The 57,671-nt window shown below is 65.9% G+C and carries 50 protein-coding genes (3 of these 50 running past the window's edge); 18 read left to right on the forward strand and 32 right to left on the reverse strand.

Annotation, left to right across the window (positions count from 1 at the left end):
• Positions 1-320, reverse strand: partial view of a ribonuclease activity regulator RraA gene (locus FJU11_RS06430; RefSeq protein WP_141166211.1) — the 5' portion only. 382 nt of this gene lie to the left of the window's left edge; the window shows 320 of its 702 coding nt (coding positions 1-320); the start codon lies at positions 318-320; its stop codon lies off the left edge, out of view.
• A 184-nt stretch (positions 321-504) separates the two neighbouring features.
• Positions 505-2,025 carry a hypothetical protein gene (locus FJU11_RS06435; RefSeq protein WP_141166212.1) on the reverse strand — a complete coding sequence of 507 codons (1,521 nt, stop codon included), beginning with the start codon at positions 2,023-2,025 and terminating at the stop codon, positions 505-507.
• Between the two features lie 256 nt (positions 2,026-2,281).
• On the opposite strand from FJU11_RS06435, the gene FJU11_RS06440 reads away from it, so the two are divergent.
• Both FJU11_RS06440 and FJU11_RS06445 read left to right on the forward strand, forming a co-directional pair.
• The gene (locus tag FJU11_RS06440; RefSeq protein ID WP_141166213.1) at positions 2,282-2,620 is read left to right on the forward strand and encodes a TIGR01244 family sulfur transferase; all 339 of its coding nucleotides are present in this window, start codon (positions 2,282-2,284) and stop codon (positions 2,618-2,620) included.
• A gap of 193 nt (positions 2,621-2,813) precedes the next feature.
• The gene (locus FJU11_RS06445) at positions 2,814-3,872 is read left to right on the forward strand and encodes a DUF475 domain-containing protein (protein ID WP_141166214.1); all 1,059 of its coding nucleotides are present in this window, start codon (positions 2,814-2,816) and stop codon (positions 3,870-3,872) included.
• Positions 3,873-3,891: 19 nt separating this feature from the next.
• Here FJU11_RS06445 and FJU11_RS06450 read toward each other — a convergent pair whose 3' ends face one another.
• Positions 3,892-4,626 carry a dienelactone hydrolase family protein gene (locus FJU11_RS06450; protein ID WP_141166215.1) on the reverse strand — a complete coding sequence of 245 codons (735 nt, stop codon included), beginning with the start codon at positions 4,624-4,626 and terminating at the stop codon, positions 3,892-3,894.
• 106 nt (positions 4,627-4,732) lie between these two features.
• Positions 4,733-5,419 (reverse strand): SDR family NAD(P)-dependent oxidoreductase, encoded by a 687-nt coding sequence (locus tag FJU11_RS06455; RefSeq protein WP_141166216.1) that lies wholly within the window; start codon positions 5,417-5,419, stop codon positions 4,733-4,735.
• A 222-nt stretch (positions 5,420-5,641) separates the two neighbouring features.
• Here FJU11_RS06455 and ettA point away from each other — a divergent pair, with 222 nt between their 5' ends.
• Positions 5,642-7,291 (forward strand): energy-dependent translational throttle protein EttA, encoded by a 1,650-nt coding sequence (ettA, locus tag FJU11_RS06460; RefSeq protein WP_141166217.1) that lies wholly within the window; start codon positions 5,642-5,644, stop codon positions 7,289-7,291.
• A gap of 63 nt (positions 7,292-7,354) precedes the next feature.
• Complete coding sequence (gene tam, locus FJU11_RS06465; protein ID WP_141166286.1) at positions 7,355-8,125, forward strand: trans-aconitate 2-methyltransferase; 771 nt, start codon at positions 7,355-7,357, stop codon at positions 8,123-8,125.
• Here the strand turns inward: tam and FJU11_RS06470 are convergent.
• A complete protein-coding gene (locus FJU11_RS06470; RefSeq protein ID WP_141166218.1) occupies positions 8,122-9,186 on the reverse strand; it encodes a Gfo/Idh/MocA family protein in 1,065 nt (354 codons plus the stop codon). The genes tam and FJU11_RS06470 overlap by 4 nt on opposite strands.
• A 96-nt stretch (positions 9,187-9,282) precedes the next feature.
• Positions 9,283-10,587: a nicotinate phosphoribosyltransferase gene (gene pncB, locus FJU11_RS06475; RefSeq protein ID WP_141166219.1), complete on the reverse strand. Its 1,305-nt coding sequence runs from the start codon at positions 10,585-10,587 to the stop codon at positions 9,283-9,285.
• 150 nt (positions 10,588-10,737) lie between these two features.
• On the opposite strand from pncB, the gene FJU11_RS06480 reads away from it, so the two are divergent.
• Both FJU11_RS06480 and FJU11_RS06485 read left to right on the forward strand, forming a co-directional pair.
• Positions 10,738-11,709, forward strand: a complete 972-nt coding sequence (locus FJU11_RS06480; RefSeq protein ID WP_141166220.1) for a hypothetical protein — start codon at positions 10,738-10,740, stop codon at positions 11,707-11,709.
• A gap of 104 nt (positions 11,710-11,813) precedes the next feature.
• A complete protein-coding gene (locus tag FJU11_RS06485) occupies positions 11,814-12,953 on the forward strand; it encodes a TraB/GumN family protein (RefSeq protein ID WP_235890850.1) in 1,140 nt (379 codons plus the stop codon).
• A 20-nt stretch (positions 12,954-12,973) separates the two neighbouring features.
• Here the strand turns inward: FJU11_RS06485 and FJU11_RS06490 are convergent, their stop codons facing one another.
• The 4 genes from FJU11_RS06490 to FJU11_RS06505 form a co-directional block, all read right to left on the reverse strand.
• Positions 12,974-13,810 carry an ABC transporter permease gene (locus FJU11_RS06490; protein WP_407946668.1) on the reverse strand — a complete coding sequence of 279 codons (837 nt, stop codon included), beginning with the start codon at positions 13,808-13,810 and terminating at the stop codon, positions 12,974-12,976.
• Between the two features lie 4 nt (positions 13,811-13,814).
• The gene (locus FJU11_RS06495; RefSeq protein WP_141166221.1) at positions 13,815-14,525 is read right to left on the reverse strand and encodes an ABC transporter permease; all 711 of its coding nucleotides are present in this window, start codon (positions 14,523-14,525) and stop codon (positions 13,815-13,817) included.
• Positions 14,526-14,611: 86 nt separating this feature from the next.
• Positions 14,612-15,394: a transporter substrate-binding domain-containing protein gene (locus FJU11_RS06500; protein WP_141166222.1), complete on the reverse strand. Its 783-nt coding sequence runs from the start codon at positions 15,392-15,394 to the stop codon at positions 14,612-14,614.
• Between the two features lie 80 nt (positions 15,395-15,474).
• A complete protein-coding gene (locus FJU11_RS06505; RefSeq protein ID WP_141166289.1) occupies positions 15,475-16,242 on the reverse strand; it encodes an ATP-binding cassette domain-containing protein in 768 nt (255 codons plus the stop codon).
• Positions 16,243-16,543: 301 nt separating this feature from the next.
• Between FJU11_RS06505 and FJU11_RS06510 the strand changes: the two genes are divergently transcribed.
• Positions 16,544-17,176, forward strand: coding sequence for a TetR family transcriptional regulator C-terminal domain-containing protein (locus FJU11_RS06510; protein ID WP_141166223.1), 633 nt, complete (start codon positions 16,544-16,546; stop codon positions 17,174-17,176).
• Between the two features lie 6 nt (positions 17,177-17,182).
• Positions 17,183-18,379, forward strand: a complete 1,197-nt coding sequence (locus tag FJU11_RS06515) for a pyridoxal phosphate-dependent aminotransferase (RefSeq protein WP_141166224.1) — start codon at positions 17,183-17,185, stop codon at positions 18,377-18,379.
• A gap of 19 nt (positions 18,380-18,398) precedes the next feature.
• Here the strand turns inward: FJU11_RS06515 and FJU11_RS06520 are convergent, their stop codons facing one another.
• Entirely contained in the window at positions 18,399-19,214 is an 816-nt protein-coding gene (locus FJU11_RS06520; RefSeq protein WP_141166225.1) for a helix-turn-helix domain-containing protein, read from the reverse strand.
• Between the two features lie 155 nt (positions 19,215-19,369).
• On the opposite strand from FJU11_RS06520, the gene FJU11_RS06525 reads away from it, so the two are divergent.
• From FJU11_RS06525 to FJU11_RS06550, 6 genes are all read left to right on the forward strand, one after another.
• A complete protein-coding gene (locus tag FJU11_RS06525; protein WP_141166226.1) occupies positions 19,370-21,394 on the forward strand; it encodes a CocE/NonD family hydrolase in 2,025 nt (674 codons plus the stop codon).
• 129 nt (positions 21,395-21,523) lie between these two features.
• Complete coding sequence (locus FJU11_RS06530; RefSeq protein ID WP_141166227.1) at positions 21,524-23,113, forward strand: ABC transporter substrate-binding protein; 1,590 nt, start codon at positions 21,524-21,526, stop codon at positions 23,111-23,113.
• A 145-nt stretch (positions 23,114-23,258) separates the two neighbouring features.
• Positions 23,259-24,197: an ABC transporter permease gene (locus FJU11_RS06535; RefSeq protein WP_141166228.1), complete on the forward strand. Its 939-nt coding sequence runs from the start codon at positions 23,259-23,261 to the stop codon at positions 24,195-24,197.
• Between the two features lie 2 nt (positions 24,198-24,199).
• Positions 24,200-25,105: an ABC transporter permease gene (locus tag FJU11_RS06540; RefSeq protein WP_141166229.1), complete on the forward strand. Its 906-nt coding sequence runs from the start codon at positions 24,200-24,202 to the stop codon at positions 25,103-25,105.
• A 5-nt stretch (positions 25,106-25,110) separates the two neighbouring features.
• A complete protein-coding gene (locus FJU11_RS06545; protein WP_141166230.1) occupies positions 25,111-26,103 on the forward strand; it encodes an ABC transporter ATP-binding protein in 993 nt (330 codons plus the stop codon).
• Positions 26,100-27,080, forward strand: a complete 981-nt coding sequence (locus tag FJU11_RS06550; RefSeq protein WP_141166231.1) for an ABC transporter ATP-binding protein — start codon at positions 26,100-26,102, stop codon at positions 27,078-27,080. The genes FJU11_RS06545 and FJU11_RS06550 overlap by 4 nt, the downstream gene beginning before the upstream one ends.
• 46 nt (positions 27,081-27,126) lie before the next feature.
• Here the strand turns inward: FJU11_RS06550 and FJU11_RS06555 are convergent, their stop codons facing one another.
• The 15 genes from FJU11_RS06555 to FJU11_RS06625 form a co-directional block, all read right to left on the reverse strand.
• The gene (locus tag FJU11_RS06555) at positions 27,127-27,999 is read right to left on the reverse strand and encodes a tetratricopeptide repeat protein (protein WP_181408079.1); all 873 of its coding nucleotides are present in this window, start codon (positions 27,997-27,999) and stop codon (positions 27,127-27,129) included.
• 314 nt (positions 28,000-28,313) lie between these two features.
• On the reverse strand, positions 28,314-28,802 hold the full coding sequence (locus tag FJU11_RS06560) for a MaoC family dehydratase (protein WP_141166232.1): 489 nt from the start codon (positions 28,800-28,802) through the stop codon (positions 28,314-28,316).
• A gap of 90 nt (positions 28,803-28,892) precedes the next feature.
• Positions 28,893-30,950: a glycogen debranching protein GlgX gene (gene glgX, locus FJU11_RS06565; protein WP_141166233.1), complete on the reverse strand. Its 2,058-nt coding sequence runs from the start codon at positions 30,948-30,950 to the stop codon at positions 28,893-28,895.
• A gap of 154 nt (positions 30,951-31,104) precedes the next feature.
• Positions 31,105-32,733 carry an alpha-D-glucose phosphate-specific phosphoglucomutase gene (locus tag FJU11_RS06570; protein ID WP_141166234.1) on the reverse strand — a complete coding sequence of 543 codons (1,629 nt, stop codon included), beginning with the start codon at positions 32,731-32,733 and terminating at the stop codon, positions 31,105-31,107.
• A gap of 7 nt (positions 32,734-32,740) precedes the next feature.
• A complete protein-coding gene (glgA, locus tag FJU11_RS06575) occupies positions 32,741-34,177 on the reverse strand; it encodes a glycogen synthase GlgA (protein WP_141166291.1) in 1,437 nt (478 codons plus the stop codon).
• A 5-nt stretch (positions 34,178-34,182) separates the two neighbouring features.
• Positions 34,183-35,445 carry a glucose-1-phosphate adenylyltransferase gene (gene glgC / locus FJU11_RS06580; protein ID WP_141166235.1) on the reverse strand — a complete coding sequence of 421 codons (1,263 nt, stop codon included), beginning with the start codon at positions 35,443-35,445 and terminating at the stop codon, positions 34,183-34,185.
• A gap of 62 nt (positions 35,446-35,507) precedes the next feature.
• Positions 35,508-37,754, reverse strand: a complete 2,247-nt coding sequence (gene glgB, locus FJU11_RS06585) for a 1,4-alpha-glucan branching protein GlgB (RefSeq protein WP_141166236.1) — start codon at positions 37,752-37,754, stop codon at positions 35,508-35,510.
• Entirely contained in the window at positions 37,751-40,213 is a 2,463-nt protein-coding gene (locus FJU11_RS06590; RefSeq protein ID WP_141166237.1) for a glycogen/starch/alpha-glucan phosphorylase, read from the reverse strand. Before FJU11_RS06590 ends, glgB begins: the two co-directional genes overlap by 4 nt.
• A gap of 125 nt (positions 40,214-40,338) precedes the next feature.
• Entirely contained in the window at positions 40,339-41,283 is a 945-nt protein-coding gene (locus FJU11_RS06595; protein ID WP_181408069.1) for a lytic transglycosylase domain-containing protein, read from the reverse strand.
• Positions 41,284-41,354: 71 nt separating this feature from the next.
• Positions 41,355-42,443, reverse strand: a complete 1,089-nt coding sequence (locus tag FJU11_RS06600) for a YeiH family protein (protein ID WP_407946670.1) — start codon at positions 42,441-42,443, stop codon at positions 41,355-41,357.
• 85 nt (positions 42,444-42,528) lie between these two features.
• Positions 42,529-43,464, reverse strand: a complete 936-nt coding sequence (locus FJU11_RS06605) for an NAD-dependent epimerase/dehydratase family protein (protein ID WP_181408070.1) — start codon at positions 43,462-43,464, stop codon at positions 42,529-42,531.
• Positions 43,457-45,178, reverse strand: a complete 1,722-nt coding sequence (locus FJU11_RS06610) for a fatty acyl-AMP ligase (RefSeq protein WP_141166241.1) — start codon at positions 45,176-45,178, stop codon at positions 43,457-43,459. The genes FJU11_RS06605 and FJU11_RS06610 overlap by 8 nt, the downstream gene beginning before the upstream one ends.
• A 78-nt stretch (positions 45,179-45,256) precedes the next feature.
• The gene (locus FJU11_RS06615; protein ID WP_181408071.1) at positions 45,257-46,603 is read right to left on the reverse strand and encodes a lipopolysaccharide biosynthesis protein; all 1,347 of its coding nucleotides are present in this window, start codon (positions 46,601-46,603) and stop codon (positions 45,257-45,259) included.
• Positions 46,604-46,691: 88 nt separating this feature from the next.
• Positions 46,692-47,828: a sensor domain-containing protein gene (locus FJU11_RS06620; RefSeq protein WP_141166243.1), complete on the reverse strand. Its 1,137-nt coding sequence runs from the start codon at positions 47,826-47,828 to the stop codon at positions 46,692-46,694.
• A gap of 128 nt (positions 47,829-47,956) precedes the next feature.
• Positions 47,957-48,856 carry a metallophosphoesterase family protein gene (locus FJU11_RS06625; protein ID WP_181408072.1) on the reverse strand — a complete coding sequence of 300 codons (900 nt, stop codon included), beginning with the start codon at positions 48,854-48,856 and terminating at the stop codon, positions 47,957-47,959.
• A 135-nt stretch (positions 48,857-48,991) separates the two neighbouring features.
• Between FJU11_RS06625 and FJU11_RS06630 the strand changes: the two genes are divergently transcribed.
• Positions 48,992-49,732 carry a phosphocholine cytidylyltransferase family protein gene (locus FJU11_RS06630; protein ID WP_141166245.1) on the forward strand — a complete coding sequence of 247 codons (741 nt, stop codon included), beginning with the start codon at positions 48,992-48,994 and terminating at the stop codon, positions 49,730-49,732.
• Positions 49,733-49,772: 40 nt separating this feature from the next.
• Here FJU11_RS06630 and FJU11_RS06635 read toward each other — a convergent pair whose 3' ends face one another.
• Genes FJU11_RS06635 through FJU11_RS06655 form a run of 5 tightly spaced genes read right to left on the reverse strand, consistent with a single transcriptional unit; the run spans position 49,773 to position 54,405 of the window.
• Positions 49,773-50,516: a nucleotidyltransferase family protein gene (locus FJU11_RS06635; protein ID WP_141166246.1), complete on the reverse strand. Its 744-nt coding sequence runs from the start codon at positions 50,514-50,516 to the stop codon at positions 49,773-49,775.
• Entirely contained in the window at positions 50,513-51,631 is a 1,119-nt protein-coding gene (locus FJU11_RS18445) for a GNAT family N-acetyltransferase (RefSeq protein WP_235890852.1), read from the reverse strand. Before FJU11_RS18445 ends, FJU11_RS06635 begins: the two co-directional genes overlap by 4 nt.
• On the reverse strand, positions 51,628-52,755 hold the full coding sequence (locus FJU11_RS06645) for an LptF/LptG family permease (protein ID WP_141166247.1): 1,128 nt from the start codon (positions 52,753-52,755) through the stop codon (positions 51,628-51,630). The genes FJU11_RS18445 and FJU11_RS06645 overlap by 4 nt, the downstream gene beginning before the upstream one ends.
• Positions 52,752-53,948: an LptF/LptG family permease gene (locus FJU11_RS06650; protein WP_181408074.1), complete on the reverse strand. Its 1,197-nt coding sequence runs from the start codon at positions 53,946-53,948 to the stop codon at positions 52,752-52,754. The genes FJU11_RS06645 and FJU11_RS06650 overlap by 4 nt, the downstream gene beginning before the upstream one ends.
• 19 nt (positions 53,949-53,967) lie before the next feature.
• Complete coding sequence (locus FJU11_RS06655) at positions 53,968-54,405, reverse strand: HIT family protein (RefSeq protein WP_141166249.1); 438 nt, start codon at positions 54,403-54,405, stop codon at positions 53,968-53,970.
• A gap of 197 nt (positions 54,406-54,602) precedes the next feature.
• Between FJU11_RS06655 and FJU11_RS06660 the strand changes: the two genes are divergently transcribed.
• The 3 genes from FJU11_RS06660 to FJU11_RS06670 all read left to right on the forward strand — a co-directional run.
• Positions 54,603-55,760 (forward strand): CDP-alcohol phosphatidyltransferase family protein, encoded by a 1,158-nt coding sequence (locus FJU11_RS06660; RefSeq protein WP_235890854.1) that lies wholly within the window; start codon positions 54,603-54,605, stop codon positions 55,758-55,760.
• Positions 55,761-55,770: 10 nt separating this feature from the next.
• Positions 55,771-56,697, forward strand: a complete 927-nt coding sequence (locus FJU11_RS06665; RefSeq protein ID WP_181408075.1) for a diacylglycerol/lipid kinase family protein — start codon at positions 55,771-55,773, stop codon at positions 56,695-56,697.
• 73 nt (positions 56,698-56,770) lie between these two features.
• Positions 56,771-57,671, forward strand: partial view of a hypothetical protein gene (locus FJU11_RS06670; protein ID WP_141166251.1) — the 5' portion only. It continues 35 nt past the right edge of the window; the window shows 901 of its 936 coding nt (coding positions 1-901); the start codon lies at positions 56,771-56,773; its stop codon lies beyond the right edge, outside the window.
• On the reverse strand, positions 57,624-57,671 hold the end of the coding sequence (spt, locus tag FJU11_RS06675) for a serine palmitoyltransferase (protein WP_141166252.1). The gene runs 1,242 nt beyond the window's last position; only the last 48 of its 1,290 coding nucleotides appear in the window; its start codon lies off the right edge, out of view — the gene reads right to left on this strand; its stop codon occupies positions 57,624-57,626. The genes FJU11_RS06670 and spt overlap by 83 nt on opposite strands.

A 57,671-nucleotide genomic window follows, 5' to 3' on the forward strand; every position in this document is an offset into this window, starting at 1 on the left:
CGCTCGCACAGGATGTCGCCGAAGATGCCGGCATCGCCGACGCCGTCGGTGCCGGCGACGGCGATGCAGCCGCTCGGCATCGATTCGATCGCCGTTCGGGTGGAAATCGGCGAGGACCAGGACGCCGGTGTCGCGAGGTCTTCCCGGGCGGGCACGAAGCGCAGCGTGAACGCCGGACCGACGATGCGGCCCTGGCCTTCGCGCAACGGGAACGGCCCGCGCATCCATACGTTGCGCAGCCCCTTCTTGAGAAGGACGGTCGTCAGCGTCGCGGTGGCGACGGTCTGAAGCGTTTCGATGATGGAAGCGTCATAGGCCATGGCGGTCGATCCGGGAATATCTGTGCGGCCTGGCGATGCGCCGGCCGCGGTCCTGTCGGATCGCGAAGGTAACCGGCCTGGAACGGAAGGACAACGGCCCGGATTGCGGTTCGCCGATATGCGAAAGGCCGCCCCGCACGCGGCGGGACGGCCTTTCATGGACGAAGAACGTCCATAGACGGGATCAGTTCGACTGGCTGTCGCTGTCCGAGGAGGACGACGTTGGCGTGTTGCTATCGTCCGACGTATCGCCCGAGCTACCCGACGTGCTGCCGCTATCGTTCATGCTGCCGGTATTCGAACCCGACTGGTCGGAGCCGGACGCATTCGAGCTGTTGCCGGACGACGTGCTCGCGTCGTCGCCGGACTGCGAGGAAGACTGCGATCCGCCCTGCATCGAGCCCGACTGGTTCGAGGCGTCGCGCTCCTGGTTCATCACGTCGGAGACGCTGCTGTTCGGCGTGCTCTGGCAGTCGAGCATGATGCGGCGAATGGGGATCGCGTAATAGCCCTTGTCGTTCGAACTCGAGGATGAAGACGAGCTCCCGCTGCTGCCCTTGTTCTGCCCGGCCGAATAACCGTTGATGTAGTAGAGAACGCTCGCCACGTCGGCGTTGCGCAGCGACGAGACCTGCTGGCAGGTGACGTCGCTGCCGTTCGTTCCCTTCAGCCGATCTTCGGTGCTGGAACCCTGCGGCTCATGGTTCTGGCCGTAATTCTGGCCGCCATTGCCCGAACCGTTCTGCATGCCGTTCTGGCCGGACATATAGGGGTGGCCGCGATACGAATTGGCTTGCCCCTGCTGCATGCCGGACGATCCTTGCTGGCCGTAGGATTGGCTCTGCTGGCTACCGTAGTTCTGCTGTCCGTAGGAGCCCTGCTGACCGCCGTAGTTCTGTTGGCCGCCCTGTCCGTAGGAACCACCTTGCTGGCCGTAGGAACCGCCTTGCTGGTTTCCATAACCCTGCTGGCTCTGCTGCATCTGCCGGTAATTCGAGTTGTAGCCCGGATATCCGCCGTTCATCCTCGGATGCATCATCGGCTGGCTGCCGTTCTGCGATCCGCCCTGGTAGGACTGGCCGGCATTGCGCGGCGCCGGGTAGCGGTTCTGCTGCGGGTTATAGTTCGGATAGGGCATGCCGTTGTTCTGCTGGTAGCCGTTCTGGCCACCATTGCCCTGATAGGACTGCTGGTAGTTCTGGCCGTCGCCATAATACTGGCCGCCATTGCTGCCACTGGAACCGTACTGCCGACCGCCGCCTTGCTGCCCGTAGTTCGGCTGCCCGTAATCCTGCTGTCCGTAATTCTGCTGCTGTCCCTGCTGGTTGCCGCCCTGGTAGCCGTTCTGCCCGTAGCCCTGCTGCTGCTGACCTTCGGAGACGCGGTTCGAGTTCGGGTTGTAGAAATGGTTGCGGTCGGCCTGGTACTTCTGGTGATAATCGAACGGATAGCCGCTCTGCGTGTCGCTGTTGCTCGGGTTGTAGTTCTGCTGACCCCGGTTCTGCTGGCCGTAGTTCTGCTGGCTCTGGTTCTGGCCGTCAAAACTCCCGTTGTTGTAGCCGTAGGAGGGGTCGAAATTGTTCGGTGACCAGCGATAGTTCATGCCGTTCTGGTTGTTGCCGGCGTTCTGCGCCAGGGCGATACCCGGCATGGCCGTTGCCAGGGCGAGGGCTGCGGTCACGGTGGCGATGGTTCTGGTTTGCACGGCGGATCCTCCATGTTTTTGTATCGGCGGCAACGCGATCTGAACGTCGTCCGAGTACCCAACCGATCGAACTTCCGGGTCGTTCCGGCGCGAATATGAAACTTTTTTAATGTATCGGGATGTGAGCCCTATGGGCCGACGTCGATGCTCGCTGATCTTGCGAGGATATCGCTCGCGCCCGCCGCTTCACCGCGTTGACGCTTTGAAGGGTGAGTCGTACATCGACGGTGGGGCCAAGCAGAAAAGGCGACGTATGATGGATATTCGCAAGATCGACGAAGAATATGCCGTTTCCGGCCAGATTGCCGCTGAAGACGTGCCGCAAATCCGCGAGATGGGCTACCGGGCGATCGTCTGCCACCGTCCGGACGGCGAGGCGGAGGACCAGCCGGCCTTCGAGGAAATCCGCCGTGCCGCCGAGGGCGAGGGACTGGAAATCCGCCAGATCCCGGTCGGCTCGATGGGGGTCACGCCGGACAACGTCCACGCCATGGTCGACGCCCTCGACGAGATGCCGCGGCCGATGCTCGGCTTTTGCCGTTCCGGCGCGCGCTCGACCCGGATCTACGAACAGACGCGGCATATCCGGTCCTGAACGCCGCTCTTGCCTGCCGGAATAACGAAAAAGAGCCGGCCGGCACCGCTATAGATTGCGGCGGCATGCCGCACTGCCTACCTAGGGGGTCCGACGGGAGGAGTACGGCACCTTTGCGTGCCCTTTTTCCCGAGCCTTCCATCCGGCGCGCGACGCGTTCCGGCCGCACTGAATGCGAGTTCGACACCGCCGAATGTCCATTTTCCGTGTCTATCTCGTCGCCGTCATCGTCACCGTTGTTGGTCTCGCGCTCGGCGGATGGATCGGATACGTCTACAAGGACACGGTGAGCGGCGCGGCATCGACCCTGCTGATCTGTATTTTCCTCGCCGTTCTGGAAATATCGCTTTCCTTCGACAACGCCATCGTCAACGCCCGCATCCTGCGCGGCATGTCGGAGACGTGGCAGAAGCGCTTTTTGACCTGGGGCATTCTCATCGCCGTGTTCGGCATGCGGATCGTCTTTCCGCTGGCGATCGTCTCGATCGCGGCATGGATCGACCCGATCGCCGCCGTCCGCATGGCGATCATGCAGCCGCAGCAATATTCCCACGTCATGGAACAGGCGCATCTCGGCATCGCGGCCTTCGGCGGCGCGTTCCTGATGATGGTCGCGCTCACCTTCTTCCTCGACCGCAAGAAGGATGTGCACTGGCTGGGCTTTCTCGAACGCCCGCTCGTCGCGCTCGGCAAGGTTCGCGCCGTCGAAGCCGGCATCACGCTCGCGCTCCTGATGCTCTTCGCCATGCCGCTCACCGGCGACGACTGGAACGATTTCGTCGGCTCGGGCGTGTGGGGCGTCGTCACTTTTCTGGTGGTGGAAGGGGCCGGCAAGTGGATCGATGAATCCGCCGTCACCAGCACGGCCGGCAAGGCCGGGCTCGGCGCGTTCCTCTATCTCGAAATGTTGGATGCGAGCTTTTCCTTCGATGGGGTCGTCGGCGCGTTCGCGATTTCCAACAACCTCTTCGTCATCGCCATCGGGCTCGGCATCGGCGCCTTCTACATCCGCTCGATGACGATCATGCTCGTCGAGCGCGGCACGCTCGCGCAGTACCGCTACATCGAGCACGGCGCGTTCTACGCCATCCTCGTGCTCGCGATCATCATGTTCGCGCAGGCCGAGCTGGAGATTCCCGAGTACGTGACCGGGCTTGCCGGCGCGACGCTGATCGCGCTCGCCTTCTTCTCGTCCGTGCGCTACCGCCGCCGCCACGGCGACGAGGCCGAAGCGGCGGCGGAACCCGCCTGAGCCCCGCCGCCGGAAACGTCTATTTCAGGACTTCGTCGAAGAAGCTGACGAGCCGTCGCCAATGGCGTTCGGCCCCGGCCTCGTCGTAGACGCCATGGTCGGGCACGGCCCATCCATGCGCCATGCCGACATAATTTTCGAGCATGTAGTTCACGCCCGCCTCGCGAAGGCTCTTGGCCAGCGTCGCGGAATGCTCCGGCGGGCAGCTCTTGTCCTCGCCGGCGGTGCCGATATAGATCGCGCCCTTCATTTCTCCGGCGCGCTTATGGGGGCTCGTCCCGGCATCCGTCACGAGGCCTCCGCCGTGGAAGCTCGCGGCAGCACCCACACGCTCGGGGTAGGCCGCGGCCGCCGTCAGCGCGTGCTGGCCGCCCATGCAGTAGCCGACCGCGCCGACCTTGCCGTTCGCGCCGTTGTCGGCGAGCGCCTGCAGATAGGCCTTGGTGTCCTTCTCGACGACGTCGACCGGCGTATCCTTCATCATGCCCTTCATGCGGGCGGCCGTATCCGGGTCGTCGAAAGCCGTCCCGGGATCGAAGGAATAGGGGCCGAAACGGTAGAAAAGGTCCGGTACGAGGACCACGAAGCCGTTGTCGGCGAGCCGCTCGCCCATCCGGTCGAGGCCAGGGCGTGGGCCGAAGATGTCCATGTAGAGCACGACGCCGGGGTTCGTGCCCGTGCCGTGGTCGGGTGTGAAGAGGCCGGCCTTGGCCGTGCCGTCGTCGGTCGCAATGTCGATGTCCCGCTTGCTCATGATAGCCTCCTGGTTCCGGCGCGAACGGTCGCGCGCGTTCATCGCCGGTCTATCCTTCGGCATCGTGCAGGGCAAACCGGCGCGATGCCGCGGATCGCCACACGCTTCAGAAGGTTTCGACCCAGGGGCGTACCTCGATCTCCCAGCTCCAGACGGAGCGGTCCTGATCGACGAGCTGCATGTAGGTCTCCGCGATGCGATCGGGATCGAGCATGGAATCGGGCTTGTCGGCGGGCTCCTCGCGGCCGGGATTCCGGATGCCGCCATCGATGACGATATGGCCGACATGGATGCCCTGCGGATGCAGTTCGCGTGCCATGGACTGGGCGAGCCCGCGAAGCGCGAACTTGCCCATCGCGAAGGGCGCTGACTTCGCATAGCCCTTCACGCCCGCCGATGCGCCGGTGAAGAGGATCGTTCCCGCGCCGGCATCGAGCATGCGGACGGCGGCGCGCTGGGCCGTCAGGAACGCACCGAAGGCGGTAACTTCGAGCGCGCGCCGGACGTCTTCGGCGGCAAGCTCGACGAGCGGGCCGCGGACCCGGGCCGAGGGGTTGTAGATCGCGACCGCAAGCGGTCCGTCCACCGCGTCGACGCGCTCGAAGAGGCCGTCGACCGATGCGGGATCGCTCGCATCGCAGGCGACGGTAGAAGCCCCCGTCTCGGCAGCGAGATCGGCGAGTTTGTCCGTGTCGCGGGCGGCGAGCACGAGGTCGTAGCCACGGTTCGCGAGCCGGCGTGCGAGAGACGCGGAAAGGCCGTCTCCGACCCCCACGATGAGTGCTTTGGCCATGATCTTCTCCTGAAGGCGATCGGCATTGGGACTGGCGGAACCCGTTGCCCGCAACGGCCCTTTCGCTTAAGTAGACGGCAGATTTCCACCGTCCATGGAGCATTCGCCACCTTTGTGAGAGGGGAGGTGTTCCGGGCGATCCTGAATGCGAGCTGCCGGACTTCCGTGCCGATCGAAAGCGATCCGCCGTCCGGGCTCCCGTCGAAAGCGAGACGTCGAAGAATGGCGCGCCAGTACATCTATCACATGGCCGGCCTCAACAAGGCTTATGGCAACAAGAAGGTCCTGGAGAACATCCACCTGTCCTTCTACCCCGACGCCAAGATCGGCATCCTCGGCCCGAACGGCGCCGGCAAGTCGACCGTGCTTCGCATCATGGCGGGGCTCGACAAGGAGTTCACCGGCGAGGCGTGGGCTGCCGACGGATCGACGATCGGCTACCTGCCGCAGGAACCGCATCTCGACGAAAGCCTCGACGTGCGCGGCAACGTCATGCAGGGCGTGGCGGAAAAGCAGAAGATCCTCGACCGCTACAACGAACTGATGATGAACTATTCCGACGAGACGGCCGAAGAGGGCGCCGAGCTCCAGGACGTCATCGACGCGCAGAACCTCTGGGACCTCGACAGCCAGGTCGAGATGGCGATGGAAGCGCTGCGCTGCCCGCCGGCCGATGCCGACGTGACGAAGCTCTCCGGCGGTGAGCGGCGCCGCGTGGCGCTCTGCCAGCTTCTCCTGTCGCAGCCCGATCTCTTGCTCCTCGACGAGCCGACCAACCACCTCGACGCCGAGACGATCGCTTGGCTCGAAAAGCACCTGCGCGAATATCCGGGCGCCGTGATGATGATCACCCACGATCGCTACTTCCTCGACAACGTCACGGGCTGGATCCTCGAACTCGATCGCGGTCGCGGCATTCCCTACGAGGGCAACTACACGGCCTATCTTGAAAAGAAGGCCAAGCGCATGGAGCAGGAGGGCCGCGAGGAGGCCTCGCGCCAGCGCCAGCTTTCGCGCGAGCGCGAGTGGATGGGCCAGAGCCCGCAGGCACGCCAGACGAAGTCGAAGGCCCGTATCCGCGCCTATGACGAACTCGTCCGGCAGGCCGAGGACCGGCGTCCGGGCGACGCACAGATCGTCATTCCCGCCGGCGAACGGCTCGGCCAGCAGGTCATCGAGGCGGACGACCTCAAGAAGGGCTACGGCGACACCCTGCTGATCGACGGGCTTTCCTTCCAGCTTCCGCCCGGCGGCATCGTCGGCGTCATCGGCGCGAACGGCGCCGGCAAGACGACGCTCTTCCGCATGATCACCGGCCAGGAAGAGCCCGACGGCGGCGCCTTCACGGTCGGCGACACGGTGCATCTGGGCTACGTCGACCAGAGCCGCGACACGCTCGATGCCAAGGCGACCGTCTGGCAGGAGATCTCCGGCGGCAACGACATCATCAAGCTCGGCAAGCACGAGATGAACTCCCGCGCCTATGTCGGTGCGTTCAACTTCAAGGGCGGCGATCAGCAACAGCCTGTCGGCACGCTTTCCGGCGGCCAGCGCAACCGCGTGCACCTTGCCAAGATGCTGAAGTCGGGTGGCAACGTCATCCTGCTCGACGAGCCGACCAACGACCTCGACACCGAGACGCTCGGCGCGCTCGAGGATGCGCTCGAAAACTTCGCCGGCTGCGCGGTCATCATCAGCCACGACCGCATGTTCCTCGACCGTCTCGCCACCCACATCCTCGCCTTCGAGGGCGACAGCCACGTGGAATGGTTCGAGGGCAATTTCGCCGACTACGAAGCCGACAAGATCCGTCGCCTCGGTCCGGAAAGCGTCAACCCGAAGCGGGTGACCTACAAGCGGCTGACGCGCTAAAGCGAGATCCGTAAAGCGCGCAGGGTTTTCGGACAAATCGAGCGTAGGGCGAACGTCATGGCGGTGAAGGACTGGTCGGCAGCGCAGTACCTGAAGTTCGAGGCGGAGCGCACACGTCCGTCGCGTGATCTGCTGGCGCAGGTCGACGTCGCGGCGCCGCGGCGCGTCGTCGATATCGGTTGCGGGCCTGCGAACTCGACCGAACTGCTTGCCGCCCGGTGGCCGGATGCGGAAGTGACCGGCCTCGACACCTCACCGGACATGCTCGAAAAGGCACGGGCGCGGTTGCCGCGTGCAACCTTCGAACAGGCGGATGCGCGCGACTGGGCTCCGGCCGAGCCGGTCGATGTGATCTTCGCCAACGCCGTTTTCCAATGGCTGCCGGATCATCTCGCCGTGCTCGAACGGTTGATGGACCACCTGACGCCGGGCGGCGTGCTGGCCGTGCAGATGCCGGACAATCTTGCCGAACCGAGCCACGCGTTGATGCGCGAAACGGCGAACGAGCCGCCATTCGCGTCCCTTATCGGGAAGAACGTCGCGCGCGATCCATTGCCACCGGTCTCGGTCTATTACGATGCGCTGATCGGCAGGGCGACATCGGTCGATGTCTGGCACACGATCTATACCCATCCGCTCGAAGATGCGGGCGCGATCGTCGAATGGCTGAAGTCGACGGGCCTGCGCCCGTATCTGGCGCCGCTCGATGAGGATGCGCAGGCCGCGTTTCTTACCGCCTACGAGGCCCGCATCGCCGAGGCCTACCGGCCTCGCGCCGACGCAAAGGTACTCCTGCGCTTTCCGCGCCTCTTTATCGTCGCCAAGCGGGGCTAAGCCGCGCCGGCAGCGCGTTCCGAGGCGTATTCGAGGCCGATCTCGCTTCGCCAGGCGTCGAGGCTGCGCATGTTGCCGAGCGTATCGGCCAGGCTCGCGCCTGGGCTTTCGAATTCCCGGCGTCCGGCTGCGACCGCCTCGGCGGCGGCGTCGGCTTCGAACGCATAGAGATGGCGTTCCCTCGGAAAGTCGATCACTTCGCGTTCGCCGTCGGCGTCGATGATCGTGATGCTCGTCGGGCCGCCCGCGCGACCGCCGGCAAGCCATGGCGAGGCGATCTCGATGGTACCGGCCTCGCCATGGACGCGGGCGACGTTTTCCAGCGCCACCGAGACGCCGCAGGAAAGCTGCGCGACGAGGCCGTCGTCGAAGTGCGCGATCGCGGCCGTCCAGTGATCGACGCCCGTCTCGCCGAGTTCGCCGAACGCCTTGATTGCGACCGGATCGCGGAAGGGCTTACCGACGGCAGCGCCGGCGACGAGCCGGGCGAAGGACATCGGGTAGCCACCGACGTCGAGGATGCCGCCGCCGGCGAGTGCATTGGCGAAGAGGCGGTGGTCCGCCTCGAATTCCTTGCGGAATCCGAAGGAGGCCTGAACCATGCGCACGCGGCCGACGCGTCCTTCGCGGACCAGCGCGCAAACGCGCGCCATCTGCGGATGCAGCCGGTACATGAACGCCTCGCCGAGAAAGACGTCGGCGCGTTTGGCGGCTTCGACAAGCGTCTCCGCCTCCTCGGCGTTGATGCCGACCGGCTTTTCGCACAGCACGTGCTTGCCGGCAGCGATCGCCGCCGACGCGTTGGCGACGTGCATCGGATGCGGCGTCGCGACGTAGACCGCGTCGATGTTCGGATCGGCGAGAAGGGCTTCGTAGCCGATATGGATTTCGGCGCCGGGAAAGGCTTCCGCCAGATCGTCGGCTGGCCGCGAGCGGGTTGCGACGGCCGTGAGCGTGCCCCGCTCGGTTTCGGCGAGGCCGGCCGCGAACACCCGCGCGATCTCGCCGGTTCCCAGAATGCCCCAGCGAAGCTTACCGTTCGCGTCTGTCCCTGTCGGCATCGAATCCTCCCTGTGAACGCCCGCGGTGAACCTATCAGACCAACGGCGAGGTTTCGCTAGAGAATGGGCGTTTCGATGGTGTTGTCGGCGACGATTTCAGACAACGACCTTCTGCGAAGGATAGCCCGGTTTGCCGAACACTCTTTCGTAGCGTTCGATCTCGGCTCGTTCGCCGCTCGCCTTCGCCGGATTGTCGGAAAGCTTGACCGCCGGGCGTCCGTCGACTTCGGAAACCTTGCAGACGAGCGAGATCGCACCGAGCGCGTCGTGGGAGCCGGGCGGCATGCCGCGGAAATCGTTGGTAAGGTTCGTGCCCCAGCCGAAGCTCAGCCGAACGCGTCCGTGGAACCGGCGATAGATCGCCTCCAGCGTCTCGAGGTCGAGGGCGTCGGAAAAGATCAGCAGCTTTTCCTTCGGGTCGACCCCGCGCTCGCGCCACCAATCCATGATGGTTTCGCCGATTTCGAGCGGCGGCGCCGAATCCGGCCGAAATCCCGTCCAGTTCGCGACGTCGTCCGGTGCGTCGCGCAGGAAGCTCTGCGTTCCGAACGTATCCGGCAGAACGATCAGGAGATTGCCGTCGTAATAGGTCTGCCAGTCCTCGAGGACCCGGTAGGGCGCCCGGCGCAGTTCTTCGTCGTCGCGCGCGAGGGCTGCAAGCACCATCGGCAGTTCGTGGGCGTTGGTGCCGATCGCCTCGAGGTCGGTTTCCATGGCGAGCAGCACGTTGCTCGAACCGATGAAATTGTCGCCGAGGCCTTCCTTCATCGCCTCGACGCACCACCGCTGCCACAGGAAGGAGTGGCGACGGCGGGTGCCGAAATCGGAGATGCGCAGGTCCGGCAGATCCTTCAGCCTTTCGACCTTTTCCCAGAGCTTCGCCTTGGCGCGAGCGTAGAGGATATCGAGTTCGAAGCGGCCGTAGCTTCGAAGCAGCGCACGCGAGCGCAACTCGCTGATGATGGCGAGCGCCGGCGTTTCCCACATCGTCGTATAGGGCCACGTGCCATGGAAGTGCAGCTCGAACTGTCCGTCGCGGCGAGTGAGCTCGTATTCCGGCAGCCGGAAATCGGCGAGCCATTCCATGAAGGCCGGCCGGAAGATCTGGTGAACGCCGTAGAAGCTGTTGCCGGCGAGCCAGATCAGTTCCTGCTTGGAAAAGCGCAGCGAGCGGGCATGGTCGAGCTGGGCGCGCAGTTCGCCCTCGTCGATCTCGTCGGCAAGCCGCACATGCGCCGATCGATTGATGACGGAAAAGGTGACGGAGCGATCCGCGTGCAGTCCCCAGATCATCTGGAGCATCAGGAGCTTGTAGAAATCCGTGTCGAGCAGGCTGCGCACGATCGGATCGAGCTTGAAGGTGTGGTTCCACACGCGTGTGGCGATATCCGTCGCGATCATGGCAAGCTCCCCTTGCAGCGCCTTCGAACCGTTACCGCGCGTGTCGCGCCGAGGCCAGACCCGATGCGTGGCCGATTTGCAAGCGCGCGGGATCGGTGCCAAACCCGGTGGGCAAGATATGGCGATATCCCGGCTTGAGGAGGCCCTTCGATGCAGGCGTACGACCGGCAGCGGCTCGAACGATACGACACGTCGACGACGAGCTACACGTTCGCCCAGATCACCGACGAGGATCACGACACCCAGGTGCGCCTCGACGATGGGGAAACCTTCTTCCAGGCAAGGCTGCGCTTCGACCGCGCCCATCGCCACGTCGACGAAGAGGGCCGCGCACGCTACACCTTCGAGATGATAGCGAACGACGAAGGCGGCGAGCGTCGCGTCTATTCCAAGTTCGGCGAGGTCGACGAGGAAACCTTTCGCGGCGGCGAATTCTCCGAACTGGTGCGGTGGGGCCGCCATCTGCTCGCCTTCGACGACCGCACGGGCATCGTCGGCGAGATACGCGGCGAAGACTACAGGATCATTCCCCGGCAGATCCTCATGACCGGGCCGGGCGACGCCTGGCAGAAGGGCTTCAAGTGCGAATGGGCGACGCTCTACGGCAACGAGCTGATCGTCGGATCGCACGGCAAGAACGACCATCAGGCATGGGTCAAGCGCATCGATCCGGACGGCTACAAGGTGGTCAGCGAGGATTGGGGCCAGCACTATCGCCGCCTGCGCGAGGCCTGCGGCGTCGGTTCCGATGGCTACGTGACGCATGAGGCGGTGGACTGGGATCCCTACGGCGAACGCTGGTACTTCTTCCCGCGCAAGGTCTCCTTCGAGCCGTTCGACGAACCCGTCGACGAGCGCGAGAAGGGCAACAACCGTCTGATCGTCGCCGATGCGAACTTCGAGGACATCGAGGTACGAACGGTCGGCGAACCGACGCCCGAGCGCGGTCCGTCGTCGCTCAAGCTCGTTCCCGGACGACCGAACGAATTCCTCTACGTCAAATCGGTCGAGATCGGCGATCGTACCGAAAGCTGGATCGGCGCCGCCGACGTCGAGGGCAATCTGCTCGCCGAAGAGACGAAGCTCGGCGATTTCAAATGCGAAGGCATCGAATTCATGTAGCGCGGAGCGCCGAATGCCGGCGCCCGGAAGCGATACGCCGATCGAAAGAATTGCGCGCGGAGCGTTAACCGGATCGGACAGGTTTTTCCGGTAGCATCATGGCCATGAAGCACTTCTTGGCATCCGACGCGCCGATGCAGGCGAAAGAGACCGGTACATCGGTCGGCACGTTCACCCGTACGGGTATGGCGCTGCTTTCGCTGCTCCATGTCCTCCTCGCTCTCAGTTTCCTTGCCGTGGCAGCGCTGGCGACCACCGAAGCGCATGCACGGGACGGGACGAACGCCGCGAACCGAACCGAGGACGGGTGCGGCGGGCACGACCTTCTCGATGCGATGCGCCGGAACGATCCCGCCAAGCTTGCCGCCATCGATGCGGCGGCTGAAAAGGTCGCGAACGGCGACCATCGCCTGTGGAAGATCACGACGCCGAAGGCGAAGCAGCCTTCCTGGCTGTTCGGCACGATGCATGTTGCCGATCCGCGCGTGCTCGATCTGCCAGATGCGGCGAAGGACGCGCTCGAAAAGGCCGATACGATCGTCATCGAGACGACCGGCGTGCTCGATCCGGTAAAGGCGCAGGCCGATATCCTCGCCCATCCCGATCTCACCATGTTCACCGACGGTTCGACGCTCGCCGCCCATATGAGCGCGTCGGACCTCGCGCTCGTAAAGAAGCGGCTTCAGGAAGAGGGGCTTTCCTACGCCCTCGTCGCCAAGATGAAGCCGTGGATCCTGGCCGGCATGATCGCCCGTCCGGCCTGCGAGGAAAAGCGCACCGATGCGGGCGAAGACTTTCTCGACAAGCAGATCGCGGAGGACGCGAAGGCGAAGGGCAAGGCGGTGAAGGGGCTGGAAACGCTCGACGAGCAGCTGCGCGCCATGGCCGACCTGCCGATGAAGTTCCATATCCGCGGTCTCGTCGAGGCGCTGCAACTCGGCGCTCTGATGAACGACGTCACCGTGACGATGACGGATCTCTATCTCGACGGTCGCATCAGCGCGATCCTGCCGATGATGGAGGCGATCGGCCCCGATGCCGGAGCCGACGAGGATGCCGGTTACGCCGAATTCCGCAAGCGCATCGTCACCGACCGCAATGCCGTCATGGCCGAGCGTGCCCGACCGATGATCGATGCGGGCGGTGCCTTCATCGCCGTCGGCGCGCTGCACCTGCCGGGCAGGGAAGGCCTCGTCGCGAGGCTCAGGAAGGCCGGCTACACCGTTCGCCCGCTGGCGCGATAGCTCGTTCGGCTTCGGGGCCGTCAGACGCCTCGGATCGGCACGCGGCTTTCGACGACGCGGACCAGCAGGACGAGGATGCCCGTCAGTGCCATGTAGATGCCGGCGAGGAAGAGAAGCGGCGCGTAGACGAGGTAGGTGTCCTGGCGCACCTGTGCGATCACGCCGTAGACGTCGACGACGGTGATGGTGGCCGCGAGCGGCGTCGACTTGAGCTGCATGATGATCTCGCCGCCGAGCGTCGGCAGCGCGCGGAAGAAGGCGCGCGGAAGCCAGATGCGCCGCAAGAGCTTGAACGGGCTCATGCCGTAGGCCCGGCCGGCCTCGAGCTCGCCGTGCGGCACGCCGGCGAAGGCACCGCGCATGACCTCGCCCTCGTAGCCGGCGAACGAGATGGTCAGCGTGAAGAGCGCGTAGGGCCAGGCCTGACGCAGATAGTCCCAGAGGAACGACTGGCGGATCGCGGGGATCGTCGGGAACAGCGACCCGACGCCGAAATAAAGCAGCCAGAGCTGCAGAAGCAGCGGCGTGCCGCGGATCAGCGTGCAGAAGCCGCGTGCGGGCAGGGCGAGGATGCGCGGCCCCGCGACCTGGGCGAGGCCGAGCGGCACCGCCATGAGAAAGCCGAGCACGATCGACAGCACCAGCAGCCAGACGGAACGCCATACGCCGATCAGGATCTGCGGCCAGTATTCGACGAGCCAGTCCCAGCGCATCGTCGCCGCCGCCAGCATGACGAGTGCGACGCTGACGACGAGGAGGACGATGCGGTGCGGCTGCCACCAGCTTCGCCCCCGCGTTGCCGGTCGGGCGAGTTCGGCAAGGCCTGGCTCGGTTTCGAGCGGTTCGGTGCGCGTCACCGGTTCACACCTCCCGCATGCCGCGTCGCGCGCGGCGTTCGACCACGCGAATGATCTGGTTCGAGACGAGCGTGACCATGAGATAGAGGATGCCGGCTGCGCAGAAGAAGAGGAAGTAATCCTTCGTCGCGCCGCCCGCCTGGCGTGTCGCCATGGTCAGTTCGGTAAAGCCGACGACGGCGAGAAGGGCCGTATCCTTCGTGGCGATGAGCCAGAGATTAGCGAGGCCCGGAATGGCATGCGGCAGCATGGCGGGCAGCGTGATCCGGCGCAGGAGCAGGCCGGACGGCATGCCGTAGGCACGCGCCGCCTCGATTTCGCCGAAGGGCACGGCCTTGATCGCCCCGCGCAGCACCTCCGTCGAGTAGGCGCCCTGGACGATGCCGATGACGAAGATGCCGGCGACGAGGCCGTTGATGTTGACGGCGTCGTGGCCGAGGCTTTCCGCCAGCCGGTTCACGGCGTCCGTGCCGGCGTAATAGATCAGCACGATGAGGACGAGTTCCGGGATCGCGCGAATGGCGGTCGTGTAGCACTCGAGGAGATCGCGCGTGACGGGACCGCCGTAAAGCTTGCCGAAGGCGCCGCCGACGCCGATCGCCAGGCCGAGCGCATAGCCGCCTCCGGCGATTTCGAGCGAGGTGACGAGGCCCCTCAGCAAGACCCCGCCCCAGCCCGGCGGGGATAGGGCGAGAAGGCTCCAGTCGATGCCCATCGTGGCCGTCGTCTCCTACCGTTCGTCCCCTCGGCTGTCCGGCTTGGCAGCGGCCGGCATGGCGCCGGCCACCGTGTCCGCGAGCGTCAGCCGCCGTAGATGTCGAAGTCGAAGTACTTGTCGGAGATCTTCTTGTAAGTGCCGTTCTGGCGGATGGCGTCGATCGCGGCGTTGACCTTCTTCTTCAGGTCGTCGTCGCCCTTGCGGAAGCCGGCGCCGATGCCCGTACCGAGCACGTCGGCGTCCGGATCGACCTTGCCCTTCATCTCGCAGCATGCCTTGCCCTGATCGCTGTCGAGGAAGGGCTGCAGGGCGAGCGCATCGGCGAGCGTCGCGTCGATGCGTCCGCTCACGAGGTCCTGATTGGCCTCGTCCTGCTGCTGGTAGACCTTGAGGCTGGCGCCGGGGAAATGCTTACGCGCATAGGTCTCGTGAATGGTGGAAACCTGAACGCCCAGATACTTTCCGTCCATGCCGTCCTTCGTCGGCTTGAAGTCCTCGGACTTCTGGCCGACGACGATCGCCGGCGTCTGGTAGTACTTCTCGGAGAAGTCGATCTCCTTCTTGCGGTCGGCGGTGATCGACATCGAATTGAAGATCATGTCGATCTTGCCGGACTTGAGCGCCGGAATGATGCCGTCCCACGAAACGGGTGTGATCTTGCAGTCGAGATCGGCCTGCTTGCAGACCGCATGCATGATGTCGATCTCCCAGCCGCTCCAGTTGCCGGAGGCGTCGGGCTGGCTGAAGGGCGGGTAGGGCTCGGCGGAGATGCCGACCTTGACGGTTTCGGCAGCATGCGCCGAAGCGCCGAGCGGCAGGGCGATCGCGAAGGCTGCGAGCGCGATCTTCGTGAGCAAGGATTTCATGCGTCTGTTCCCTCTTATGGATCCGGTGGTCGGTCGAACGCGGCGTGCGGCCGTGCCGCCTGCCGTGGGCTGGCTCGATCTCATCGGATCGAGCCGATGAAGCGCTGCAGGCGCTCCGATTTCGGATGGTTGAAGATGGCGTTCGGCTCACCTTCCTCCTCGACGAGGCCCTGATGGAGGAAGATCACGCGGTTGGCGACTTCGCGCGCGAAGCTCATCTCGTGGGTGACGAGGATCATGGTGCGTCCCTCGCTCGCGAGATCTCGGATGACGGTCAGCACCTCGCCGACCAGTTCGGGATCGAGCGCGGAGGTCGGCTCGTCGAAGAGCATGACGTCGGGGTTGATGGCGAGCGCACGTGCGATCGCCGCACGCTGCTGCTGCCCTCCCGAGAGATAGGCGGGAAAGGTGTCGCGCTTTTCGAACAGGCCGACCCGCTCGAGCAGCGCGTCCGCGTCGCGGATCGCTTCGTCGCGCTTGCGGCCGAGCACGTGGATCGGCACTTCGATCACGTTGTCGCGCAGCGTCATGTGCTGCCACAGATTGAAGGACTGGAAGACCATGCCGAGCCGGGTGCGGATGCGCTGGATCTGCCGGCGGTCGGCGATCTCGCTCTCGCCATGGCCATTGCGGCGAAGGCCGATCTCCTCGCCATGGACGCGCACGGTGCCCGAACTCGGGATCTCCAGCATGTTGATGCAGCGAAGCAGCGTCGACTTGCCGGAGCCGCTCGCACCGATGATCGCCGTCACGTCGCCGACATGGGAGGTCATCGAGATGCCTTTCAGCACCTCGAGCTGGCCGAAGGATTTGTGCACGTCGACCAGTTCGACCACGGCCTCGCGCATGGCACCTGTGGCATGACCGGAGGCACGATCGGCGGTCGGGGAGGGCGCGGTCTCCTGGCTCAAGCCGGTTCCGCTCGCCCTGCTCTCGATTTCGGGCCGTAGAGCATCATCGCGTCGATCGTCGTTCCCATGAGTATGTTTTTCGTCTTGGTTGGGCTCATCATGCACTTGAAGACGAATTATGCAAATGTATAATTACGTTCGTCCGGCTGGTGGTGCGCGCGTCGCAGAGGCCTGAAAGGGCCAACACACCCCAACGGGAGGGCGCGGTGACGAGGATGCCTGTCCGCAAGGGTGCGACGTGACCCGGCGGCCGTTTCGCCGCCAATCCGGCGACGAGCGTCGCGCGGCGCTCGTCGCGGCGACCATCGAATGCATCGCCGAACACGGCATGCATGGCGCGAGCGTGCGCGAGATCGCCGCGCAGGCCGGCGTGAGCAACGGGCTCATCCGGCATTACTTCGCCGACAAGGACTCCATGGTGCGCGAAGCCTACCGGGCGACCATGGAGGAAATGACGGTGATGGCACGCGAGGCCGCGACCGCGTCGAGCGGTTCGCCGCGCGAACGGCTGCGGCTCTTCGTCGTCGCCAATCTCACGCCGCCCGTCCTCGACGCGAAGCGGTTGACGCTCTGGGCCGGCTTCATCGGCATCGTGCACCAGGACGACCGCATGGCCGCCATCCACGACGAGGCCTATGCCGGCTTCCGTGCGGAGGTGGAGCAAATGGTGCGCGAGGTGTTCGCGGAGGCCGGTCGTACCGGCGATGCGGCGCGCTCCGCCATCAAGATCAACGCGCTGATCGACGGGTTGTGGTTGGAAGGCTCGCTCGCACCCGATCTCTTTGCCGACAGCTCGCTCGGCGAAATGGGCGTCGAATCGGTCGAAGCCATTCTCGATCTGCCGCTTTCACAGCCGGCAAAAAGGACGTGAACAGACATGCACTACGCCTCCATCACCGAACGGCTCGCCGATCTCGGCTCGGGCAAATGGGCGGTTCATCTGGCCGCACGCGAGCGGATCGCGAGCGGGGAGCCGATCATCGAATTGACCATCGGAGAGCCGGACGTGCCGGTCGATCCGGCGCTCGTCGCCGCCTGCACCGATGCGATGACGGCCGGCCGGACGCGCTATTCGAGCGGACGCGGCGAGCCGGAACTCCTCGCCGTTCTGGCCGAGAAGTATTCCGAACGCGCCGGCCGTCGCGTCACGCCGGAAAACGTCCTGTGTTTCCCGGGCACGCAGACGGCGCTCTTCGCGGTCATGCTGACGCTGACCGAGGCCGGCGACGACGTCCTCGTCGGCGATCCGTTCTACGCGACCTATGAGGGCATCATCCGCGCGAGCGGAGCCGGCATGCGCACGGTTCCGTTGCGCGCGGAGGCGGGTTTCCGGATGCAGGCGAAGGATCTGGAGGCCGCGATCACGCCGGAATGTCGCGTGCTGCTTCTCAACTCGCCCCACAATCCGACCGGCGCCGTCCTGAGCGCGGAGGATGTCGCCGCGATCGGCGCGGTCTGCGAGAAGCACGATCTCTGGATCGTCTGCGACGAGGTCTACGAAGAACTCGTCTTCGAAGGGGAGGCCGCTTCGCCCTTCGACGACCCGCGCTTTGCGGAGCGTGCGATCGCGGTCTCTTCCATCTCGAAGTCGCATGCGGCCCCCGGCTTTCGTAGCGGCTGGGCGATCGGACCGGCGGAATTCTGCCGGCGGGCGCTGCCGGTTTCCGAAACGATGCTGTTCGGCAACCAGCCTTTCATCGCCGACATGACGACCGCTGCGCTCAGCAACGATCCCGGCACGTCGCGCGGCATGCGCAAGGCCTATCGCCGGCGTGCCCGGCTGATCGAAGAGGCGTTGCGCGAGGCACCCGGCCTGCGGCCTCTGCCGCCGGCAGCCGGCATGTTCATCCTCCTCGACGTCTCGCCGACCGGGCTGGCCGGTGCGGATTTCGCGCTTGCGCTGCTCGACGAGGCGGGCGTGGCGGTCATGCCCGGTTCGTCGTTCGGCGACAATGCCGAAGCCTATGTCCGCCTCAGCCTCACCGTACCCGACGAGACGCTGCGCGAGGCCTGCCGACGGATCGGCGATTTCGCGGCCTCGTTGATGGCGAACGGCATCGCCGCGCACGGCTGAAGGCTCCCGGCCGGGGCCTTCAGCTCTGCTCGGCCTCGAAGACGTGGGCGTTTTCCGGCATGCGGTTGACGATGTGCGTGCGGATGCGCGGATCGATCGTGTCCTCTTCGAAGAGGCCGCAGCTCTTCAGCGCCTGACGCCGGTTGATCGACCTGCCGAGGAATTCGAGGAGGACGAACGATGCCGCCGGCTTGCGTCCGCGCTTCGTCGGGCCGCCGGTCTGCACGCCGGTCAGGTGGTTGAGGCGCGCATGATAGGAGGGATAGAGCGTCATCGAGGTGATGGAGGTCGCAAGCAGCGCCTCGTATTCGATCACGTAGATGCGCTCGCCGAGATAAAAGACCGAACCCTGGTACTTGGTGAACGAATAAGCCGTGCCGAAGATGTCGCTCGGCATGATCTCGACGTTCTTCCAGAAGAAGCGGCGGTCGCGTTCGTAGATGGTGCCGAGCGACTTGATGATGCGGTTGGGGTAGCCGAAGGCGTAGAAGTAGCGGAAATAATAGCCGACATAGCGGTCGAGGTTCGCCGAGTTGGCGTGCAACGTCTCGATATGCCGGATTTCGAGGTTCGACGTGGCCGATGGTATCGGCTTGGTGCGAACGGAGAGGATCTCGGCGAAGCGCTGCTCCTCCATCAGCATTTCCCATTCGGTCACGCCGAAGAAGTCGCACATCCTGCGCATGTTGTGGCGGGAGGGACGGACCTGGCCGGAGAGATACTTGTTGAATTGCTGGCGGTTGACGCCGAGGCGCCGGCAGACTTCCGCCACCGAGGGGAACAGGCTGCAGGCATAGGCGAGGTTGGCTGGCAGTGGGTCGTGATCGGTCGTCATGGCCGACTATCGCTAACTGACGCTCGCCGGGTGTCAAGCAGCGAATGGCTGCGAAATTGAAGCGGCGGCAGCGATGCTAAATTAGTGTTCTTCGGGTGCGTCGTCCGGCCATCCACCTCACGCTGCAGAAGACAGAGACCGCGGAGCCCGTCGCCATGGCCATCGTTCGCGAATTTCCCCGCACGGTGCGGGAACTGGAACACATCGAGATCCCGATGCCGGACGGCTGCCTGCTCGCCGCGCGCGTCTGGCTGCCGAAGGACGCCGAGGATCATCCCGTTCCGGCCGTGCTCGAATACATTCCCTACCGCAAGAGCGATTTCACCTTCCCGCGCGACGCCGGCACGGCGCCCTACATCGCCGGCCATGGCTATGCCTATGTCCGGCTCGACCTGCGCGGCGCGGGCGATTCCGAAGGCGCCATGCTCGACGAATATACGCCGCAGGAGCTGCAGGACGGCGCCGACGCGATCGCCTGGCTCGCCGAACAGGCGTGGTGCACCGGTGCCATCGGCATGATCGGCATCTCGTGGGGCGGGTTCAACGGATTGCAGGTCGCGGCCCTCAACCCGCCGGCGCTCAAGGCGGTGATCACCTGCTGCTCCACCGACGACCGCTATGCCGACGACATCCACTACATGGGCGGTGCGCTTCTCGGCGAACAGCTTTCCTGGGCATCGATCATGTTCGGCCGCAACACGCTGCCGCCCGACCCTCGCAATGTCGGTGAACGATGGCGGCGCGACTGGATGCGAAGGCTCGAGGAAAGCGGCCTCTGGCTCAAGAACTGGCTGGAACATCAAACGCGCGACAGCTTCTGGAAGCACGGTTCGGTCTGCGAGAACTTCGACGACGTGCAGGTGCCGGTCTATGCGGTCTCCGGCTGGGCGGACGGCTACTGTCGCTCGGTCTTCCGGCTGATGGAAAACCTGAAAGGGCCACGCAAGGGGCTCGTCGGTCCGTGGGCACATACCTATCCGCACATCGGACGTCCGGGTCCGGCGATCAACTTCCTCGACGAGGAGATTCGCTGGTGGGATCGATGGCTGAAGGGCGAGGAGAACGGCGTCATGGACGAGCCGCGCCTTCGCATCTTCATGCAGGACCATGCCGAACCGAAAAGCGTCTATGAAGAGCGCGAAGGCCGGTGGGTCGCCGAGCCGTCGTGGCCCTCCCCGAATGTGCGTCCGCGACACTTTTATTTAAGCCGCGACGGGCGGCTTGCGGACATGCCCTCCGACGAGCGGATGGAACCGCTCTCGATCTGTTCGCCGCTCACGGTCGGGCTCGCGGCAGGAAAATGGTGCTCCTACGCGCGCGCCGGCGACCAGCCGGTCGACCAGCGCGCCGACGACGCCGGCAGCCTCGTCTTCGAGACCGCTCCCCTCGACGAACCCTTCGAGATGGCCGGCGACGCAGCCCTCGACCTCGTCTTCGAATGCGACCGGCCGGACGCGATCGTCGCCGTGCGCCTCAGCGACGTCGCGCCCGACGGAGCGGCGACGCGCGTATCCTACGGTCTCTTCAACCTGACCCACCGCGAGAGCCATGAATTTCCCGAAAAGCTCGAGCCGGGCAAGCGCACCACGGTCACCGTGCCGTTCAAGCACGTCGCCCAGCATTTCCGCCGGGGCCACCGCATCCGGCTTTCGATCTCGACGAACTATTTCCCGCTCGCCTGGCCGTCGCCCGAACCGGTGACGCTGACCGTCCATCCGGGTGAATGCGCCCTGCGTCTGCCCGAGCGCACGCCTTCGCCCGACGACGACGCGCTCGAACCGTTCGGCGAAAGCCGGCTTGCCGGCTTCACGACGCTCGAGACGATGGAGCCTGCGAACGCCTCCTGGCATGTCGTCCACGATCTCGGAAAGGGGACCACGCGCATCGACATCGTCGAGGATCGCGGAAAGACGCGCTTCACCGACAACGGCCTCGTCATGTCCGGCCGTGGCACCGAGACCTACGGCTTCACCGGCAACGATCACGGCTCGGCCTATGGCGAGGCGGCATGGTCGTTCGATTTCGCGCGCAAGGACTGGATGATCCGCACCGAAACGTGGACACGGCTGACGTCCGACGCCAAGGTGTTCCGCATCGAGGCGAAGCTGAGCGCCTTCGACGGGGAAACGCTCGTCAAGGAACTGACGTGGGACGAAAGGATCCCTCGTAATCACGTCTGAAGCATTCGCAGGTTGAAGCTTTTATGGCGTCGTTACGGGCGATATGCGAAGTTGAATGCACGGCATCCATCGCAATTTAATCATCCAACAAAAAGAACGGGTTTTCGAGTTCAGAGGAGAACGCGAATAATGAGTGCAAACCCCTTTCCCAAATCGAAGGGCATCGATCGGCGCGGCTTTCTGAAGGGATCGGCCGTCGCGGGGCTCGCTGCCGCCTCGATGCCGATCAGCACCGCCGTATGGGCGCAGTCCGGCAAGGTCCTGCATATCAGTTCGTATGCCGACATCGACGAGCTGGACCCCGGTTTCTACCAGAACGGCTACAATGTCGACGTCATGAACTGCATCTATTCCAAGCTCGTGCACTACGTGCCGGGCAGGGAGTGGGACACCTCGCTGCAGGCTGCCGAGGAGGTCAAGCAGGTCGACCCGACGCACATCACCTTCCGGCTCAAGAAGGGAATCATGTTCACCGGTGGCCATGGCGAAATGACCGCCGAGGACGTCAAGTTCTCCTTCGAACGCGTCATCAAGCACGATTCCCCGGTCAAGGGCGACTGGGGCCCTCTGGACCATGTCGAGGTGACCGGCAAGTACGAAGGCACGATCGTGCTCAAGGAGCCGTTCGAGCCCTTGTGGACGATCACGCTGCCCTACGGCACGGGCTGCATCGTCTCCAAGAAGGCGGTGATGGAAGCGACCAAGGACGGCGGTGATTTCGGCATGAAGCCGCCGGCGTTTTCCGGACCGTATATTCTCGATACCTGGAAGCCGGGACAATACGTCAAGCTCACCCGTAATCCCGAGTGGAAGGGCACCAAGCCCGGCTACGACGAGATCCGCATCCTGCCGATGGACGACGAGAAGACCATGGAGATCGCCTACGAGTCGGGCGACCTCGACTTTACGGCCGTCAGTCTTTCCTCGCTCTCGAAGTACAAGGAATCGCCCCCGGCGAAGACCACGATCCAGGAATACCCGTCGCTCTATTACGTCTGGGTCGGGATGAACATGGAGAACCCGGCGCTCACGGACATCAACCTGCGCAAGGCGATCCAGTACGCGATCAACGTTCCGCAGATCATGCAGGCGGCGTATTTCAACCAGGCGAAACCGGCAACGGGGCTGATCGCGCCCGGCCTCACCGGCCACCGCGAAAGCGAGATCGTGCCGCCCGAAGGCGATCTGGAGAAGGCCAAGGCGTTCCTGGAAAAGGCCGGCGGCCCGCCGATCGAGCCGCTGACCATCGACACGCTGAACGCGACCACCTGGACGGCGATCGCCCAGGTCATCCAGGCGCAGCTCGCCCAGATCGGCATCCAGCTCAAGGTGAACGTGCAGGACTCCGGTTCGTTCTGGACGATCGGCATGGAGAGCGAGGGCGATCGCTGGAAGAAGATGCAGCTGATCGTCAACCGCTTCTCGATGCTGCCCGACCCCTATTACGCCACGCAGTGGTTCACCACCGATCAGGTCGGCATCTGGAACTGGGAGCGTTTCTCGAACAAGGAGTTCGACAAGCTCAATCAGGAGGCCCTGCAGGAAACCGATCACGACAAGCGCGCGGCCATGTATCACAAGATGCAGGACCTCATGGAGCAGTCCGGCGCCTATCGCTTCCTCACCCACGAGGCGAGCCCGGTCATGTTCCGCGACAGCGTGAAGCCGGCCTTGCGCCCCGATGCGCGCCCGCTCTTCCGGTTCTTCAAGCCGGCCTGACGGTGGAACGGCCGGCGGTTCACGCTGCCGCCGGCTGCCGATTCTGCGCACCGGCCCTGGAACCCGGCGGTTCGAGTTTGGTCGGTGCGCCGAGCCCGGTCGCATCGAGCGATCGGGAAAACATGGATAGGGAAACCGTTTAGCGGTGCTTTTCTACTTCATCCGGCGATTGGGCCTTTCCGTGATCGTGGTCGTTCTGGCCGTCACGATCCTCAACGTCATGCTGCATCTCGTGCCGGGCGACCCGGCGGTGATGATCCTCGGGCCCCGGGCCACCCCGGAACTCATCGCCAAGACGCGCGAGGCGATGGGTCTCGACCGCTCGTTCCCGATGCAGATGGCGATCTTCTTCGGCAACGTGCTTCGCGGCGATCTCGGCAGGGACGTCTTCACCGATCGTTCGGTGACGACGATCGTCATGGAACAGCTGCCCTACACGCTGATGCTCATTACCGCGTCGATCGCCTGGGCGGCGGCGCTCGGCATTCCGCTCGGCTGCTACTCCGCCCTTCACCGCAACACCTGGCTCGACAAGATCACCGGCGTGCTTTCGGTCAGCACGATCTCCATTCCCTCCTTCGTCATGGCGCTCTATGCGCTGCTCGCCTTCGCCGTGGGGCTGAAGTGGTTCCCGGCCGTCGGCGCGGGGGAGGGGTTTGCCGATAGTTTCCACCATCTCGTCCTGCCGGCCTTCGCCGTCGGCATATCCTGGGTCGGCTATCTGGCGCGCATCGTGCGTGCCTCCATGCTGGAAGTGCTCGGCGAGACGCATGTGCGCATGGCCCGCGCCTTCGGCCTTCGCGAGCGCAAGATCGTCGTCGCCTATGCGCTGCGCATCGCCGTCCTGCCGGCCGTCACGCTGATCGGCGCCGGCGTCGCCTACCTGCTTTCGGCCGCCGTCTTCGCCGAGGTGATCTTCGCACGTCCCGGAATCGGCGCGCTGATCGTCAAGGCGGTCGATTCGCGCAACTATCCGATCGTGCTCGGCTGCGTGCTCGTGACGACGGGCATCATCGTCGTGGCGACCCTCATCTCGGACCTGGTCAATGCCTGGCTCGATCCCCGTGTACGCGAGAACCTTTGACGATGGCTGCGAGCGAAGAGAACGTTTCCATCGCCGATCACGCGAAGCGCACGCGTCGCGAGCCGGGCGCGCTGCGCCAGTATGCGACGCAGCTCGCCGGCAACCCGCTCGGTATCGTCGGACTGGTGCTCGTGGTGCTGATCATCGGCTGCGCCATCCTCTCGCCCTGGATCGTGCCCTACGACCCGACGCAGATCTTCGTCGGTCCCCGGCTCGGCGGTCCGTCATGGGCGCACTGGCTCGGCACGGACCAGCTCGGTCGCGATACGTTATCGCGCGTGATCGCCGGCAGCCGCATCGCCATGCTCGTCGCCGTCGCAACCCTCGGAACGGCGCTGACGATCGGCCTGCTGCTCGGCCTCATCGCCGGCTACGGGCCGCAATGGCTCGACAACATCCTGCTTCTCCTCTTCGATGCCGTGCGGTCCTTCCCGGTCATCGTCTTCGGCCTCGCGCTCGTGACGCTCCTCGGCCCGAGCCTGCAGACGGTCATCCTGGTCGTCGCCATCACCTCCGTGCCGATCTATGCGCGCATCGCCCGCACGCAGACGCAGTCGCTGCGCAATGCCGAATACATTCAGGCCGAGCGCGCCATGGGCGCCGGCACGATGCGCACGCTCGCCATCCACATCCTGCCGAACGTCATCGGACCGCTGCTCATCCTAGTCTCCATGGACGTGCCTCTCGTCATCGCGACGGAAGCGGGCCTGAGCTTCCTCGGCATGGGCGTGCGCCCGCCGACGCCTTCCTGGGGCACGATCCTCAACGACGGCTACGGCGTCATCCGCAACTCGCCCTGGCCGGTGATCTCCGGCAGCGTGCCGATCGTCATCGTCACGCTCGGCTTCACCTTCCTCGGCGAGGCGCTGCGCGACATCTTCGATCCCAAGCTCAGACGGGACCTTTGAGGCCCATGCCGCAAGCCGAACCCCTTCTCACCGTGTCCGACCTGTCGCTGGACTTCGGCACGCCGCGCGGGCGCCTGCACGCGTTGCGCAACGTTCATTTCGCCGTTCCGAAGGGCCGCATCGTCGGCATCGTCGGCGAAAGCGGCTGTGGCAAGTCCACGCTCGCCCACAGCCTGATGCGGCTCGTACCCGGCAATGCCGACATCGTCGCGGGCACCATCGATTTCGAAGGCGAAAACATCCTTGAGCTCGGCGAGCGCCGCTTGCGGGAGTTGCGCGGCCAGCGGATCTCGATGGTGTTCCAGGATCCGATGACGGCGCTCAACCCGGTGACGACCATCGGCCGGCAGATGTACGAGATCCAGTACCGTTCGAAACGCTCCAGTGCCGAGAAGCGCACCGCCGCGATCGAAATGCTGGAGCGCGTCGGCATTCCCGATGCCGCAAGCCGGCTCGACGCCTATCCGCACCATTTTTCCGGCGGCATGCGCCAGCGCCTGTGCATCGCCATGGCGCTTTTGACCCGGCCGGCACTCCTCGTCGCGGACGAGCCGACGACGGCGCTCGACGCTACCCTCGAGGTGCAGATCATCAACATGCTGAAGGACCTGCAGAGCGACCTCGGCTGCTCGGTCGTCTTCGTCTCGCACCATCTCGGCACCGTGGCGGAACTGTGCGACGACGTCGTCGTCATGTATGCCGGGGAAGTCGTCGAGAAGGGGCCGGTGCGCGAGATCTTCCACCGCCCCTCGCACCCATACACGCAGGCGCTCTTCGAGTGCGATCCGGGCCGCATCAAGGAAAAGACGCGCGAACTGCCGACCATTCCGGGCGAGCTTCCGGATCTTCGGAATGTCCCCGGCGGCTGCATCTTCAAGGCGCGGTGCCCGAAGGCCTTCGGCCGGTGCGAGCGCGAGCACCCCGAACCGTATGTCGCCGAAGGCGAGGACCATGTCGCCCGCTGCTTCCTTCTCGACGAAGAGGAGGTTGCGGCGTGAGTGCACTGCTCGAAGTCGAGGATCTGCGCGTGCGGTTCCGCACGATCGGCAGCCTGCGTGCGAGGATTCGCGGCGTCGAGGATCCGTTCATCGACGCGGTCTGCGGCGTGTCCTTCTCGATCCGCGAAGGCGAGACGCTCGGCCTCGTCGGCGAGAGCGGTTCCGGAAAATCGACGATCGCACGGGCGCTGATCGGCCTCAACCCGGTCGCCGACGGATCGATCCGCTTCGACGGACGCGAGATCGCGGGGCTCGGCGAGCGGCAGTACGGCGCCTTGCGCCGCGAAATGTCGATGATGTGGCAGGACCCGGTCGGCTCGCTTTCTCCGCGGCTCACCGTGCGTTCCCTCGTCACCGAACCGTTCCGAATCCACGGCGTGAAGGGGCGCGATCTCGACGAGGAGGCCTCGCGGCTGTTGACGATGGTCGGCCTCGGCCCGGACTTCGCCTCGCGCTTTCCCCATCAGCTTTCCGGCGGTCAGGCGCGGCGCGTCGGTGTCGCGCGCGCACTAGCGCTCGATCCGAAGCTCGTCATCGCCGACGAGCCGACGGCGGGCCTCGACGTCTCCGTCCAGGCGGAAGTCCTGAACCTCCTCGGCGACCTCCAGCGTCGGCTCGGCGTCGCGATCCTCGTGATCACGCACAACCTCAACGTCGTGCGCCATATCACCGACCGCATGGCGATCATGTATCTCGGCCGGTTCGTGGAGCAGGGACCGACGGAAGACGTCTTCTTCCATCCGCGTCACCCCTATACCGAGGCTCTGCTTTCAGCCAATCCAGAGCCCGATCCGGATGCCGCGAAGGAGCGCATCGAGATCTCCGGCGAAGTGCCGAGCCTGCTCGATCGCCCGAAAGGCTGCGAGTTCCATACGCGCTGCCTCTACGCGCAGGACGATTGCCGGCGTGTCGCCCCCGGCGTGACGCGCGAAAGCGAAACGCATCGCTACACCTGCCACCATCCGCTGAGCGAATAGCGCGCTGCCTTTCAACTTCCGGAAGCGCTGATAGCCCTGAAAGGCTCTACGTCGCGTTGCCTACGCGTGCGAGCCCTTCTTTCGCCGGCCGATAGTTCGGATCGAGGTTCGTGGCGTAGGCGTAGGACCGGCGCGCCTTGGCGAGCATACCCTCGTCCTCGTAGACGAGCCCCTGATTGGTCCAGGAAACCGGGTTCTGCCGATCGAGTTCGATGGCGGTGTTGAAGTCGGCGAGCGCGTTCTCGTCGTCCTTCGTTGCCAGATAGGAGAGGCCGCGGCCGTTATAGGGCTGGGTCGCGCGCGGCGACAGCGAGATGGCGGCGGAGAAGTCCTCGATCGCCTTGGCGTGCTGGCCGCGCTGCTGGTAGATCAGGCCGCGATTGTAGCGCGCGCGGGGATTGGTCGTGTTGAGCGCGATCGCGCGATTGTAGTCGCTGAGCGCATCGTCCGGCTGGCCCGCCTCGCGGAAGAGGTTACCGCGGCCGATATAGGCGTCGGCGTATTGCGGATTGATCTGCAGGGCCTGGTTGTAGTCGCCGAGGGCCGAGCGCTGGTCGCCGCGCTGACGTTCGATCAGCGCTCGGTTGGCGTAGGCTTCGTAGAACTTCGGATCGAGCTGCGTCGCGCGATTGAAGTCGTCCATCGCCTTTCGGTAGTCGCCGGCCTGACCGTAGGCCATGCCGCGCACATTGTAGGAGGACGCGTCGTTCGGATTGCGCTCGATGACCTGGCTCAGCGAATCGATGTTCTGGCTCGACCCCTGGGCAGGGTCCAGCGAGATGACGCTCGGGCCGCCGCTACTCTGGCATCCCGCCAGAAATCCGGCAGCGAGAAGAGCCGCCACACCCGCCAGCCGGCGCGCGTTCGAAGAACGCGTACGCTGTCGCGTTGATACCATGCCGATCGATCCTGCCGCCATCCGTGCCTCGTTCACGCCCGTTCCTTTCGTGCCCGCCATGCCGATCGCCCGTTCGGGAAAACCGGCCTTACCATCGGACACCAGAATAATCGCATCGCCGGATCACGCAACAAAACGCTTGTGCGTCCGGCTTGCGAAAGGTGCCGGTTCCGCCGCCATGCGACGCGAATCACCCGTTTCGAGGGCGTCTCCGCATCGTTGCAGGCGTTAGCAAAGTGCCGTGCCCCTGTCGAGGTTGCGCGCGGCGCGAGGGCCGCATCGCGAGGAATGAAAACGGTGGCTCACATGCGTCCGATCGCAGGCGTGTTCGCACTTCACGTTTCGCTCGGCCGGTCCTTCGGATCGAACTGGATCAGCGTCATCCAGCGCGCCGTCAAAGCCGGCTTGCGCTCGTTCTCGATCTCGACCGTAACGGCGTAGGTGGTCATCACCATGGAAGGACCGCGAAACCGGGCTTCGGCCATCGTGAAGCGGCCGCGCACGCGCGAGCCCGTCTTCACCGGCGTCATGAAGCGTACTTTCTCGAACCCGTAATTGATGCCCATCTGCTGCTCGCGCACGCGCGGCAGGCAATCGAAGTTCATCGCCGAAAGCAGGGATAGCGTCAGGAACCCGTGGGCGATGGTTCCGCCGTAGCTCGTCTCGGCGGCCGCGCGCTCGGGATCGACGTGGATGAACTGGTGATCGTTCGTTGCATCCGCGAAGGAATCGACCATCGACTGGTCGACGGTGAACCAGGCGGATACGCCGAGTTCGCTGCCGACGAGGCCCTTGATGTCGCAGAGCGAAATCTCGCGCGGCATGCGTTCTCCAAAAAAGCAGAAGGCGGTGGCGGGTTCGTGGAGACGTGATAGTCGTTCCCGCGTCCGTTAGCTAGTACTCGAACGGCGCTTTTACGCCGTGTACTCGCCGGACCTCGCGCCAGGCTTCATGGCCGCAAGAAGAGCGACGCTGCGTCCCGCGACCTCCATCGTGGACCCGCTTCGAAGCGGGGTCTCGTCGAGGCGCTCCCACGCGCCGGTGGATGGCGCGGGCAGTTCGAACCGCAGCGCATGCGGCGAGCGGTTGAACAGCACGGCGATGCGGCTTGCCTCCGCTTCCGGTTCGCTGCAGCAAAGCACCATCGCAAGGCCTGCCGTCTGCGGGGCCTCCCAGTCGGCAACGGTCATGGCGCGACCTTCGGGGTGCAGCCATTCGACGTCGGCCGGCTCGCCGTCGCCTGCCGCCTCGCCGGTCAGGAACCGCGGATCGGCAAGGGCGGGGAAGCGCTTGCGCAAGTCGGACCACTTCGCGGCGAGCGCTGCCAGCGCATGGTCGCGGTCTTCCCAGTCGAGCCAGGTCGTGGCGTTGTCCTGCGCGTAGGCGTTGTTGTTGCCGTTCTGCGTGCGGGCGAACTCGTCGCCGGCCGTCAGCATGATCGTGCCACGCGAGGTGAAGAGCGTCGCGATCAGTGCGGCACGGTCGGATGCCCGGGCGGCCGCGACGTCTGGATCCTCGCTCGGCCCTTCGACGCCGTGGTTCCACGAGCGGTTGTCGTCGTGGCCGTCGCGGTTCTCTTCGCCATTGGCAACATTGTGCTTCTCGCGGTAGGCGACGATGTCGGCGAGCGCGAAGCCGTCATGGGCGGCGATGAAGTTGACCGTGCGCGAACGCGCTGCCGCTGCGGCGAAGATGTCGGCGGAGCCGGCCAGTCGCGCGGCGATGGCACCGGGCGGGCTGCCGTCGGGATTCCAGAAGTCGCGCACCGTGTCGCGGTAGCCGTCGTTCCATTCGAGGAACGGGGAGGGGAAGCGGCCGAGCTGATGCCCGCTCGGACCGATGTCCCACGGCTCGGCGATGATGATACGATCGGCAAGCAGGGGATCTTCGCGCATCCGGTCGAAGATCGGTGCGTCTTTCTGGAAGCCGCGGCCGTTTCGCCCGAGGATCGGCGCGAGGTCGAACCGGAAGCCGTCGATGCCGGCGTGCCGCACGAAATGGCGCATTGTGTCGAGGATCAGCGCTTCGACCGGCGCCCGGTCGCAGGCGAGCGTGTTGCCGCAGCCCGTGTCGTTGACGAGCGCGCCGGGGTCGCTCGCCTCGTGGCGGTAGTAAAGGGGTGCGTCGAACCCGCGAAGCGAGAGCGTCGGCCCGGCCTCGTCGCCTTCGCCCGTGTGGTTGAAGACGACGTCGAGGAAGACGTCGATGCCGGCCTCGTGGAGGACCGTGACCGTCTCGCGAAGTTCGTGGATGCCGCCGGGTGCGAGGCGCGGGTCGAGCGCCATGTTCGTAACCGGCTGGTAGCCCCAGGCATTGGTAAGGCCGAGAGGCCCGAGATGCGCCTCGTCGATCCATGCCGCGATCGGCATCAGCTCCACGGCATCGACGCCGAGCTCGGTCAGATGCCTTACGATCGCCGGTTCGGCCAACGCGGCGATCGTGCCGCGCTTTTCGGCCACGACATCGGGATGACGCATGGTGAAGGCGCGCACGGAAAGCTCGTAGACGAAACCGCCCGGCTCGAAACGCGGGGTCCGCGGAGCGACCGCTGGCGGGGCGGATACGATCGCCTTCGGCACGAGATCGGCAGTCTCCTCGCCAAAGACGGAAAGCCGCGGATCCGCCGCGAAAGGGCGATCGATCGCTAGGGCGTAGGGATCGACGAGGAGCTTCGACGGATCGAAGCGAAGGCCGTTCGCCGGATCGAACGGCCCGTGAGCACGAAAGCCGTAGCGCGTGCCGGCCACGATGCCATCGACGAAAACGCGGTGCGTATCGCCTTCGCGTTCGAGCCTGTGCCGTGCGGTCTCGCGCCCGCCGGTCTCGTCGAAGAGCACGAGTTCGATCGTGTCGGCATTTCCGGAATGAACGGCGAACGTAACGCCGCCGTCGTGAAGCGTCGCGCCGAGGCGGGGTGGTTCGTCCGATACCCCGGTGTCCGTGTTCCCGTATGGTTCGACGCGAAAAGAAATGGCTCGTTCCCCCGAATGCGTGCGCGCGACGTCGCCGGTCGCATTTCAGCAACCGGCGTCACCTACGGCTGATCGGCTGAAACCATACCACGTTCGGGTTGATGAAACGTCGCCGTCTTCGCGCGGACGGCGAGTTTCGAGCAGTACTGGCGTCTCAGGTGATGACGTCCGGCTCCGCGCGGCCGGTATGGCGCTCGATGCCGGCGATCTCGTCGGCGGCCTTGATGAGGTTCGCAAGGGCGGCCTGTGGGTCGAGGTCGTGGTCGCCGTCCGCAGGCTCGAAGCGTTCCAGGTAGACGCGCAACGTGGCGCCTGCTGTCCCCGTGCCGGAAAGGCGGAAGACGACGCGCGAGCCGTTTTCGAAGATGACGCGGATGCCCTGGTTTTCCGTCGTCGTGTCGTCGATGGGATCGTGATAGGCAAAATTGTCGGCCTTCGCGATCGTCATGCCGGCGGCCTCGGTGCCGGCCAGGCTGCCGAGCTTTCCCTGCAGTTCCTCGACGAGCCGGTTTGCGGCCTCGGTGTCGACGGCTTCGTAGTCGTGGCGGGAATAGTAGTTGCGGCCGTATTCGGCCCAATGGGCATGGGCGATGTCGGAGAGGCTCTTGCCGGTCTCCGCGAGGATCGTCAGCCAGAGGAGCACGGCCCAGATGCCGTCCTTCTCGCGCACGTGGTCGGAGCCGGTGCCGAAGCTTTCCTCGCCGCAGATCGTGGCGCGGCCGGCGTCGAGAAGGTTGCCGAAGAACTTCCAGCCCGTCGGCGTCTCGTAGGCGTCGATGCCGAGCTTTTCGGCCACCCGATCGGCCGCAGCACTCGTCGGCATCGACCGGGCGACACCCTTCAGCCCGTTCCGGTAGGCCGGCGCCAGATGGGCGTTCGCGGCCAGCATGGCGAGTGAATCGGACGGGTTCACGAAGATGCCGCGGCCGATGATCATGTTGCGGTCGCCGTCGCCATCGGAGGCGGCGCCGAGATCGGTGGCCTCGTCGCCCATCATCTGGTCGTAGAGCATACGGGCGTGGACGAGGTTCGGATCCGGATGATGACCGCCGAAATCCTCCATCGGCATGAAGTTCAGCACCGAGCCCGGCGAGGCGAGCAGGCGCTTTTCGAAGATTTCCTTGGCGTAGGGGCCGGTGACGGCGCACATGGCGTCGAAGGTGATGGTCAGGCCGCGCGCGATCGCCGAGCGAAGCGATTCGAAGTCGAAGAGCTCCTCCATGAGGTCGGCGTAGTCCGTCACCGGATCGATGACCTCGACGGTGGCGCCCCCGGTCTCGAATGTGCCGTTGATGTCGATGTCGAGATCGGCTTCGTCCGACGTCGTGTATTCGGTGATCGTCGAGGCGCGCTCGTAGATCGCCTTCGTCACGCGCTCGGGTGCGGGGCCACCGTTCGCCGTGTTGAACTTGATGCCGAAATCTTCCTCGGGCCCGCCGGGATTGTGGCTCGCCGAGAGGATGATGCCGCCGAAGGCGCCGTATTTGCGGATGAGGTGGGAGGCTGCCGGCGTCGAGAGGATGCCCGAACGGCCGACGACAATGCGCCCGAAACCGTTCGCCGCGGCCATGCGGATGGCGATCTGCACGACCTCGCGGTTGTAGAAGCGACCGTCGCCGCCGATAACGAGCGTCTTGCCCTTGTAGTCGCCCGCCGCGTCGAAGATCGCCTGGATGAAGTTCTCGACGTAGTGCTCCTGACGGAAATGCGGCACCTTCTTGCGCAGGCCGGAGGTGCCCGGTTTCTGATCGTCGAAGGGCGTGGTCGATACGGTCCTGGTCATCCCTGTCTCAGCCTCGCTCGATGAGGGTACGGTAAAGGTCGGCGTAGCGCGCTGCGCTGCGATCCCACGAAACGTTCGCCTTCATGCCCTCCGCGCGCATCCGCGTCCATGTTTCCGGGCGGGCAAAGGCGTTCATCGCGCGGGCGAGCGCATGCGCCAGCGAAGGCGCGTCGACGGGGGAGAACTGGAAGCCCGTCGCGACGCCTGCGGAAAGTGCCGCTTCGTTCGCATCGACGATCGTATCGGCAAGTCCGCCGGTGCGCGCGACGATTGGGACCGAGCCGTAGCGCAACGCGCAGAGCTGCGTCAGGCCACAGGGTTCGAACCGGGAGGGGACGACCAGCGCGTCCGCACCGGCCTGCATGAGATGCGACAGGCCCTCGTCGTAGCCGATCTCGACGGCGACGCGACCGCGATGGCTTTCGGCGGCAGCCCGGAAGCCCGCTTCGAGCGCCGGATCGCCGGTGCCGAGAATGGCGAGCTTGCCGCCGCCGGCAACGAGCGTTTCCAGCGTTTCAAGGAGGACGTCGAGACCCTTTTGCCATGTCAGCCGACCGACCATCGCGAAGATCGGCGCTTCGTCGTCGTCGAGGGCGAGCCGCGAGACGAGGGCGGCGCGGTTTTCGGCGCGCGCCGGATCGTCGGCCGAGGAATAGTTCGCCGCGATCGCCGCGTCGCTCGCCGGGTTCCAGACCTCGGTGTCGATGCCGTTGACGATGCCGTGGAGGTCGCCCTCGCGGGCGCGGATCAGCCCATCGAGCCCCATGCCGAATTCCGGCGTGGTGATCTCGCGCGCATAGGTCGGGCTGACGGTGGTGATGGCGCTCGCCGAGGCGAGGCCGCCCTTCAGGTAGCCGACGCCGCCGTAATATTCGACGCCGTCGAGCGCGAAGGCGTCCGCCGGCAGGCCGAGATCCGCAAAGATCTCCGCCGGAAACTGGCCCTGAAAGGCGAGGTTGTGGACGGTGACGAGGGAGGGAACGGAAAGGCCGGCGTAGCGCATGTAGACGGGCGCCATCGCGGCCTGCCAGTCATGGGCATGGACGAGGTCCGGCTGCCAGTCCTCGAGCGCACCGCCGGCGATCGCGGCGGCAGCAGCCGAAAGAGCGGCGAACCGGCGCCAGTTATCCTCGAAATCGACACCGTCCGGCCCGGCATAGGGGCCACCGTCGCGATCGAAGAACGAGGGCGCGTCGAGAACGACGAGGTCGAGGCCTTCGCTCTTCGCTTCGAGAAGCCGCGCCTGCGTGCCGAAGAGATCGTCGAAGGCATGGATTGCGACGGCGTCACCGAGCCGGGCGAGCACGCGGCGATAGCCCGGCAACAGCGTGCGGACCTCGATGCCGTGAGCGGAAAGGGCCGGCGGCAAGGCGCCCGCAACGTCGGCGAGGCCGCCCGTCTTGACGAGCGGGAAAACCTCCGACGCGACGGACAGGACCCGCATCGCACTCACGCGTCGAGCCGGTCGATCATCGGTTGGGTGATGAGGCATACGCCCCGGTCCGACCGCCGGAAGCGGGCGGCATCGAGTTCGGGGTCCTCGCCGACGACGAGCCCTTCCGGAATGACGACGCCGCGGTCGATGACGACGTTCTTCAGCCGCGCCTTGCGCGAGATCGTGCAGCGCGGAAGGACGACCGCGCGCTCGAGCGTGGAATAGGAATGGGCGCGCACGCCGGCCGAAACGAGGCAGCGCGTGAGGCTGGAACCGGAAATGATGCAGTCGCCGGCCACGAGCGAGGAGACGGCCGAGCCGCGCCGACCGTTCTCGTCGTGCACGAACTTCGCCGGCGGGCTGATCTCGGCATAGGTCCAGATCGGCCAGCTATGGTCGTAGAGGTCGAGTTCCGGCGTGACGTCGGTCAGGTCGACGCTCGCTTCCCAATAGGCGTCGATGGTGCCGACGTCGCGCCAGTAGGATTGCGTCTCGGTTTCGGATCGCACGCAGGATTCGGAAAAGCGATGGGCCACCGCCTTGCCGCCCTTGACGATGCGCGGAATGATGTCCTTGCCGAAATCGCGGCTCGAACCGGGCGTTTCAGCGTCCTCGCGCAGGAATTCCATCAGTGCACGGGTATGGAAGACGTAGATGCCCATCGAGGCGAGTGCGTTCGCCTCGTTGCCGGGAATGCCGGGCGGATCGGCGGGCTTCTCGATGAAATCGACGATGCGGTCGGTCTCGTCGACATGCATGACCCCGAAACCGGTCGCTTCCATGCGGGGCACCTCGAGGCAGCCGACCGTGACGTCCGCGCCGGAATCGACGTGGCGCTGGAGCATGACCTCGTAGTCCATCTTGTAGACGTGGTCGCCAGCCAGGATGACCATGTATTCCGGGCCGTAGGACTCGATGATGTCGCTGTTCTGGTAGACGGCGTCGGCCGTGCCCTCGTACCACTGCGTTTCCGAAACGCGCTGGCTGGCGGGCAGGATGTCGAAGCTTTCGTTGCGCTCCGGCCGCAGGAAGTTCCAGCCGCGTTGCAGGTGGCGGATCAGCGAATGCGCCTTGTACTGGGTGGCGACGCCGATCCGGCGGATGCCGGAATTGATCGCGTTCGACAGCGCGAAATCGATGATGCGCGACTTGCCGCCGAAATAGACCGCCGGCTTGGCGCGGCGGTCCGTCAGTTCCTTCAAGCGGCTTCCGCGACCGCCGGCCAGCACATACGCCATCGCGTCGCGTGCCAAAGGCCCGCTCGTCCTGTGATCCATCGCTTGTCCTCCCTTGCCGTCACGTCGCCGCCGTTACGGCGTAGCGTCGTGAAGAAACGCCCTCAAGTGTTGCGCTTCAACATGATGGTGGCAAGAGGGGGGATGGTGATCGTGGCGCAAGCCCGGCCGCCCGATCCGGCCTCGGCCTGCACGCCATCGCCGTTGCCCACACCGCTGCCGCCATAGGCCGAAGCGTCGGTGTTCATTACCTCCCGCCACCAGCCTTCCGCTGGCATCGGCACCGTGTAGCGCTCGTGCACGTTGGGCGTGAAGTTCGTCACGACGACGACCGGCTCCTCGCCCGGCGCCTTGCGCTGCCAGGCAAAGACGGAGTTCTCGGCGTCGTCGCCGATCAGCCATTCGAAGCCTTCCGGCTCGCAGTCACGCGCGTAGAGCGCAGGCGTGCCGCGGTAGAGGTGGTTGAGGTCCTTCACCAGATTGCGCATGCCGACATGGCGCTCCTCGCCGAGCAGGTGCCAGTCGAGCCCGCGCGCCTCGCTCCATTCGCGGATCTGCGCAAATTCCTGACCCATGAAGAGCAGTTTTTTGCCGGGATACCCCCACATGAAACCGTAATAGGCGCGCAGATTGGCGAACTTGCGCCAGTCGTCGCCGGGCATCTTGTTGAGAAGCGTTCCCTTGCCGTGGACAACCTCGTCGTGGGAAAGCGGCAGCACGAAGTTTTCCGAAAACGCATAGACGAGACCGAAGGTGATCTTGTCGTGATGGTGCTTCCGGTACAGGGGATCTTCCTGCAGGTACTCCAGCGTATCGTGCATGAAGCCCATGTTCCACTTGAAGCCGAAGCCGAGCCCGCCTTCGTGCACCGGCTTCGAAACGCCCGGCCAGGAGGTGGATTCCTCGGCGATCGTCACGACGCCGGGATGCTGGCCGTAGACCTCGCGGTTCATCGACTGCAGGAACTCGATCGCCTCGAGGTTCTCGCGCCCGCCTTCGCGGTTCGGGATCCATTCGCCGGCCTTGCGCGAATAGTCGAGGTAGAGCATGGAGGCGACGGCATCCACGCGCAATCCGTCGACATGGTAGCACTCCGCCCAGAAGAGGGCGTTGTTGACGAGGTAGGAGCGCACTTCTTTCCGGCCGAAATTGTAGATCGCCGTGTTCCAGTCCGGGTGGTAGCCCTGGCGCGGATCGGCGTGCTCGTAGAGCGCGGTGCCGTCGAAATAGGACAGGCTGTGGGGATCGAGCGGGAAATGCGCCGGCACCCAATCGAGGATCACGCCGATGCCGCACTGATGCGCCGCGTCGACGAAGCGGGCCATGCCTTCCGGCTCGCCGAAACGCGCCGACGGCGCGTAGAGCCCGGTCGTCTGATAGCCCCAGGAGGGGTCGTAGGGGTGCTCGCTGACTGGCAGGAACTCGATGTGGGTATAACCCATGTCGAGCACGTACGGGATGAGCTGCTCATTGAGCTCGTCCCATGTCAGGAAGCCGTCGTCCTCCTTGAGGCGCCATGAGCCGGCGTGGACCTCGTAGACCGAAACCGGCTGGCGGCGGAAATCGGCTTGGCGCCAGTGCTCGCGATGCGCCTCGTCGCCCCATTTGTGCCGGAGCGGCCCGGTGGTGATCGAGGAGGTGTCCGGCCGCATTTCGGCGCGGAAGGCGAACGGATCGGCCTTCAGCGCCATCAGGTTGCCGCCGGGACCGACGATCTCGAACTTGTACGCGTGGCCTGGACCGATGTCGGGAACGAAGATTTCCCAGATGCCGGTGTCGCGCCGCGCGCGCATGACGTGGCGGCGGCCGTCCCATTCGTCGAAGTCACCCACGACCGAGACGCGCCGGGCGTTCGGCGCCCAGACCGCAAAGTGCATGCCGGTCGCGCCTTCGTGGTCGATATGGTGGGCGCCCATCTTGTCGAAGAGGCGCGTATGCGAACCCTCGCCGATCAGATAGTCGTCCATCTCGCCGAGAACGGGGCCGAAACTGTAGGGATCGGTGACGCGCCATTCGCCGCCGGCGTTCGCCGCGTGGTAGACGAGCGGCTGGCGCTTGCGGATGCTCAGCCGGCCTTCGAAGAGGCCTTCATCGTGCAGGCGCGTGAGCTGACCCACCTCCTTGCCGGCAAGCGTATGCGCGCTCACCGTCTCGGCGTGCGGAATGAAACAGCGCGCAAGCAGCCCCTTCTCGCCGGGATGGACGCCGAGCACCGCGAAGGGATCGCCGTGCGTGCCTTCCACGAGCGCGGTGATTTCGCTCGAAGAAAGGGCCGCGCCCTGTCCGGGCGCCGGCCCCTTCTTCGTCTTCGATTTCGGCTCGGTCGTCTTGCGAGTGCGCGCACCCGTCATCCTGCCCTCCAGATCTCGCTGGCATATTCGCGGATGGTGCGATCGGCGGAAAACCAGCCCGAATGGGCGGTGTTTCGAACGGTCTTGGCATGCCACGCCGGCTTGTCAGCGAAGATGCCGTCGACGCGCCGCTGCGCTGCCGCGTAGGCATCGAAATCGGCGGCGAGCATGAACCAGTCGCGCTCGCGCACCGAGCGGATCAGGTCGGCGTGGCGTGTGCGGTCGTCCGGCGAGAAGACGCCGCTTTCGATCGCCATCAGCGCCTGCGAAAGCTCGCGGGAGTTCTCGATGACGCTGGCGGGGTCGTATCCCTCCGCGCGGCGCGTGCCGACTTCCTCCGCGGTCATACCGAAGATCACGATGTTTTCCCTGCCCACCTGGTCGCGGATTTCGACGTTCGCCCCATCGAGCGTGCCGATCGTCAATGCACCGTTCAACGCGAACTTCATGTTGCCGGTTCCAGACGCTTCCATGCCGGCAGTCGATATCTGTTCGGAAAGGTCCGCGCCCGGCACCATGACCTCGGCGAGCGACACGTTGTAGTTCGGCACGAAGACGATCTTGAGTAGGCCACGCACGGCGGGGTCGTTGTTGATCACCCGGGCGACGTCGTTGATGAGCTTGATGATGCCCTTGGCCGCCAGATAGCTCGGCGCCGCCTTGCCGGCGAAAAGCTTGACGCGCGGCACCCAGTCGCGATCTGGCTGCGAGCGGATCTGGTCGTAGAGCGCGACGGCCTCGACGATGTTCATCATCTGGCGCTTGTATTCGTGGATGCGCTTGATCTGAACGTCGAAGAGCGCATCCGGATCGAGACGAATGCCGAGGCGTCGAGCGACGAGGTTGGAAAGCTTCACCTTGTTCTCGCGCTTGATCGCGGAGAAGCGCTCGACGAAGGCCGGATCGTCGGCGAAACGGTCAAGATCGACCAGCTTGGCGGCGTCGTCCATGAAAGCGTCGCCGATCGTCTCGCGCACGAGTGCGAAGAGGTCGGGATTGCACTGCATCAGCCAGCGGCGCGGCGTGATGCCGTTGGTCTTGGCGTTGATGCGGTCGGGATAGAGCCGATGCAGGTTGGCGAACACCGTTTCCTTCATGAGGTCGGTGTGGAGCTGCGAAACGCCGTTGATCGAGTGCGAGCCGACGAAGGCGAGGTTGCCCATGCGCACACGCCGTTCGCCGCTCTCGTCGATGAGCGAGATGCTGCGGATCGAGGCCTCGTCGAAATGCGCCGCCCGTGCCTCGCGCAGGACGATGGCGTTGACGGCGTAGACGATCTGCATGTGGCGGGGTAGCAGCCGCTCGAACAGCGGGATCGGCCAGCTTTCGAGCGCCTCGGGCAAGAGCGTGTGGTTGGTGTAGCCGAAGCAGTCGCGGGCGATGTGCCACGAGGCGGCGAAGTCCAGCCGGTGCACGTCGGTGAGAAGCCGGACGAGTTCCGCGACGGCGACCGCCGGGTGGGTGTCGTTGAGCTGGATCGCGACCTTGTCGGCGAGGTTCGTGAGCGAATCGTATTGTTGCAGATGCCGGCGAAGGATGTCCTGCAGCGAGGCCGAAGAGAAGAAGAACTCCTGGCGAAGGCGCAGTTCCTGGCCGGCAGGGTTGGCATCGGCAGGGTAGAGAACGCGCGTCAGCGTTTCCGCACGGTTGCTCTCGGCGAGCGCGCCGATGTGATCGCCGGCGTTGAAGGCGTCGAGCAGGATCGGATCGATCGGCCTTGCCGACCAGAGCCGCAGCGTGTTCACGCGCTTGCCGCGCCAGCCGACGATCGGCGTGTCGAAGGCGGTGGCGATGACGCGCTCTCCGGGGCGCCACACGCACCGGCCCGTGCCGTCCGTCTCCGAGCCGACGGTGTCCACGGTGCCGCCGAAGCCGACCTCGTAGGAGCTTTCGCGACGCGGGAATTCCCAGGGGTTGCCGTCGGCGAGCCATGTCTCGGGCAGTTCGGCCTGCCAGCCGTCATGGAGTTCCTGCCGGAACAGCCCGTTCACATAGCGAATGCCGTAGCCGTAGGCGGGAATGTCGACGCTCGCCATCGCCTCCATGAAGCAGGCGGCGAGCCGTCCGAGGCCGCCATTGCCGAGCGCCGCGTCGGCTTCGAGTTCGGCGATGACATCGAGGTCGACGCCGAGCGAGGCAAGGGCATCGCGGGTTTCCTCCAACAGGCCGAGATTGGAGACCGCGTCGCGCATCAGCCGGCCGATCAGGAACTCGAGCGACAGGTAGTAGACGCGCTTGTGCTCCTGCTCGTAGGTCGAACGCGTCGAATCCATCCAGTGATCGATGACCCGATCGCGGATCGCGAGGATCGTCGCGCTCAGCCAGTCGTGGCGCTCCGCGACGCGCGGGTCCTTGCCGATGCGGTAGGTCAGGCGTTCGACGATGTCGGCGGCGAGCACCGGTGCGTCGGAACGCCTCGGTGGCGCGAGGGGAAGGTCGACGGTCTGCGGTTGGCTCATGGCTGAATGGCTTCTGAGGTTCGGCGGCCGTCACGACCGCATGGTTTGCCGATGGCGCTTCGGGTGCGGGTGGAGTCTAGTCCATCTTTCAAACGTTTTGAAAGGCCTTCGCGCCCGTACTTCCGTCAATTCCGCCGAACGATGCAGAAGCCGCCGGATGCAGTGATGCTCCGGCATACCTGAAGGGCCGCGCTGCGGCTGTCCCGGCCGATGCGCACCGTGTAGCGCTTCCGGTTTCCGAAGCTCGCATTGTGCCCGGGCACGATAAGCGGATCTTCGCCGTCCAGCACCTTCGGGAAGCTGTCCTTCACCGTGGTAAAGATACGGCGCGCGCTCGCCGGCGTCGATGCAGCGCCGATCTCGGCCCCCCACGGCTTCCAGTCGGGGGCGGGGGCGAGCGAAGGCAGGCTGCGCGTGTTGGCGAGGTCGAGGCAGGCCTGAAGGAACGGCTTCTTCTTGTCGAGGCGGTAGTCCGCATCGTCCTTCGGCTTGGCGTCGGCCCATGCGGTGACCGGAAGGCCGGTGATCGTCAGCACGTAGTTCTGCGTCTCGGCCGGCACGGGCCGGGCGTCGTCGACGAGGGGGCCGATGCGCGCCTCGCCGGCATTGTAGCCGACGGCCGCCAGGCCGAGATTGCCGTAGATGCGGGTCATCTCGCTCAGATAGGCCGCCGACTTCGCCAGCGCGTCGGCGGGATTGAAGCTGTCGTTTAGGCCGCGCAGCTTCGCCGTCGAGGGGATGAACTGGGCGATCCCCTGCGCGCCCTTCGGGCTGAGCGCGTTCGGATCGAAGCGGCTTTCCTGCCAGATGAGCCGCGCGAAATACCCGGGCGGCAGGTCGTGGCGACGCGCCAGCGCCTCGATCGCGTTGCACAGATCCTCGTAATAGTGCGCCTGGGAGATGCACACCGGTACGGCGCCGAACCGCTTGGTCGTGTCGACATGCTCGCAGGTGATCGTATCGGACGATTTACCGCCGTCCTCGTCGGCTGCCGATGCAGGCTCCGCGAATAGGCCCGCGAGCGCCGCGAGGAGGGCGCAGAACGTCGACAGGACGGGGCGGACGGTCATCGTCATCGCCGCATCATGTGTCGCCGGCGGTTAATGTTTCAAGTCGAAAGATGCACGCCTGGGTGGCTGCCTCAGCCAAGCCCCGCCACGGCGATGAGGGCGAAGCTCAGCGCGACGATGACGAAGAGGGCCGCGACCACGCCGAGGGTCACGCGACCGCCGGCCCTGGCGACGGTGCGCACATCGACGCCGAGACCGAGTGCCGCCATGGCGATGATCGTCAGCGCCGTCGCGACGGTGTTCATTGGCTGGCCGACGGGGGCCGGTATCCAGCCGAGCGACCGTACTCCGGCAAGGACGACGAAGCCGATCACGAACCACGGAACGAGCTTGTGCAAAGGCGGAAAGCCGCTGGGCTCGCCGGCTTCGCGCCGCTCGCCCTTTTCGGCAAGATACGGCGCGACGAGCGAAAGCACCACGCATACCGGGCCAAGCATGACGACACGCACCAGCTTGACCAGCGTCGCGGTCTTGACGGCGACCGCGCCGAGCGGGGCAGCCGCCGCGATCACCTGAGGCACGGCGTAGACGGTCAGCCCGGCCAGCGCACCGAATTGCAGGCCGCTCATGCCGGCGGCGATGCCGATGAGCGGCAGGCCGAGCACGACGACGACGCCGAGCACGGCGGTAAAGGCGATCGAGGCGGCAACTTCTTCCGAATCGGCACCGATGACCGGCGCGATGGCGGCGATCGCGGAATTGCCGCAGATCGCGTTGCCGCAGGCGACCAGCATCGCCATGCGCCGGCCGAGGCCGATCAGCCGGCCGATCGCGAATGCGGCGGCGATGGCGATGGCGACGACGGCGACGATGCCGACGAGCATGCCCGTGCCGAGCGCGAGCACCGTGCCGGCACTGACCGATGCACCGAGAAGTACCACGGCGATCTCGAGCAGGATCTTGCCGGAAAAGGCGATGCCGGGCTGCCACCGCTGCGAAGGCGTCCACAGGCTGCGGATCGCCGTGCCGAGCAGGATCGCGATCACCAGCGTTTCGAGCCACGCCTTGCCGAAAAGGCCGACCTCCAGCCAGGCAAGACCGGCTGCGGCGAGTGTGACGACGACGCTGAGCGCGATGCCCGGAACGAGATCGGTGAAGGCAGTGGCCATGCGCGTGGCGACGTTTGTCGTCGGCGCGGTGGTGGCGGCAGAGTTGGAGATAATTGCCATGCCGACCAAACTGGCAGGTGGAAACCGTTCCTTCCAACGGATAGTTTTGCACGTTTCGATCGATCTTATCGAACGATTAGCGCAGCCATCCGGCTTTGTGGTACCATGCTACGGTTTCGCCAAAGCCATCGCGGAGCGTGCGCGCCTTCGTGCCGGGCGGCAGGTCCGCGGGCGAGACCGACCAGTCGGGATGCAGCATCTCCCGCACCTTGCCGGGGGAAAGCATGGCGGCGGTCCGGAAAAGGCGGGCACCGGCACCGGCGCCCCAGCCTGCGGTGCGCATGGCCAGTGCCGGCACCCGTACGAAGCGGGTTCGGCGGCCCTGCGCGCGGCCGGCCTCGTCAAGAATGGTACGCATCGAATAGCCGGCCGGTTCGGCATCGGCGAGCGCGAACGTTCCTGCTGTCCGCAAGGCGGCGAGCCCGGCGATCGCCTCTGCCGCATCGCCACCGTGAAGCAGCGCGATGCGTTCGTTCCCGTTCGTGAAGAGCGGGGTCACGGGCAGGCGCGCGGCCTTGAAGAAGGCGAGCGTCGCACGGTCGTGCGGACCGTATAGCGCTGGCAGGCGCAGAACGGTCAGGCGATCGGCAGGCAAAAGCCGTCGTGCCTCCTCTTCGCCCCGCCGCTTGCTCGCGGCATAGGCGGAAAGCTGCGGCTCGCGCGCGGCAAGGCTGGAAACGAGCAAGACATGCGCATGCGGCGCATGGGCCAGGCAGGCTCTGGCGAGCCGGGCGGTACCCTCGGCATTGACGCGGTCGAACTCGGCCGCGCTGCGTGCGCTCGTCAGACCCGCGGCATGCACGACAATTTCGGCGTTTCGCACGAGCGCAGCGAGCGCTTCGTCGTCGGTGAGGCTGCCGTGCACCAGTTCGACGTCCGGCCGGAACGCCGCGCCGGAACGCGACAGTGCGCGAAGGTACCAGCGATCGGGCGAAAGCGTTTGAAGAAGATGCGTGCCGAGAAAGCCGGTCGCGCCGGTGATCGCCAGCGTCGCGCCCGCGCCCTCAGCCAACGGCGCCGGCGGTCTGCTCCGCTTGCATACGGCGAAAGAGCTCGCGGGCGCCGGCACGGCTGAGCTTGCCCGACGAGGTGACGGGCAGGGCACGTGGCTTGACGAGAACCGCTTCGACCACGACGCCGTGGCGGCTGCGCAGCGTGTTCGCCACGGCTTCGGCCAATTCTGCACGCGCCGTCGGCTCGCTCGCGCGGCATTCGACCATGGCGATCGGCCGTTCGCCGGTCTCGTCCTCGTAGGAAAAGACCGCGACGTCGCCGCTCTTGAGCCCGGCGACCTCGGCTTCCGTCGTCCATTCCAGATCCTGCGGCCAGATGTTTCGGCCGTTGACGATCATGAGGTCCTTGGCGCGGCCGGTGACGACGATCTCCTCGCCCGCGAAGTAGCCGAGATCGCCGGTGTCGAGCCAGCCGTCCTCGGCGAGCACGGCACGCGTGGCCTCGTGGTTGCGGTAATAGCCCTTCATCAGGCTCGGGCCCCGTGCATGGATGCGCCCGATCGCGCCCCCTTCGAGCGAGGCTCCGTCGGTGTCGCGTATCTCGATCGCGTGGCCCGGAAGGGGCGGGCCGCAGCGCACGAACCGTCGCGCATGGCCGTCGATACCGGGAAGCACGCGATGATCCTCGAGGGCGGTACGGTCGACCGCCTCGACGCGGATGCCGGCATCGAGCGGCGCGAAGCTCAAGGCCAGCGACGCCTCGGCCATGCCGTAGCTCGCGACGAAGCTCGATGCGGAGAACCCCGCCGGTGCGAACGTCTCGGTGAAGCGCTCCAGCACGTCGGGCCGGATCATGTCCCCGCCGATCCCGGCGGCACGCCAGCGGGAAAGGTCGATACCGTCGATCGGCGCGCTCGCCGCGCGGCGGGTGCAAAGGTCGTAGCCGAAGCTGGGGCTATAGGAGATCGTGCCGCCGTTGCGGCTGATGAGGTCCAGCCAGAGAAGGGGACGGCGGGCGAAGTCGCGCGTGGCGAGATAGTCGCAATCGAGCCCGGCGATGAGCGGCGTCAGCACGAAACCGACGAGGCCCATGTCGTGGTAGAATGGCAGCCAGGAGACGCACCGGTCGTCGTCGCCGATTGCGAGCCCGTGGCGGATGATGCCCTCGGCGTTCGCCATCAGGGCGGCCTGCGTGACGGCGACGCCGGTCGGAAAGCGCGTGCTGCCGGAGGAAAACTGCAGGTAGGACAGGTCGTCGGGCGCGGCGTTCGGCAAGGAGATCCCGTCGGCTGCCGGAGGCAGGTCGTCGAGCGTTCCGACGATCGCCATGTCGCGGTCGACAAGCCCTTCCACGAGCCACGGTGCGAGCGATTCCGGCGCGAAGGCGCCGGCGGCGTCGGCCTGCTCGATCATGCGCCGCGCCTGTTCGAGATAGACCTGTTTCCCGGCGAAAGCGGTCGGCAGCGGCATCGGCACGGGCACCAGCCCGGCATACTGGCAGGCGAAGAACGCCCGCACGAAATTCGCGTCGGTCTCGGCGACGAGCGCCACGCGATCGCCGGGCTTCAGACCGGTCGTCAGCAGCTGATGCGCGAGTGCGAGCGCCTCGGTGCGCAGGGATGCGTAGCTCAGGCTTTCGTTCAGCTTGCCGCGGCCGGAATAGAAATGGAAGCCGCGTTCGGTCCGGGCGGCGGCATCGAGCGCTTCCGGCAGGGTCGCTCCGATCGCCCGCGTCAAACCGGTTCGCGCTTTTGGAAAAGATTGCAGGTCCATGGCGTTTCTTGTCGCTCTTGAAAGATCGCGGCTAGCAAGCTTCACCGGCAATGGCAACCGGAATGCATGCACGGACCGTCAAGACACCTCTTTCATGGCGCGATCACGGCGTGCCTGTTGCACGACTGCGCCGAGTTGCATGAAAAAGAGCACGATCGCCGCCAGAAGCGTGGTGGAGCCGACGCCTTCCAGGCCGTAGCCGCGCATCGCCGGGAAAAGGACGGCAAGGTAGGCCGCCGTCGATACTGCGCGCAGGACGAGCGCCAGCGTTGCATGGCCGGTGGAAACGAGCATCGGTTCCAGAGGCAGGCCCCAGATGCCGACGATGGCCGCCCCGAACAGCCAGAGCATGACCATCTTCGCATCGGCATAGGCCGGCCCGAAGGCAAGCGCGATCAGATGGCCGCCGAAGAGGACGAGAACGAGGAGGGCGAGCGTGCCGATGCCGCCGGCGACGAGCGAGATGCGCAGCGCAAGCAGCCGAAGCGCGCGCGTCGCGCCTTCCGAATAGAGCCGGGCGAGCTCGGGATAGAGCACCGGCGTCATCAGCTTCGCCGGTCGTGCGGCGGCCGTGCTCACTTGCCGTGCAATGCGGAAAAGGCCCGCGTCGTGCGCGCCGAAGAACGCGCCGACGGCGAGCGTCGCCGCGCGGTTCGTCACCACGCCGAGCGTGGAGGACAAGTTGATGCTCCAGACGAAGCGCCAGATGCCCGGCATGTCCGCGCCGAGCCGGCGCCCGCCACCGCGCACGAGATCCAGAGACCCGTAATGGCGGTGGAAGAGGTGAAGCGCGAAGGCCGTCGAAGCGAGGAAGGAGGCGAGCGTCGAGACGTACCATACGACGAGGAACCAGCCGAGCCCGCCGCCGAGACCCCATACGGCGAGCGAGCCGACGAGCCGGATCACCGCGCCGATCGCGCCGGGAGCGGCGTAGAGGTCGAACCGGTCCATCAGCCGCAGCACGCCGCCGGAGAAGGTGGATGCGGTGAAGAGCACCGATGTCGAAAACGCCATGCCGACCGGCAGGAGATCGGAGGGCCAGCCAAGGGCGCCGGCGAAGAAATAGGCCGCGATAAGCGCGACGATCGTCCCACCAATGCCGGCGAGCAGATCGAGGAACACCGCGAAGCGAATGGCATGCCGGAAATCGCCGATGCGTCCTTCGCGAAAGGGCGTCATGCCGTACTGTACGACCACCTGCCACGACTTGAATTCCGCGACGTCGCCGACCGTCTGGGCGTAGGCACTCACGAGGGTCAACAGACCGAACTCGGTGACGCCGAGCGAGCGCGCGGCGATCGCAAGGTAGGCAAGGCTCAGGATCGCGGTGACGGTGCGCCCGCCGACGAGGAACGAGGCGTTGCCGAGAAGGGCGCGAACACCACGCCCGCCACCCGTCGCGCCGTGCCGGAAGATGCGCTTCACGGCCGAACCGCTTCCTCGACCCGCCGGGCGATGCCCGATCTGTCGATCGCGTCTGCCGGAAGGTGCCTGTCTTCGCAACGTTTCCCCGTCACGCGGCGCTCTTTTCCTTCAGATAGCGCACGATCGTATCCGCTCCGCGCGGTGCCGAGTCCGTCTCGGGCTCGATGTCGTAGGTTTCCGCGACATAGGCCTTCTGCGCCTCGAGTTTATCCGGATGGGTCGTGACCGCCCGTTCGAGTGCGGCGCCGAGATCGCCGGCGCCATGGGCCACTTCGCCGAGGTGCCAGGCGCGATAGTTCTCGTCATCCTGCCAGTCGAAGCGGTTGGGGTTCAGGAAGACCATCGGACGCGGTCGCAGCAGGAACTCTGCCGTCTGGCTCGAAACGTCGCCGAGATAGATATCGGCGCCGAAGGTGTAGGTCATGTCGATCGAGTTCGTGCTGCCGAGGTCGATGCGCATGTGGTCGAGCTTCATATAGCGCTCGAAGGGCTCGTACTTTTCCGGGCGGGGCGGATCGAAGAGCCTGAGATGGGGTGCGAAGACGAGGTTGTAGCGCGTGCTTTCGGCGAAGAAGTCGAGCACCTCGAAGCCGACATGCGGCCAGGAGGAGAGCGAAAGCCAGAAATGCGGGTTGTAGACGACGGTCGGCCGGTCGTTGTCGAAGAGCGGCGGCCGTTCCGACTCCATGCGCCGGACGAGGTCGAGCTTGGCGTAGCCGCCGATGCCGTAGTCGCCCGGCCTCGTGTTGCCGAGCTTGAGGTGGCGTTCGGCGAGCTTGCGGCCGGGCAGGAGGATGAAATCGAACTGCCCGACATTCGACTGGTAGCCGCTCGCCCGGTCGCCCGGTCCATGGCCGGTCCATACGAGCTGCGTGCCCTTCATGTCGAACTTGCGCAGGAAGAGCGTCGTGCGCTCCGGCACGACGATCGCGTCGAAGCCGCGCAGGTAGGAAAGGTTCATGAGAAGCGTGAGCTTCTTCGGTGGCACGGTGTTCCCCCGTGCGCGCAGGATCGTGCGCGCGGGCGGCGGCAGGCGAAGCCTGTGGAACGTCACGTCGGCGTCGGGATAGAAGCGCGCGAGCTCTTTCATGTAGTCCAGGCTGGCGTCCATCGCGGCGGCCAGATGAACCTCCACATCCTTGTGCCGGCGCGCCATTTCCATGGCGATCGGAAGCGTATGCAGGATCTGGTGGCGTTGCGCGAGATAGACGAAGACGATGCGCACGGGCGGCCTGTCCGGTTCGTTCGAAGGCGCCGCCGAACGTGGATCTGGCTCCCGCAAGACGGCATGAGGCGCCCGCGATAGGACGCCGTGCGTCGCGCCGCAAGTCCCTCGCGAGTGCGGTCGCCGTTCTACACCGGCAGCTTCGGCAGGTCGAAGACGACGGGGGCAGCCTCCTCGATACCGCCTTCGGACGTGACGGAGCGCAGCGCCGTGACCGCGCGCCAACCGGCCGCACCGCCGCGGGAAAGCCGGATCCGGCGCCACGAACCGGCATGCTCGTGGTGACCGGTCGCGATGCTCATCGACGGCACGCCGAGGACGGGCACGGGACCGCCGTCCGCGTCGATCGTCGAAACCAGATCGGCGTGCAGATGGCCGTGAAGCACCATGTGCACGCCGCCTTCGGCGATTACGCGGGCGACCGCGTGACGGTCTGTAAGTGCCTTGCGCGCCGGGCTCAGGCCATCGACAGGGGGATGGTGAATGAGCACGACCCGGCAGCGCTCTTCGAGCGGTGTGGCGAGCAGGCTTCGAAGCCGGTCGAGCTGCGTGCGCCCCACGCGGCCGGAAGCAAGGAGCGGAGCGGTCGCGACAGCGCTCGACACGCAGACGAGATCGACCGGGCCGATCCGTCGGACGTAGGGAAAGATTTCGTTCCCTTCGCCGAGCCATGGGCGCCAATGGTGCCGCAGCGTTTTCGCGGCGCCACGTACCAGCGCGTCGTGATTGCCGGGTACGAGCGCTACGCGCTCCGGGGCCGCAAGGCGGCAAAGCCAGGTGGCGGACGCGGCGAATTCGCGTTCCATGGCGAAGTTCACGAGGTCGCCCGTCACCGCGAAGCCGTCCGGTGCTGCGGCCTGGCAGTCGCGGCGTATCGTCTCGGCGACCGCCGGATCGTGGAGGGTCTCGCGTCGCCGCCGCCAGCTCTGCAGCGTCAGGAAGCGCTTGCCCAGGCATTCGCCGAGCTTCGGCAAGGCGCACGAAAGGTGCGGATCGCTGATATGGGCAAGCGTGATCGCGCCTTGCATCGGCGTCCCCTCCATGCGCCTTCGCATGCCGGATGGCGCACGGTTAGGCGTTGCACCCATAGGCCATGCTCTATATGCCGGCAACGCGCGTTCGTCGTGCGGTTCTTCCATGCAATGCCGGATACGGATCTCCCGATGAAGGCCATCATTCTATGCGCCGGGCAGGGGCGTCGCCTCATGCCGCTTACGGCCGAAACGCCGAAATGCCTGCTCGACCTTTCCGGTCGCAGCGTCCTCGAATGGCAGTTGCACGCGCTGGCAGCGGCCGGCGTGGAAGAGGCGATCGTCGTCACCGGTTTCAATGCGGGCAAGGTCGAAGCGGCGCTGGCGCGGACTACGGCCGGGATCGCCGTGCGCTCGATCCACAACCCCTTCTATGCCGTGGCCGACAACATGGCGAGCTGCTGGGTGGCGCTCGGCGAGATGCGCTCGCCATTCCTCGTTCTCAACGGCGACACCCTCATCGAGCCGGCGCTCGCCCGCCGTGTGGTCGACGGCCCGGTCGATGCGCCGATCACGGTGACGATCGACCGCAAGGAAGCCTACGACGACGACGACATGAAGGTTCGCCTCGACGGCGATCGGTTGAGCGCGATCGGCAAGACGCTCGAAGCGCCGATCGACGGTGAATCCATCGGTTTCCTGCGTTTCTCCCCGGAAGGCGGCGCGCTTTTCGCCGACGAGGTCGCGCGCAGCCTGCGCGCCGAGGGCGGCCTCAAGCTGTGGTATCTGAGCGCGATCGACCGCATCGCCAAGGCGGGTCATCCCGTGGCGGTCCGCTCGATCGAGGGGCTCGAATGGGGCGAACTCGATTCCGCCGACGATCTCGCTTTCGACCGCCGCATGACGGATGGCTGGCGCGAACGCGAGTTTTAGAGCGCTTCCGTATAAACCCGAAGGGCTCCAAAACGCGGCGTCAGCCCGCGAGCCGGCGCACCAGTTCGAGGTCGGCCGGCTTGTCGACGTCGATCGCGCTTTCCCCGAACGGCATCTCCACCACACCGAGCGGACAACCGGCCTTGCGGCCGAGCCGTTCGAGCGCTTCGGCGAGGGTCAGCCGGCCGGCCATATAGGCGGCGACGGCACCGGGCCCGAGCATGCCGAACAGCTTGACCGGGTTCTTGCGATGCATCTCGATCTTTTGCCAGAGGTCGACGACGCCGATGGCCCGGTCGTCCGAGAGATAAAAGAGGTTGCAGCCCGAAAACCGACCGTCGGCGAATTTCAGGTAGGTGCGCTGCGTCTCCGGCACGGCCCGCTCGATCGTCTCGGCGCGTGCGAGCGCGGCGACAACGCCCGCATTCGGCAGGTTGGCAAGGAAATGGTCGACCCATTCGCGCTTCAGCAGCGCATGGTCGGCCGTCGTGACCAGCAACGGTGTACCGAGCACGTCGAGGGCGGCCCGCACGCTCGCGCTCGGGCTCGTGCTCGCGGCGACGATCTCGAAACGGGGATCGCCAACGACCGATGGATCCTCGATCGAAACGGCGATGCGTCCCACCCGCTCGCTCGCGGCAAGCGCTTCGCCGACGCGCGCGAGCATCGGCTTGCCGGCGATGTCGATCAGCGCCTTGTGGGCGACGCCGGCATGTTCGGCCAGCGGATCGCCGCCCGGCCGCGAACCGGCGAGGACGAGCGCGGTCAGCGGCTGCGCCGTCACGCGAGCGTCTTTTTGTAGAGCCGATAGGTCTTGTAGGGCTTGCCGCCGCTCAGCGATTCGCCGAGATGGCGCATCGGCATGTTGTCCTCGAGCACCCAGGACATCTCGATGCGGCGAATGCCGCGCTTCATCGCCTGCTCGCGGATCTGGTTCATCACCAGGAAGGGCAGTAGGCTGCCGAGCGCGGTCTCGGAGATCTTCTTGCGGAAGCCCATCAGCGGCACGCGGCCGGTGGCGACGCCCGAAACCTTGAGCCGCCACAAGAGCTTCGTCCAGCCGAAGGGAGCGATGCGGCCACGAAGGTCGCGTGTTGCTTCGTTGAGGTTCGGCAGGCATACGCCGAAGCCGACCGGCTCGCCGTCGACCTCGACGATGGGCACCATGTCGGCTTCGAGAAGCGGCTTCATCGCCTTGGCGAGCGCTTCCATCTCGTCCTTGGCGAAGGGGATGAACCCCCAGTTTCCCGACCATGCATCGTTGAAGATATCGACGATGGAGGCGAGGTCGCGATCGTAGTTCTTCTGGTCGAGCGAACGAAGCTTCACGTTCTTCGGCGGTGGCCGCTTCTGCACGCGCTCGATCCATTTCGGCGTGTGTTCGTCGGCGTTGTAGAGATAGGCGTGGACGTCCTTCAGCCGGCCATAGCCCTGTTCCTCGATCCGGGCACCGGTATAGCGTGGATTGTGGCCCATCATCAGCATCGGCGGCGTGTCGAAGCCATCGACCAGCGTGCCGATCTCCTCGTTGATCGACAGGTCGAACGGGCCCTGCACGCGGGCGAGGCCCCGTTCGCCGAGCCATGCCTCCGCCTCGTCGAAGAGGGCGGCGAAGACGGCCGGGTCGTCCTTGGCCATCACCATGCCGAAATGGCCGATGCCGGGAATGCGCCGGTCGTCCTGCGCCGAGATGCGCCCGACCGGCTTTCCGTCTTCGAAGGCAAGCCAGAAGGCGACGTCGGCATAGTTGAAGAAAGGGTTCGTCTTCGCCGAAAGCGACTGGCGCCGTTCGAGCTTCAGCGGCGCGACGTAGTTCGCGTCGTCGGCCATCAGCCGACCCGGCAGCTCGATGAACGCGTCCATGTCGCGGCTCGTTTGCACGCGGCGAATCTTGATCAAGGCATGATCTCCGATGCTTGGGGTAATGATTCCGAGGAAGGACGGTGCGATCTCGGCATGCGTGTGAGCCATGCGAGCCGGGCGATGGCGAAGAGCGAGAAGACGACGAGCGGCCCCCAGGAGGCAAGCACGGGATCGGCGACGCCGCCCCGGGCGATCGTCGCGCCGAGCCCGTCGACGAGCATGTAGAAGAGACCCGCCCCGAGGCTGACGAGGAAGCCGCGACCCATCACCGTCTGCCGCGGATTGGTGAGGATCAGCGGCGTGGCGATGAGGAGCATGGGGAGATTGGCGAGCGGCGCCGCGAAGGCGCGCTGGACCGCCGTGCGATAGACGGACGGTGCCGCCGTCGCCGGCAGGCGACCGGAAAGCACGCCTTCGGCGAGACGAGCCGAGACGTGGCCCTGCGGCGTCAGCGCTTCCATGATGCTCGCCGGTCGCAGATGCGTTTGCCACGGACCGTCGGCGGGATGCGTCTGCGATTGCGTCTCGCGCGGCCAGGCCGTGCGCTTCGCGCCGGAAAGGTGCCAGTTTCCCGCGTCGTACGCGGCATGCTCGGCGACGACGCGCGACCCGACGATCGACTGCGCGTCGCGCTCGAAGATCGTGACGCCGCCCAGTTTTCGTCCCCCGTCTTCGACGTGCTGAACGGAGACGACATTGCCGTCCACCTTCAGCCACACGGGTTCGTTCGCCCGGGCGCCCGGGTCGGAAAGGTGGTTCGCCCACCATTGCGCGACATGCTGTTCGGCGGGCTGCGTCAGGCCTTCGAGGACGGCGAAATGCACGAGTGCGAGGCCGATTGCCGCCGGCAGCAGGCAAACCGCGACGCGGCCGGGCGAAAGGCCGGCGGCGCGCATGGCGGTCGCCTCGTTGTTGCGCGCCAGGATGCTGACGACGAAGAGCGTCGCGATCAGCGTGCCGATCGGGATCAACTGGTCGAGAAGCGTCGGCAGCGTCATCACCAGATAGAAGGCGAAGCCGCCGATGCCGGTGCCGGTTTCGAGGATGTTGTCGGCCGTATCGAAAAGGTCGACGACCTGACCGATCGCCGCCAGCATGAGCGTCACGCCGAGCGCGGCGCCGAAAAGCCTGCCGCTGAGATAGAGCGTCAGCGTCTTCATGCGGTTCGGCCGAGCCCGGTGATGCGACCGGCAAACGCGGTAATGCCGGTCTGGAGCCCGCTGACCATGCGCACGATCGGTGCTTCCACCGGCTGGTCCTTGCTGGACTGGAAGAGCCAGATGCACAGCGCGGCGAAGACGACGAAGGGCGCCACCACGATCGGCGTCGTGTAGGTCGCGCGTGACGCGCCGAGGTCGGTCGCGAACTGCAGGGCGTTGTTGAAGGTGACGAGCACGATCGCCGCGAAGACGAGGCCCGTCGTGCGCGAGCCGCGCCGGCCGGCGAAACTCAGCGGCACGGCGAGCAGCGGCAGAAGCGGCAGGGTGAGCGCGCGCACCAGCCGGTCGGCGAGTTCGGCCTTGAGGGCGGCAGGCTTGAGGTCGCCATCGCCGCTTGCGATCCGTTCGACGAGTTCGGGCATCGTCAGTTCCCGTTCGCTCTCGCCACGCGCGCGATAGGTCGTGAGGTCGAGATTGAACTGCGTGCCGTAGGTCAGGTTCTTGAAGCGCAGCGTGCCGGTCGCTCCGGACTGGGCGTCACGGATCGTGATTCCGTCCTGGAGAAGCAGCGTCAGGTGCTTCTGGTCCTTCGAAAGCTCGAGCGTGCCGGTGCGTGCCGAGGTGATCTCCGTCCCGCTCGGCCGCTTGCGCTGGATGAAGACCCCGGTCAGCCGGCGGCCCGATGTGTCGACCCTGTCGGCGGTGATGGTGATGCCGTGTCCCGCGTCGATGAAGGTCGCCGGCGGCACCTTGGCATCCCAGCCGGCTGCCGCCGTATAGAGCAGCCGGTGATAGTCGTAGCGTGTGACGGGGTTGAGGAAGCCGTAGAGGATGACGCTCACGACCATGAGGACGCAGCCGAGCGCCACGAAGGGCATGCAGATGCGGCGGATGGATACGCCGCTCGCCATCAGCGCGTCGAGTTCCGAGCCGTCGCCGAGCCGGCTCATGGCGACGAACACGGCGACGAAGAAGGCCGCCGTCAGCGCAAGGCTCACATAGTGCGGTACGAGGCTTGCCGTCAGCGCGACGAGCAGCCAGTAGGGCGTGCCGCCGGTCGCCGAGAGCATGTCGACGAGGCGCAGCACGCGCTCGAGTAGCAGCGCCGCCAGCACGACGCCGAGCGAGAGCGCCAGCGGCTTGCCGGCGAGCCCGATCAGATAGCGGTCGATGACGCCAAGGTGGCGGCTCATGAACGTTCCGCGGCCTTCCTCACGAAGCTTGCCAGAGACCGGCGAGCTGCGAGCGCATGTCTTGCGCCGCCGCATCGTCCGGCGCGACCGCGGCATCGAGCGCGGGCGGGCCCGGCCAGCCGGCATCTGGAAAGGCGACGCCGGCATGCGTACGCTCGCCTTCGTAGCGCGGCAGGACGTGAAAATGCACGTGCGGGTCGACCATCATCAGCATCAGATAGTTGATGCGCTCGTAGGCGACGAAGGCCTTCAGCATGGCCTCGATCCCGGTGATGGCGTTGCGCATGTCGGCATGCGCCGCTTCGCCGATTTCGGAGAAGGCGAGCGCCTCCTCCTTGCAGATCAGCACCAGCGAACCGAGCGTCGGCTGTTTCGCACGAAGCTGGATGCTCCAGAACTCCGTCTCGGCGACCACGCTGTTCGGATAGCCGAATTTCGTCATCGTCGCGTTTGGCATGGCCGTCTTTCCGCCGGTTCGAAGCTGTCACGGCTTATTCAATCTCACCGGGCAAGGCTAGGGTCCGGCCCCATTTATCTTGCCCGCGGGGGCGTCGGCGGCTATGTGCGGGCGCTGCGAGCGAGGGTGCGCATGCATCGCTCGCCGATGGCATCACGCCGCCTGGGTACCGAACAACCGACAAAGGGGACGAGATTTTGGCACGTGCCGCCGAAGCCGGCAAAAACGCGAACGGCGAAGGCCGGACGAAACCGGTCGCGGTCCTGACCGGCGAAGCGCCGGTGCATCTCTGGGGCATGACCTCGCGCGAACGGCTGCGGCGCTCGCTGGCGCTGGTCGGCGTCGAGACGGTCGACGGCGCGAACGAGGCACGGGGAAGGCCGGTCGTCCTTCTGCGTGGCGACTGGATCTTCGACCAGCGCCTCGTCGCCGCTCTCGTCGACAGTCCTCAAACCCTGCTCGTCGCCGATGACGGATCGGCCGTCGCGGCCCATGTCGATGCTGCCGCTGCCGGGAACGTCGCCGATGCGCTTGCCGAAGAGCGGGCAATGCCCGAAGGCCTGACCCGGAAGACACCGGCGACGCTTGCCGGCGCCTACGAGAACAAGCTGCGCAAGCGCGAACCGGCCTTTCTCATGCGCCTGACGCCGGAAAGCGCCGATGCGATTCGTGCGCGCACGTTCCGGGGCTCCTACAAGGGCGTGACGGATTTCGTCACCAAGCACGTCTGGCCGAGGCCGGCGCAGCTCGTCACCGGCTGGTGCGCCCGTTTCGGTATATCGCCGAACCAGGTGACGTGGGCGAGCCTCGTTCTCGTCCTCCTCGCCTTCGCCCTGTTCTGGACGGGGCATTACGCCGTCGGTCTCGTCGCCGCATGGATCATGACCTTTCTCGATACCGTCGACGGCAAGCTCGCCCGCGTGACGCTGACCTACAGCAAGGCCGGCGACGTGCTCGACCACGGTATCGATCTCGTCCATCCCCCGTTCTGGTGGTGGGCCTGGATCGTCGGCTTGCCGGCTGCGGGGTTCTCGCTCGCAGCACCCGGCTGGACGCTCGCCGTGATCGTGATCGGCTACGTGGCGCAGCGTCTGGAGGAAGGCGCCTTTCTTGCCCTCTTCGGCATCGAGATGCATATCTGGCGCCGCTTCGACAGCTGGTTTCGCGGTATTACGGCGCGGCGAAACCCCAATCTCGTTATCCTGACGGTGCTTTCGCTCTTCGGCCGTCCCGATATCGGGATCGTCCTCGTCGCGATCTGGACGGCGCTGTGCTTTCTCGTCCATCTTGCCCAAATCCTTCAGGCTTCGGTCGCGCGCAGACGGGAACCGATCAGGTCCTGGCTGGCGGCGTAAGGCCGGCCCCGTGCGGATCGGCATCGTCTACAACCCCAAGAGCAGGCGTAATCGCGGCCGTCCCGTGCCGGACGGGGAAGGGCTTGCCGGTTCGCCGGCGTTGCGTGCGCCTGCCTCGCACGAAGACCTTCTCGACGTGCTCGATGAATTCGCCGCCATCGGCATCGACTGTCTCGCCATCGACGGCGGCGACGGAACGATCCGCGACGTTCTGGGCGCGGCGGTTCCACGGTTTGCCGAGATGCCGGCGGTGGCACTGCTCGATTCGGGTACGACGAACGTCATCGCCCGCGATGTCGGAGCTTGGGGACACGGAGACCGCGCGCTCGAACGGCTGGTGCGAACGGTTTTGGAAGGTGCCGGCGCGAATCGCCGCCGCCATCTGATCCGGGTCGATGATGGACAGGTGTGCCGCTTCGGCTTCGTGCTCGGCGCCGGCGCCTTCCGCCGCGCGGTGGCACTTTCGCATACGGGCGTGCGGGCAGGCTTCGGCCAGAGGCTGAAGACGGGGGCGGCGCTTGCCGGTGCGCTCGGGTCGGTATCGTTCGGCCGCGAGCGCGCGCTCTGGCGTGCCGGTACGCCGATGACGCTCGACCGTGACGGACGGGAGCGGGGCGAGCCGCGTTTCATCTTTCTCGCGACGACGCTCGAACGCCTGATGCTCGGCATCTATCCCTTCTGGGGCGAGGGCGAGGGGTCGTTGCGCTACCTCGACGTGGCAGCGCCGCCCCACCGTCTTGGCGCCGCACTTGTGCCGGTTCTGCGCGGACGCCCAAGGCGCTGGATGGAAGATGCGGGCTATCGCAGCGGTCGCGCCAACGGGTTTTCCCTTGCGATCGACGAACCGTTCGTGCTCGACGGCGAAGAGTACGAACTGGGAAGAAACGGCCGTATCGATGTCGCGGCCGGTCCGCACGTGACGTTTCTCGTGCCATAAGCACGGTAGCGAGCGCGCCATAAGCGGAGAGGCTCAGCGTGCCCGTTCGAGTGCTCGAAGGTTTGGATCATCGATGAACGGCGACTTGAAAGAGACGGTATCGACGGAACTGGCGGCAGAGATGCCGCCGGCGGTCATTGCTTTTGCCGCGCATCTCGCCGAAACCGCGCGCCGGCCACCGGTCGCCGTCCTCTTCTACGGTTCGTCCGTGCGCACCGGCGATCTGACCGGACTGCTCGACTTCTACGTCGTCGTCGAACGGCTCGCCGACTGGCGGGAAGGCCGGCTCCGCCGCGCGGCAAACCGGATCCTGCCGCCGAACGTCGAGTATCACGAGTTGATGCATGCGGATGGTCCGCTGAAGGCGAAGGTGGCGATCCTTGCCGAGGACCAGTTCGAAGCGCTGGCACGCGGTCGCGGACTGGACAGTTCCGTCTGGGTGCGCTTTTGCCAGCCGGTCGCGGCACCATGGTGCCGTGACGCTTCCGACCGGGACCGAATGGCCGATACGGTCGCCGGCGCGATATCGACCGCGGCCGGCTTCGCCGCCGGGCTCGGGCCAGAGACGGGGGATCCCGCGGATTTCTGGCAGGCGCTCTTTCGCCGAACCTACGCCTCGGAACTGCGCGTCGAGGGGGCGGCACGCAGCGGCTCGATCGTCGCGTTCGCGCCGGCACGCTACCGTGCCGTCCTGGCGCCCGCACTCACGCTTGCCGGCATACCGGTCGAGGAAACCGGAGGCGGCGAGATCCGCCCGGGACTGTCACGCCGCGAGCGGCAGCGGTTCGAGCGCGCATGGCGGTGGCGACGTCTGGCCGCCAAGCCGCTCAATCTTGCCCGCCTCGCCAAGGCCGCCTTCACGTTTCGTGGCGGGGCGGACTACATCGTCTGGAAGATCGCTCGCCATTCAGGCGAGGAAATCCGCCTTACGCCGTGGCAGCGCCGGCACCCGCTGCTCGCGGCCGGGCCGGTTC

Source organism: Pararhizobium mangrovi (assembly GCF_006516965.1).
GTDB classification, from domain to species: domain Bacteria; phylum Pseudomonadota; class Alphaproteobacteria; order Rhizobiales; family Rhizobiaceae; genus Pararhizobium_B; species Pararhizobium_B mangrovi.

What these genes read in the sequence shown, in the direction of transcription:
- FJU11_RS06440 (WP_141166213.1), top strand. Translation starts at nt 2,282, where the DNA reads ATGGATATTCGCAAGATCGACGAAGAATATGCCGTTTCCGGCCAGATT.
- FJU11_RS06445 (WP_141166214.1), top strand. Translation starts at nt 2,814, where the DNA reads ATGTCCATTTTCCGTGTCTATCTCGTCGCCGTCATCGTCACCGTTGTT.
- FJU11_RS06450 (WP_141166215.1), bottom strand. Translation starts at nt 4,626, where the DNA reads ATGAGCAAGCGGGACATCGACATTGCGACCGACGACGGCACGGCCAAG.
- FJU11_RS06455 (WP_141166216.1), bottom strand. Translation starts at nt 5,419, where the DNA reads ATGGCCAAAGCACTCATCGTGGGGGTCGGAGACGGCCTTTCCGCGTCT.
- ettA (WP_141166217.1), top strand. Translation starts at nt 5,642, where the DNA reads ATGGCGCGCCAGTACATCTATCACATGGCCGGCCTCAACAAGGCTTAT.
- FJU11_RS06470 (WP_141166218.1), bottom strand. Translation starts at nt 9,186, where the DNA reads ATGCCGACAGGGACAGACGCGAACGGTAAGCTTCGCTGGGGCATTCTG.
- pncB (WP_141166219.1), bottom strand. Translation starts at nt 10,587, where the DNA reads ATGATCGCGACGGATATCGCCACACGCGTGTGGAACCACACCTTCAAG.
- FJU11_RS06480 (WP_141166220.1), top strand. Translation starts at nt 10,738, where the DNA reads ATGCAGGCGTACGACCGGCAGCGGCTCGAACGATACGACACGTCGACG.
- FJU11_RS06485 (WP_235890850.1), top strand. Translation starts at nt 11,814, where the DNA reads ATGAAGCACTTCTTGGCATCCGACGCGCCGATGCAGGCGAAAGAGACC.
- FJU11_RS06495 (WP_141166221.1), bottom strand. Translation starts at nt 14,525, where the DNA reads ATGGGCATCGACTGGAGCCTTCTCGCCCTATCCCCGCCGGGCTGGGGC.
- FJU11_RS06500 (WP_141166222.1), bottom strand. Translation starts at nt 15,394, where the DNA reads ATGAAATCCTTGCTCACGAAGATCGCGCTCGCAGCCTTCGCGATCGCC.
- FJU11_RS06505 (WP_141166289.1), bottom strand. Translation starts at nt 16,242, where the DNA reads ATGCGCGAGGCCGTGGTCGAACTGGTCGACGTGCACAAATCCTTCGGC.
- FJU11_RS06515 (WP_141166224.1), top strand. Translation starts at nt 17,183, where the DNA reads ATGCACTACGCCTCCATCACCGAACGGCTCGCCGATCTCGGCTCGGGC.
- FJU11_RS06520 (WP_141166225.1), bottom strand. Translation starts at nt 19,214, where the DNA reads ATGACGACCGATCACGACCCACTGCCAGCCAACCTCGCCTATGCCTGC.
- FJU11_RS06525 (WP_141166226.1), top strand. Translation starts at nt 19,370, where the DNA reads ATGGCCATCGTTCGCGAATTTCCCCGCACGGTGCGGGAACTGGAACAC.
- FJU11_RS06530 (WP_141166227.1), top strand. Translation starts at nt 21,524, where the DNA reads ATGAGTGCAAACCCCTTTCCCAAATCGAAGGGCATCGATCGGCGCGGC.
- FJU11_RS06540 (WP_141166229.1), top strand. Translation starts at nt 24,200, where the DNA reads ATGGCTGCGAGCGAAGAGAACGTTTCCATCGCCGATCACGCGAAGCGC.
- FJU11_RS06545 (WP_141166230.1), top strand. Translation starts at nt 25,111, where the DNA reads ATGCCGCAAGCCGAACCCCTTCTCACCGTGTCCGACCTGTCGCTGGAC.
- FJU11_RS06555 (WP_181408079.1), bottom strand. Translation starts at nt 27,999, where the DNA reads ATGGCGGCAGGATCGATCGGCATGGTATCAACGCGACAGCGTACGCGT.
- FJU11_RS06560 (WP_141166232.1), bottom strand. Translation starts at nt 28,802, where the DNA reads ATGCCGCGCGAGATTTCGCTCTGCGACATCAAGGGCCTCGTCGGCAGC.
- FJU11_RS06570 (WP_141166234.1), bottom strand. Translation starts at nt 32,733, where the DNA reads ATGACCAGGACCGTATCGACCACGCCCTTCGACGATCAGAAACCGGGC.
- glgA (WP_141166291.1), bottom strand. Translation starts at nt 34,177, where the DNA reads ATGCGGGTCCTGTCCGTCGCGTCGGAGGTTTTCCCGCTCGTCAAGACG.
- glgC (WP_141166235.1), bottom strand. Translation starts at nt 35,445, where the DNA reads ATGGATCACAGGACGAGCGGGCCTTTGGCACGCGACGCGATGGCGTAT.
- glgB (WP_141166236.1), bottom strand. Translation starts at nt 37,754, where the DNA reads ATGACGGGTGCGCGCACTCGCAAGACGACCGAGCCGAAATCGAAGACG.
- FJU11_RS06590 (WP_141166237.1), bottom strand. Translation starts at nt 40,213, where the DNA reads ATGAGCCAACCGCAGACCGTCGACCTTCCCCTCGCGCCACCGAGGCGT.
- FJU11_RS06595 (WP_181408069.1), bottom strand. Translation starts at nt 41,283, where the DNA reads ATGACCGTCCGCCCCGTCCTGTCGACGTTCTGCGCCCTCCTCGCGGCG.
- FJU11_RS06610 (WP_141166241.1), bottom strand. Translation starts at nt 45,178, where the DNA reads ATGGACCTGCAATCTTTTCCAAAAGCGCGAACCGGTTTGACGCGGGCG.
- FJU11_RS06625 (WP_181408072.1), bottom strand. Translation starts at nt 48,856, where the DNA reads ATGCAAGGCGCGATCACGCTTGCCCATATCAGCGATCCGCACCTTTCG.
- FJU11_RS06630 (WP_141166245.1), top strand. Translation starts at nt 48,992, where the DNA reads ATGAAGGCCATCATTCTATGCGCCGGGCAGGGGCGTCGCCTCATGCCG.
- FJU11_RS06645 (WP_141166247.1), bottom strand. Translation starts at nt 52,755, where the DNA reads ATGAAGACGCTGACGCTCTATCTCAGCGGCAGGCTTTTCGGCGCCGCG.
- FJU11_RS06650 (WP_181408074.1), bottom strand. Translation starts at nt 53,948, where the DNA reads ATGAGCCGCCACCTTGGCGTCATCGACCGCTATCTGATCGGGCTCGCC.
- FJU11_RS06655 (WP_141166249.1), bottom strand. Translation starts at nt 54,405, where the DNA reads ATGCCAAACGCGACGATGACGAAATTCGGCTATCCGAACAGCGTGGTC.